General features: G+C 37.5%; 54 protein-coding genes, 2 tRNA genes and 6 pseudogenes (2 of these 62 cut by a window edge). 23 read left to right on the plus strand and 39 right to left on the minus strand.

Translation table 11 applies throughout. The annotated features are described in order from the left end of the window. The 7 genes from V4B18_RS05605 to V4B18_RS05635 form a co-directional block, all read left to right on the plus strand. Nucleotides 1-3,374, plus strand: the 3' portion of a protein-coding gene (locus V4B18_RS05605; RefSeq protein ID WP_455475477.1) for a hypothetical protein. 1,189 nt of this gene lie to the left of the window's left edge; only the last 3,374 of its 4,563 coding nucleotides appear in the window; its start codon lies off the left edge, out of view; its stop codon occupies nt 3,372-3,374. Between the two features lie 798 nt (nt 3,375-4,172). Further along, a complete protein-coding gene (locus V4B18_RS05610) occupies nt 4,173-6,485 on the plus strand; it encodes an NADP-dependent malic enzyme (protein WP_455475478.1) in 2,313 nt (770 codons plus the stop codon). A gap of 145 nt (nt 6,486-6,630) precedes the next feature. Next, nucleotides 6,631-6,915 (plus strand): acyl carrier protein, encoded by a 285-nt coding sequence (locus tag V4B18_RS05615; protein WP_455475479.1) that lies wholly within the window; start codon nt 6,631-6,633, stop codon nt 6,913-6,915. Between the two features lie 10 nt (nt 6,916-6,925). Beyond that, nucleotides 6,926-8,101 (plus strand): beta-ketoacyl-ACP synthase, encoded by a 1,176-nt coding sequence (locus tag V4B18_RS05620; protein ID WP_455475480.1) that lies wholly within the window; start codon nt 6,926-6,928, stop codon nt 8,099-8,101. 14 nt (nt 8,102-8,115) lie between these two features. Continuing rightward, nucleotides 8,116-9,390 (plus strand): beta-ketoacyl-ACP synthase, encoded by a 1,275-nt coding sequence (locus V4B18_RS05625; RefSeq protein WP_455475481.1) that lies wholly within the window; start codon nt 8,116-8,118, stop codon nt 9,388-9,390. 64 nt (nt 9,391-9,454) lie between these two features. Beyond that, nucleotides 9,455-10,483, plus strand: a complete 1,029-nt coding sequence (locus V4B18_RS05630; RefSeq protein WP_455475482.1) for a zinc-binding dehydrogenase — start codon at nt 9,455-9,457, stop codon at nt 10,481-10,483. Nucleotides 10,484-10,489: 6 nt separating this feature from the next. Further along, nucleotides 10,490-11,419, plus strand: coding sequence for a lipid A biosynthesis lauroyl acyltransferase (locus V4B18_RS05635; protein WP_455476543.1), 930 nt, complete (start codon nt 10,490-10,492; stop codon nt 11,417-11,419). A gap of 769 nt (nt 11,420-12,188) precedes the next feature. Here V4B18_RS05635 and V4B18_RS05640 read toward each other — a convergent pair. Beyond that, entirely contained in the window at nt 12,189-12,542 is a 354-nt protein-coding gene (locus V4B18_RS05640) for an iron-sulfur cluster assembly accessory protein (protein WP_455475483.1), read from the minus strand. Nucleotides 12,543-13,078: 536 nt separating this feature from the next. Here V4B18_RS05640 and V4B18_RS05645 point away from each other — a divergent pair. Further along, nucleotides 13,079-13,155 (plus strand) — tRNA-Pro (locus tag V4B18_RS05645). Nucleotides 13,156-13,332: 177 nt separating this feature from the next. Here V4B18_RS05645 and V4B18_RS05650 read toward each other — a convergent pair. Continuing rightward, nucleotides 13,333-13,830, minus strand: a complete 498-nt coding sequence (locus V4B18_RS05650; protein WP_455475484.1) for an Hsp20 family protein — start codon at nt 13,828-13,830, stop codon at nt 13,333-13,335. A gap of 255 nt (nt 13,831-14,085) precedes the next feature. Here V4B18_RS05650 and V4B18_RS05655 point away from each other — a divergent pair, with 255 nt between their 5' ends. The 3 genes from V4B18_RS05655 (at nt 14,086) to V4B18_RS05665 (ending at nt 16,194) form a co-directional block, all read left to right on the plus strand. Further along, nucleotides 14,086-15,003, plus strand: coding sequence for a serine aminopeptidase domain-containing protein (locus V4B18_RS05655; RefSeq protein ID WP_455475485.1), 918 nt, complete (start codon nt 14,086-14,088; stop codon nt 15,001-15,003). Between the two features lie 656 nt (nt 15,004-15,659). Beyond that, nucleotides 15,660-16,022, plus strand: a complete 363-nt coding sequence (cpdR, locus tag V4B18_RS05660) for a cell cycle two-component system response regulator CpdR (RefSeq protein ID WP_455475486.1) — start codon at nt 15,660-15,662, stop codon at nt 16,020-16,022. Nucleotides 16,023-16,119: 97 nt separating this feature from the next. Continuing rightward, nucleotides 16,120-16,194 (plus strand) — tRNA-Val (locus tag V4B18_RS05665). Nucleotides 16,195-16,976: 782 nt separating this feature from the next. Here V4B18_RS05665 and V4B18_RS05670 read toward each other — a convergent pair. Further along, a complete protein-coding gene (locus tag V4B18_RS05670) occupies nt 16,977-17,342 on the minus strand; it encodes a hypothetical protein (RefSeq protein ID WP_455475487.1) in 366 nt (121 codons plus the stop codon). Nucleotides 17,343-17,943: 601 nt separating this feature from the next. Between V4B18_RS05670 and V4B18_RS05675 the strand changes: the two are divergent. Beyond that, nucleotides 17,944-18,979 (plus strand): annotated as a pseudogene (locus V4B18_RS05675) (tyrosine-type recombinase/integrase). A gap of 341 nt (nt 18,980-19,320) precedes the next feature. Here V4B18_RS05675 and V4B18_RS05680 read toward each other — a convergent pair. The 11 genes from V4B18_RS05680 to V4B18_RS05730 all read right to left on the minus strand — a co-directional run bounded on the left by V4B18_RS05680 (nt 19,321) and on the right by V4B18_RS05730 (nt 27,438). After that, nucleotides 19,321-19,542 carry a hypothetical protein gene (locus V4B18_RS05680; protein ID WP_455475488.1) on the minus strand — a complete coding sequence of 74 codons (222 nt, stop codon included), beginning with the start codon at nt 19,540-19,542 and terminating at the stop codon, nt 19,321-19,323. Nucleotides 19,543-19,978: 436 nt separating this feature from the next. After that, complete coding sequence (locus V4B18_RS05685; protein WP_455475489.1) at nt 19,979-20,116, minus strand: hypothetical protein; 138 nt, start codon at nt 20,114-20,116, stop codon at nt 19,979-19,981. A gap of 60 nt (nt 20,117-20,176) precedes the next feature. Further along, the gene (locus tag V4B18_RS05690; protein WP_455475490.1) at nt 20,177-20,479 is read right to left on the minus strand and encodes a hypothetical protein; all 303 of its coding nucleotides are present in this window, start codon (nt 20,477-20,479) and stop codon (nt 20,177-20,179) included. A 128-nt stretch (nt 20,480-20,607) separates the two neighbouring features. Next, on the minus strand, nt 20,608-23,277 hold the full coding sequence (locus V4B18_RS05695) for a DUF6990 domain-containing protein (protein ID WP_455475491.1): 2,670 nt from the start codon (nt 23,275-23,277) through the stop codon (nt 20,608-20,610). Nucleotides 23,278-23,416: 139 nt separating this feature from the next. Next, a complete protein-coding gene (locus V4B18_RS05700; protein WP_455476544.1) occupies nt 23,417-23,890 on the minus strand; it encodes an SMI1/KNR4 family protein in 474 nt (157 codons plus the stop codon). A 128-nt stretch (nt 23,891-24,018) separates the two neighbouring features. Further along, nucleotides 24,019-24,483, minus strand: a complete 465-nt coding sequence (locus V4B18_RS05705; RefSeq protein ID WP_455475492.1) for an SMI1/KNR4 family protein — start codon at nt 24,481-24,483, stop codon at nt 24,019-24,021. Nucleotides 24,484-24,611: 128 nt separating this feature from the next. Continuing rightward, nucleotides 24,612-25,079: an SMI1/KNR4 family protein gene (locus V4B18_RS05710; protein ID WP_455475493.1), complete on the minus strand. Its 468-nt coding sequence runs from the start codon at nt 25,077-25,079 to the stop codon at nt 24,612-24,614. Between the two features lie 129 nt (nt 25,080-25,208). After that, nucleotides 25,209-25,673 (minus strand): SMI1/KNR4 family protein, encoded by a 465-nt coding sequence (locus tag V4B18_RS05715; protein WP_455475494.1) that lies wholly within the window; start codon nt 25,671-25,673, stop codon nt 25,209-25,211. A gap of 163 nt (nt 25,674-25,836) precedes the next feature. After that, a complete protein-coding gene (locus V4B18_RS05720) occupies nt 25,837-25,953 on the minus strand; it encodes a hypothetical protein (RefSeq protein ID WP_455476545.1) in 117 nt (38 codons plus the stop codon). 19 nt (nt 25,954-25,972) lie between these two features. Beyond that, the gene (locus tag V4B18_RS05725; RefSeq protein WP_455475495.1) at nt 25,973-27,139 is read right to left on the minus strand and encodes an HNH/ENDO VII family nuclease; all 1,167 of its coding nucleotides are present in this window, start codon (nt 27,137-27,139) and stop codon (nt 25,973-25,975) included. A gap of 98 nt (nt 27,140-27,237) precedes the next feature. After that, nucleotides 27,238-27,438: a hypothetical protein gene (locus V4B18_RS05730; protein ID WP_455475496.1), complete on the minus strand. Its 201-nt coding sequence runs from the start codon at nt 27,436-27,438 to the stop codon at nt 27,238-27,240. Nucleotides 27,439-27,819: 381 nt separating this feature from the next. On the opposite strand from V4B18_RS05730, the pseudogene V4B18_RS05735 reads away from it, so the two are divergent. Next, a pseudogene (locus V4B18_RS05735) lies at nt 27,820-28,751 on the plus strand (YopJ/AvrA family T3SS effector serine/threonine acetyltransferase). Between the two features lie 138 nt (nt 28,752-28,889). Here the strand turns inward: V4B18_RS05735 and V4B18_RS05740 are convergent. The 3 genes from V4B18_RS05740 to V4B18_RS05750 all read right to left on the minus strand — a co-directional run bounded on the left by V4B18_RS05740 (nt 28,890) and on the right by V4B18_RS05750 (nt 30,123). Next, nucleotides 28,890-29,108 carry a hypothetical protein gene (locus tag V4B18_RS05740; protein ID WP_455475497.1) on the minus strand — a complete coding sequence of 73 codons (219 nt, stop codon included), beginning with the start codon at nt 29,106-29,108 and terminating at the stop codon, nt 28,890-28,892. A 128-nt stretch (nt 29,109-29,236) separates the two neighbouring features. Continuing rightward, nucleotides 29,237-29,464: a hypothetical protein gene (locus V4B18_RS05745; protein WP_455475498.1), complete on the minus strand. Its 228-nt coding sequence runs from the start codon at nt 29,462-29,464 to the stop codon at nt 29,237-29,239. Further along, nucleotides 29,461-30,123 (minus strand): lysozyme, encoded by a 663-nt coding sequence (locus V4B18_RS05750; RefSeq protein ID WP_455475499.1) that lies wholly within the window; start codon nt 30,121-30,123, stop codon nt 29,461-29,463. Before V4B18_RS05750 ends, V4B18_RS05745 begins: the two co-directional genes overlap by 4 nt. 208 nt (nt 30,124-30,331) lie before the next feature. Between V4B18_RS05750 and V4B18_RS05755 the strand changes: the two genes are divergently transcribed. From V4B18_RS05755 to V4B18_RS05775, 5 genes are all read left to right on the plus strand, one after another. Further along, entirely contained in the window at nt 30,332-30,517 is a 186-nt protein-coding gene (locus V4B18_RS05755; protein WP_455475500.1) for a type II toxin-antitoxin system RelB/DinJ family antitoxin, read from the plus strand. Nucleotides 30,518-31,052: 535 nt separating this feature from the next. Then, nucleotides 31,053-31,769, plus strand: coding sequence for an AAA family ATPase (locus tag V4B18_RS05760; protein WP_455475501.1), 717 nt, complete (start codon nt 31,053-31,055; stop codon nt 31,767-31,769). After that, nucleotides 31,753-32,607 carry a HesA/MoeB/ThiF family protein gene (locus V4B18_RS05765; RefSeq protein WP_455475502.1) on the plus strand — a complete coding sequence of 285 codons (855 nt, stop codon included), beginning with the start codon at nt 31,753-31,755 and terminating at the stop codon, nt 32,605-32,607. Before V4B18_RS05760 ends, V4B18_RS05765 begins: the two co-directional genes overlap by 17 nt. A gap of 5 nt (nt 32,608-32,612) precedes the next feature. Continuing rightward, nucleotides 32,613-32,861 carry a hypothetical protein gene (locus V4B18_RS05770; RefSeq protein ID WP_455476546.1) on the plus strand — a complete coding sequence of 83 codons (249 nt, stop codon included), beginning with the start codon at nt 32,613-32,615 and terminating at the stop codon, nt 32,859-32,861. A gap of 60 nt (nt 32,862-32,921) precedes the next feature. After that, nucleotides 32,922-34,082 (plus strand): MFS transporter, encoded by a 1,161-nt coding sequence (locus V4B18_RS05775; protein ID WP_455475503.1) that lies wholly within the window; start codon nt 32,922-32,924, stop codon nt 34,080-34,082. A gap of 347 nt (nt 34,083-34,429) precedes the next feature. Here V4B18_RS05775 and V4B18_RS05780 read toward each other — a convergent pair whose 3' ends face one another. From V4B18_RS05780 to V4B18_RS05815, 8 genes are read right to left on the minus strand one after another with little or no spacing between them, the layout of a single operon-like run. Next, nucleotides 34,430-35,740 (minus strand): phage late control D family protein, encoded by a 1,311-nt coding sequence (locus V4B18_RS05780; protein ID WP_455475504.1) that lies wholly within the window; start codon nt 35,738-35,740, stop codon nt 34,430-34,432. After that, a complete protein-coding gene (locus tag V4B18_RS05785) occupies nt 35,737-35,961 on the minus strand; it encodes a tail protein X (protein WP_455475505.1) in 225 nt (74 codons plus the stop codon). The genes V4B18_RS05780 and V4B18_RS05785 overlap by 4 nt, the downstream gene beginning before the upstream one ends. Next, nucleotides 35,958-36,347 (minus strand): phage tail protein, encoded by a 390-nt coding sequence (locus tag V4B18_RS05790; protein ID WP_455475506.1) that lies wholly within the window; start codon nt 36,345-36,347, stop codon nt 35,958-35,960. The genes V4B18_RS05785 and V4B18_RS05790 overlap by 4 nt, the downstream gene beginning before the upstream one ends. A 5-nt stretch (nt 36,348-36,352) precedes the next feature. After that, entirely contained in the window at nt 36,353-38,563 is a 2,211-nt protein-coding gene (locus V4B18_RS05795; RefSeq protein WP_455475507.1) for a phage tail tape measure protein, read from the minus strand. Further along, on the minus strand, nt 38,544-38,723 hold the full coding sequence (locus V4B18_RS05800; protein ID WP_455476547.1) for a GpE family phage tail protein: 180 nt from the start codon (nt 38,721-38,723) through the stop codon (nt 38,544-38,546). The genes V4B18_RS05795 and V4B18_RS05800 overlap by 20 nt, the downstream gene beginning before the upstream one ends. Further along, nucleotides 38,672-38,956 (minus strand): phage tail assembly protein, encoded by a 285-nt coding sequence (locus tag V4B18_RS05805; RefSeq protein ID WP_455475508.1) that lies wholly within the window; start codon nt 38,954-38,956, stop codon nt 38,672-38,674. Before V4B18_RS05805 ends, V4B18_RS05800 begins: the two co-directional genes overlap by 52 nt. Nucleotides 38,957-38,958: 2 nt before the next feature. Beyond that, nucleotides 38,959-39,465, minus strand: coding sequence for a phage major tail tube protein (locus V4B18_RS05810; RefSeq protein ID WP_455475509.1), 507 nt, complete (start codon nt 39,463-39,465; stop codon nt 38,959-38,961). After that, complete coding sequence (locus tag V4B18_RS05815) at nt 39,465-40,856, minus strand: phage tail sheath subtilisin-like domain-containing protein (protein ID WP_455475510.1); 1,392 nt, start codon at nt 40,854-40,856, stop codon at nt 39,465-39,467. Before V4B18_RS05815 ends, V4B18_RS05810 begins: the two co-directional genes overlap by 1 nt. Before the next feature lie 163 nt (nt 40,857-41,019). Here V4B18_RS05815 and V4B18_RS05820 point away from each other — a divergent pair, with 163 nt between their 5' ends. Continuing rightward, entirely contained in the window at nt 41,020-41,328 is a 309-nt protein-coding gene (locus tag V4B18_RS05820; protein WP_455475511.1) for a type II toxin-antitoxin system HigB family toxin, read from the plus strand. A 2-nt stretch (nt 41,329-41,330) separates the two neighbouring features. After that, a complete protein-coding gene (locus V4B18_RS05825) occupies nt 41,331-41,702 on the plus strand; it encodes a helix-turn-helix domain-containing protein (protein ID WP_455475512.1) in 372 nt (123 codons plus the stop codon). Here the strand turns inward: V4B18_RS05825 and V4B18_RS05830 are convergent. Genes V4B18_RS05830 through V4B18_RS05860 form a run of 7 tightly spaced genes read right to left on the minus strand, consistent with a single transcriptional unit; the run spans nt 41,697 to nt 49,234 of the window. Beyond that, on the minus strand, nt 41,697-42,647 hold the full coding sequence (locus tag V4B18_RS05830; protein ID WP_455475513.1) for a Bgr_08870 family protein: 951 nt from the start codon (nt 42,645-42,647) through the stop codon (nt 41,697-41,699). The genes V4B18_RS05825 and V4B18_RS05830 overlap by 6 nt on opposite strands. A 12-nt stretch (nt 42,648-42,659) precedes the next feature. Further along, on the minus strand, nt 42,660-45,803 hold the full coding sequence (locus V4B18_RS05835) for a DUF4815 domain-containing protein (RefSeq protein WP_455475514.1): 3,144 nt from the start codon (nt 45,801-45,803) through the stop codon (nt 42,660-42,662). 1 nt (nt 45,804) lies between these two features. Continuing rightward, nucleotides 45,805-46,911 (minus strand): phage tail protein, encoded by a 1,107-nt coding sequence (locus V4B18_RS05840; RefSeq protein WP_455475515.1) that lies wholly within the window; start codon nt 46,909-46,911, stop codon nt 45,805-45,807. Further along, entirely contained in the window at nt 46,911-47,735 is an 825-nt protein-coding gene (locus tag V4B18_RS05845; protein WP_455475516.1) for a baseplate J/gp47 family protein, read from the minus strand. Before V4B18_RS05845 ends, V4B18_RS05840 begins: the two co-directional genes overlap by 1 nt. Beyond that, nucleotides 47,732-48,073, minus strand: a complete 342-nt coding sequence (locus V4B18_RS05850; RefSeq protein WP_455475517.1) for a GPW/gp25 family protein — start codon at nt 48,071-48,073, stop codon at nt 47,732-47,734. Before V4B18_RS05850 ends, V4B18_RS05845 begins: the two co-directional genes overlap by 4 nt. Beyond that, nucleotides 48,070-48,711: a phage baseplate assembly protein V gene (locus V4B18_RS05855; protein WP_455475518.1), complete on the minus strand. Its 642-nt coding sequence runs from the start codon at nt 48,709-48,711 to the stop codon at nt 48,070-48,072. Before V4B18_RS05855 ends, V4B18_RS05850 begins: the two co-directional genes overlap by 4 nt. Then, nucleotides 48,704-49,234 (minus strand): hypothetical protein, encoded by a 531-nt coding sequence (locus V4B18_RS05860; protein ID WP_455475519.1) that lies wholly within the window; start codon nt 49,232-49,234, stop codon nt 48,704-48,706. The genes V4B18_RS05855 and V4B18_RS05860 overlap by 8 nt, the downstream gene beginning before the upstream one ends. Before the next feature lie 103 nt (nt 49,235-49,337). Between V4B18_RS05860 and V4B18_RS05865 the strand changes: the two genes are divergently transcribed. The 3 genes from V4B18_RS05865 to V4B18_RS05875 are packed head-to-tail and all read left to right on the plus strand — an operon-like array spanning nt 49,338 to nt 50,213. Continuing rightward, nucleotides 49,338-49,610 (plus strand): BrnT family toxin, encoded by a 273-nt coding sequence (locus V4B18_RS05865; RefSeq protein ID WP_455476548.1) that lies wholly within the window; start codon nt 49,338-49,340, stop codon nt 49,608-49,610. Next, nucleotides 49,597-49,869 carry a CopG family antitoxin gene (locus tag V4B18_RS05870; protein WP_455475520.1) on the plus strand — a complete coding sequence of 91 codons (273 nt, stop codon included), beginning with the start codon at nt 49,597-49,599 and terminating at the stop codon, nt 49,867-49,869. Before V4B18_RS05865 ends, V4B18_RS05870 begins: the two co-directional genes overlap by 14 nt. 26 nt (nt 49,870-49,895) lie before the next feature. After that, a complete protein-coding gene (locus V4B18_RS05875) occupies nt 49,896-50,213 on the plus strand; it encodes a type II toxin-antitoxin system HicB family antitoxin (protein WP_455475521.1) in 318 nt (105 codons plus the stop codon). A 64-nt stretch (nt 50,214-50,277) separates the two neighbouring features. Here V4B18_RS05875 and V4B18_RS05880 read toward each other — a convergent pair whose 3' ends face one another. The 7 genes and pseudogenes from V4B18_RS05880 to V4B18_RS05910 all read right to left on the minus strand — a co-directional run. Next, complete coding sequence (locus V4B18_RS05880) at nt 50,278-50,553, minus strand: hypothetical protein (protein WP_455475522.1); 276 nt, start codon at nt 50,551-50,553, stop codon at nt 50,278-50,280. Beyond that, nucleotides 50,550-51,303: pseudogene (locus V4B18_RS05885) on the minus strand (phage antirepressor KilAC domain-containing protein). Before V4B18_RS05885 ends, V4B18_RS05880 begins: the two are co-directional and overlap by 4 nt. 570 nt (nt 51,304-51,873) lie before the next feature. Further along, a pseudogene (locus V4B18_RS05890) lies at nt 51,874-52,386 on the minus strand (hypothetical protein); the annotation flags it as partial. Between the two features lie 134 nt (nt 52,387-52,520). Then, nucleotides 52,521-52,748 (minus strand): type II toxin-antitoxin system RelB family antitoxin, encoded by a 228-nt coding sequence (gene relB / locus V4B18_RS05895; RefSeq protein ID WP_455475523.1) that lies wholly within the window; start codon nt 52,746-52,748, stop codon nt 52,521-52,523. Between the two features lie 78 nt (nt 52,749-52,826). Further along, nucleotides 52,827-53,382 (minus strand): annotated as a pseudogene (locus tag V4B18_RS05900) (hypothetical protein). Between the two features lie 519 nt (nt 53,383-53,901). Beyond that, nucleotides 53,902-55,050 (minus strand): annotated as a pseudogene (locus V4B18_RS05905) (filamentous hemagglutinin N-terminal domain-containing protein); the annotation flags it as partial. A 357-nt stretch (nt 55,051-55,407) separates the two neighbouring features. After that, a protein-coding gene (locus tag V4B18_RS05910; protein ID WP_455475524.1) for a DUF6990 domain-containing protein crosses the window boundary here: on the minus strand, nt 55,408-57,671 show its 3' portion. 406 nt of this gene lie beyond the right edge of the window; only the last 2,264 of its 2,670 coding nucleotides appear in the window; its start codon lies beyond the right edge, outside the window; it ends in the stop codon at nt 55,408-55,410.

Raw genomic sequence — 57,671 nt, forward strand, 5'->3', positions numbered from 1 at the left:
TAGAAAAAACCTTTAATGAAACAGCTGCTAAAGCTGAAATGCATATTGCTAAAATTGCAACGCACATACACACTGCCACAGATCAAGCTTTGTATAGTGTCGATGAAAAATTTAAAGCGTTGGATGAAGCTATCATTGATCGCAATAATCAATCTTTGCAAAACTTTGATGAAAAAATTACACAATTTGACGAACGAGCGTCTAAACTTTCTTTAAAATTTAACGACATAACTTCAGAAGCTATTGAAGCTTTTGAAACTCGTTTAGCAAATGTTGATCTTTCTCTTAAAGAACATGGTAATTCTATAATTGATTCCTTCATGGCTCGCAGTCAAATTCTAGAAGATAATGCTGGGAAGCTTAGTGATTTCTTAGAAACTCACGCTTTAAAAATTAATGTTAATCTTGAGGAAAAAACAGCTAACATTGCTGATGTATTTACAAACGGGCAGAATAGTATCCTTTCTGCAATAAATAAAAGCAAAGAAGTTTTAAGAGACGAAATTAAAACTATAGATAACGCAATTGTTGATATTATACGGGAGCGCTCGCAAGATCTCAAATTACAGCTTTCTGATCAGCGAGACACGATAGCAAATATGCTTGATGGAGAAAAAGATAAAATCTCTGATATATTTAAAAATCAGATTGATTCTTTAGCTCAAAATACTTCAAATATTGAGAGGATTTTAACCGACAATGTTCAAATTATTGATCAACATACTGACAAACATATTGCAAATATAGTTCAACATACAGAAAAACTACAAGAAGTCATTGCGCAAAGCTGCAACGTAACTACAGAAGCTTTAGAAGCACAAGCTAGAAATATTGATATACGTGCTGATGCTTTACGTGACTCTTTAGCTATTAATAGTTTCTCTCTTAACGAAGTTCTTGCAGATCAAACACGCACACTCGAACAACGAATGGAAACAATTCATAATCTCATCGCCAAAAGCGATATACATGTTGATCTTTCATTAAAAAAACAGATAGACTTTGTTGAAAAGGCAATTTCTGCCAATAACAAAAGTATTACTGAAGCTGTTCAAAACCATATCAAAAATCTTGAAGGGCATACAGAAACCCTAAAAGATACTCTTTCTCAATCCAATGGCACATTCTTTGAAACTCTTGAAACACAAATGGGATCATTTGATGCAAATTTAGAAATTCGGGCACGCAAGATTTTTGAATGTGCGGCTACATTAGAGGAAACTTTATCTGAAAAACTTAATCAAGTATGTGAAACAATCGGAACGCAAACATCTGCTCTTGAAAAACATTCTGGTACCCTACAAAAATCAATCACTTTAAATAGTGAACAAAACCAAGCAGTTCAGCAAGCGTTAGAAACAAGTGTAGATAACATACGCATCACATTAGAAAATTCTGTTAATACAGTTACAGGTAACCTGCATAATGAAATTATAAAAGCCTCTGATGTTCTTTTTTCTGCGGGTGATTATATAGCTTCATCTGTTGCTAATGTTGCTGCAAAAGCAGAAGGTATTATCTCAGAATCTGGTAATCGTATTGTATCAAGTGTTAAACAAACAGTTTATGATACAAGTGACAAGGTTCTCTCTACTTTGTCTGAGCAAACAGCTCAAACTGTAGAGGCATTCGCAACAGCAAGTCATAATGCACAAATATTGCTGAATGAAACAATTCATACTTCAACAATGGAAATTGAGCAGATACTCAACGAACGCTGCAATGTTCTTCATGTTTCTATGCAGAATTTAAAAACCAATTTGGGCTATGAGCTTTCTGATGTAAGTAGTCGTTTAGAGGAAGCGAAGAATCATACAGCTATTCAAATTTCAGAACATGTTGAAAAACTTACAAAATTGACGAGTCATTTAAATCAAGTTGCGCACAACACAACTGAATCTATTGGTCATTTAACCCAGCATGTCAGTGAACAACTTTCTCTCTCAACACAAGATGCTGAACAAAGAATTTATGCACAAAATGAATCTTTAGTAAATACTTTGACACAAACCAATTCGGCAACACTTCAAACTGTAACAGCTATAAAGGAAGATCTGATCAATAATGTCTCTTCCGTCCTTGAGCAATTGAATCAATCAATTTATAGCATCCACGAAAATAGTAATGTTTTGATATCAGCAGTTCAAAATATTGATGGTCAATTTAATGAAACTGCAAATAATTTCTTCCACAAAACCAATCAAGTGGCAAAGCATTTATCAGCGTCAGGTCAAGCACTTCATGATAATGTGAATATTTTGCAAGGGCTCTCACAAGATACATTTAAACAAATCTCTGGTATAACAAACAGCTTCGGAAAACATGTTACAACGCTTTCTGAAACAATCCACGTTCTTGAACAATCTGAAAATACACTTAATGTAACACTTGAGGAAAAACACAATACTCTTTCTGCATTAATTAACGCTCTTGTCTCAAAATCTAGCGAAATAAGTCAGCTGATTGCACATTATGAAAGTGTTATAAACTCAGCATTTAATCGTACCGAGGAAAGTACGCGTAACTCTACATCTTCACTTCAGCAGTCACTTACTCAACTTATTAATGAGGCCTCAGCTCGTTTTTCAGGAGCAGCGGAGGATATACGTCGCTCAGCGGATGAAATGCGTTTAGAAATTTCAAAAATTAATAATAATATTGGTGATAATGTTCAAAAATTGCCAGAAAAGACAAAGGAAACGACGCACGCAATCCGTTATGCCCTGAATGAACAAATCACTGCGTTAAATGATTTGGCAAGTGTTACACAAGAAAGTAATCAAAGTAGCACAAAGCATCAATTGACACAGGTGGATACTATGTCGTCAACATCTCATAGAAATGGTAATGTCTCTTCCGAAGTCATAAAAAAGATAGTGCCACCAAAACCTATTTTGCAACAACAGCAAGGTAAAAGAAAACAAAATAAGTGGGTATCTAATCTTCTGAAGAGGGTTTCGTATGAAGAAGAAGGATATGGAACAACAGCTGAAGATCCTATTTTTTCACCAGTACAAACAAAATCTCATCCTGAAAACGAGTCTCTTAATTCGTTAGCAAAAAGTATATTACGAGCTATAAACCACAATGCTATTGTTGAATTATGGGATCATTATCGGCATGGACAGATCAATATTGTACCAGAACACCTTTATACCTTAAATGGAAAAACAACATTTGAAATGATTAAGAAAAAATATATGGGAGACATTACTTTTAAGCGTTCAGTTAATCAGTACATTACAGATTTTGAAAAAGTATTACGCGATGTAGCTCGTAATTCTGGGAATTCCCGCTCAGTTCAAAAATATCTGGTATCAGATACTGGGAAGGTTTACACTATGCTTGCTCATGTAAGTGGACGTATTCGATAAATAATAGAAAAGTGGAAAATAATATTTTTTCCACTTTTTTCTTTATTTGTTTTCATTACTCGTAATTATTTAATATGTTGATTATAATTATAAAACAGTATACAGAAACTTAAATAAACGTTTAACATTGAGTTTTTTAACATCTTGACAATAACCATATTTTAAATAGTTACTTAATTATTGAACAGATTACTGTTTTATACAAATAGTGCATACTCACCTGCCCTTGCTATTTTTTTTATCCTTTTTTTAAAGTATAAACTTCATTTATAAAATTCTTAATTAAATTTTCTTATATGTCTGTGCTACCGCTTTTATCATTATCAAAATTTATTTTATTAATATATTTAAGGAATTTTATAATTATAAAGACATATTGTTATTTAATATAATAACAATAATGAATTTCATGATACAAATAATTATAAAAATTTTAAAATTTATTTATGAAACAATATATTAATTTTTATAATAAAAAATAATATATATACTTATAAAAATTATTTTTATTATAATATATTTCATATAAATATAAAAAAATAATTGCACAATAAGACAGTTATCAATAACACTTTAATAATTTTAAAATTTATACTAAAGAAAAAATAATAGTTTTGATGTCAAAAAAATTATCTACTAGCACAAATCAAAAAAAATATGAAACAATTAAAATACAGAAAAATTTGCTCAGGAACGTACATTTTTGTATTCAGCTAAAGCAGAACTTATAAATCAACAAAATACATCATAAATGAGAACACTATATAACAAACGTATATTAACTTGGATATCGTAAAAATGTCTAAAGAACAAAAAAATAACTTCAGTTTACCAAAAACTGAACTTGACAGTGCAGCGCTCTTTTATCATCAACATCCAAAGCCCGGAAAATTAGAAATCCAAGCAACAACACCTCTTGACAATCAACGTGATTTAGCCCTTGCTTATTCTCCTGGTGTTGCTGCTCCATGTCTTGCAATTCATAAAGATCCAAATCTTGCTGCTCAATATACTTCCCGTTCTAATTTAGTAGCTGTTATAACAAATGGCAGTGCCGTTCTTGGATTGGGAAATATTGGCCCACTTGCATCAAAACCAGTTATGGAAGGAAAAGCTGTTTTATTCAAAAAATTTGCAAATATTGATGTTTTTGATATTGAAATTGATGCACTCAACATTGAAAAAATGGTGGAAACCGTATCTGCTTTAGAACCCACATTTGGTGGTATTAATCTTGAAGATATTAAGGCGCCTGAATGTTTTGAAATAGAGGAAAAACTTCGTGCCAAAATGAATATTCCGGTTTTTCATGATGATCAACATGGAACTGCCATTATTGTTTCTGCCGCTGTGCTAAATGCATTAAATCTTGCTGGCAAAAAAATTGAAAACGCAAAAATAGTTTCTTCAGGTGCAGGTGCTGCAGCTTTAGCTTGTATCAATCTTTTGGTTCGTCTTGGAGCAAAAGTTGAAAATATTTGGCTTAGCGATTTAGATGGAGTCGTTTATGAAGGACGCAAGACACTTATGGATCGCTGGAAAGTTATTTATGCACAAAAAACTGATGCACGGACTTTATCCGAAATTATTGATAACGCAGATATTTTTTTAGGTGTTTCAGCAGGTGGTGTTTTAAAACCTGAATATTTAAAAAAAATGGCTCCAAATCCATTAATTTTAGCACTTGCTAATCCAACACCAGAAATTATGCCAGAAGAAGCTCGCGCTGTGCGGCCAGATGCGATGATCTGCACAGGACGCTCTGATTATCCTAATCAAGTCAATAATGTTCTTTGTTTTCCTTACATCTTCCGCGGCGCATTAGATGTCGGCGCCACCGCTATCAATGAAGAAATGAAAATGGCAGCAGTTTATGCTATTTCTGCTCTTGCCCGTGAAGAATCTTCAGATGTTGCGGCACGTGCATACTCAAAAAAACCACCAAGTTTTGGACCTGACTATCTTATTCCTTCCCCCTTTGACCCTCGCTTAATACTACGAATAGCTCCAGCTGTTGCTAAGACAGCAATGGAAACTGGTGTAGCACTCCGACCAATTGCAGATATGGAAGCATATCATGATGTCCTTAATAGATTTGTGTTTCGTTCTGGTTTAACGATGAAACCTGTTTTTGCTGCCGCAAAAACAGCAAAACGTAAACGTGTGGTTTATGCTAATGGTGAAGATGAACGCGTACTTCGTGCGGCACAAATTGTTCTTGAAGAACAAACTGCAATTCCTCTCCTCATTGGTCGTCCACATGTTATAGAGGCAAGATTAAAACGCTTTGGTTTAAAAATTCGTCCTAATGTAGATTTTGAACTTATAAATCCAGAAAATGATCCACGTTTTCATGATTATGTTAACTTATTTTTTCGTTACACAGGAAGACGTGGTGTCTCACCTGAAGTTGCAAAAACAATCGTGAGAACTTCAACAACAGCTATTGCTGCTCTTGCAATAATGCGTGAAGAAGCTGATGCGATGATTTGCGGTTTAGAAGGACGTTTTGAGCGTAATTTTGAATTGATTGAACAGATTATTGGACTTGATCCCGATGTTAGCCTCTTTTCTTCTGTTAGTTTGCTTATCTCTTCACATCGCACTCTTTTCTTTACAGATACTTACGTTAATGAAAATCCTTCTGCAGAAGAAATAGCAGAAATGACCGTATTAGCAGCCAAAGAAATTGAAGCATTTGGTATAACCCCAAAAGCTGCATTATTATCACATTCAAATTTTGGCTCAAAAAATACAAAAAGTGCATGTAAAATGCGTCATGCAACCGAAATTCTTGCTAAATTATATCCAAATTTAGAAGCTGATGGGGAAATGCACGGTGATACTGCACTTTCTGAAATCTTTCGTAACCGTGTTTTTCCTGATTCACGTCTCAAAGGTGAAGCTAATTTACTTGTCTTTCCAACGCTTGATGCAGCCAATATTGCGCTCAATCTTGTTAAAGATTTAACGAACGCACTTCATGTTGGCCCTATTTTGATTGGAGCTAAACGTCCTGCGCATATATTAACGCCTTCAGTAACATCGCGGGGAGTTGTTAATATGACAGCTCTTGCGGTACTTGCTGCAAATAGAAAAAAAATTGCATAATAAGATAAATGAAAATAAGCTTATTTGACATACCGAAAAGGTAACCATGCTATAGATTTAATCTTTTTTTATAAAGAAAAAAAGATTAAGAAAATAGTGTTAAAGTATTTTTTTAATTTACAACCCTATGATAAGGAATCACACATTGTCCTCTACGTTTGATAAAGTTGCTGATATTATCGCAGAAATAAGCGAAATTGATCGCAGCATGATCACATCTGAAAGCCATACAATCGACGATTTGGGAATCGACAGTCTTGATTTTCTTGATATTGTCTTTGCCATTGACAAAGTTTTTGGAATTAAAATTCCACTAGAACAATGGACGCAAGAGGTTAATGAAGGTACTGTTGCAACAGAAGAGTATTTTGTACTTAAGAATCTTTGTGCAAAAATTGATGAACTCGTTGCTTTAAAGCAAGCTAATTAATTTCTTTGCCATGCATGACCAAGCTGTATTTATAACCGGTATAGGAATTGTAAGCTCTCTTGGCGAAGGGATTGATCGTCATTGGGATATTTTAAATGATTCTACAATCACACCAAACCTCGATTATACAACTTTTTCTCCCTACCCTGTTCATCAATTAGTTGAAGTCGACTGGAATTTACAGATTCCTAAAAAAAATGATCAACGACAAATGGGAACATGGCAACGCCTTGGTGTTTATGCGGCCGGACTTGCCCTTGACGATGCAGGTATGAAAAATAATGAACAATTAACATCGACAATGGATATGATTGTTGCAGCAAGTGGAGGAGAACGTGATATTGTTGTCGATACACAAATTCTCTCTCAAGCACGCACAGCTGCTGATCATGCTTCCATGTTAAATTTAGCTCTTTCTACTGAACTTCGTCCAACTTTGTTTTTAGCACAACTTTCAAATCTTTTAGCTGGAAATATTTCAATTGTTCATAAAGTTACTGGATCTTCTCGCACCTTCATGGGAGAAGAAGGCAGTGGGCTTTCTGCTATTCAAATTGCTGCTGCTCGTATTCGATCAGGACAAAGTACTCATGTATTGGTGGGAAGCTCTTATAATGCACAAAGTTATGATATGCTATTAGCGCATGAACTTGGAGGTCTCTTGACTCGTGAGAGATGGGCACCAGTATGGGAGCGAAAAAGTTGCATTGGTGGTGGCATTATAACTGGCTCTGGCGGTGTCTTTTTGGTTCTTGAAAGTGGAGAACACGCAAAAAAACGTAATGCGCGTGCTTATGCTGAAATTAACCAAATTATCACAGATCAAACAGATCGAACAAAAATTTTGCTTAAAGAATCAATTGCAACAATGTTACAAACAATGAAAGCTGAAGCCGCTTTGACTATTTCAGCTGCTTCAGGATTTCATGAAGTGACACAAGCAGAACAAAGTGCTCTTGATGATGCTAACATGTTTTATCGCGGCATAACAACATTATTTGGTTATATGCGGGAAGCACAATTTCCTTTAGCACTTGCAATTTCTGCTATTGCTATTGAAAAAAAATGCAGTTTTCCAGCATTAAGTATCGATGAAAAACCTTATTTTGAAGAAGTACATGAAGCATTTGTTACTACCGTTGGAGTTAAAAGAGCTGAAGGTATAGTACGCTTAACTGCTGCTTAAGGGGAAATTTGATAGTGAAATATAATGATCATCTTGGACGTCCACTTGTCGCAATAACTGGAGCAGGAGTTGTAACATCACTGGGGCAAGGTAAATATAAAAATTGGCAAAAATTGACAAATGGTGTTAGCGGCATCCATAAAATAACACGCTTTCCTGTTGAAGGATTAAATACACGTATTGCTGGAACCGTTGATTTTCTGACAGAAAGCACACTTGGTGCTTCTGCGCTCTCTGAAAAACTTGCTGATCTAGCTGCAAAAGAAGCTTTAGAACAAGCAGCTCTTGATAAAACAAATTTTGATGGATCGTTATTTTTAGCAGCTCCTCCTGTTGAACTAGAGTGGGAAGCACGCTTTTCTCTCAGTCAAGAAGGAGCATTCAATAACAAGCCTTCCTATGAACATCTTCTTGAAGTTTGCAGTCATAACCCCCACGAAAAATTGTTTGAAACCACACAATTTGGTGCCATCGCAGAAAAGCTTCAAAAAAAATTTGGAACAAAAGGACTTCCTGTTACACTTTCAACTGCTTGCGCATCTGGTGCAACAGCAATCCAATTAGGCGTTGAATCTATTCGACGAGGAGAGACAAATCGTGCACTTACAATCGCTACCGATGGTTCAGTTTCAGCAGAATCTCTCATCCGTTTTTCACTATTATCTGCTCTTTCAACCCAAAATGATCCTGCAGAAAAAGCTGCAAAACCATTTAGCCGTGACCGAGATGGTTTTGTTATGGCAGAAGGGTCAGGTGCTCTTGTTCTTGAATCTCTCAAAAGCGCATTAGATCGTAACGCAACAATTTTAGGAATTTTGGCAGGTTGCGGAGAAACAGCAGATGATTTTCACCGTACGCGTTCAAAACCTGATGCATCACCAGCTATTGAAGCAGTTTGCAAAGCTTTAAAAGACGCCCAAATAACCATCAACGAAATTGATTATATTAATGCACATGGAACTTCAACACCTGAAAATGAAAAAATGGAGTATCTTGCGTTATCAACAGTCTTCGGCGATATCTTAGAATATATTCCAATCTCTTCTAATAAATCAATGATTGGTCACACATTAACTGCAGCCGGCGCTATAGAAGCTGTCTTTTCACTTTTAACCATTCAATCGGGAATTCTTCCTCCGACAATCAATTACGATAATCCTGATCCTACTATTCCTTTAGATGTTGTTCCTAATTACAGTCGAAAAGCTTGCGTCAATGCGGTTTTATCAAACTCTTTTGGATTTGGCGGTCAAAATACGAGTCTTATTATTACAGCATATAAAGGTTAATTCTTGTAATAATTAAACGTCATAATACTTAAGTTGATAGCATATATATTAAAGAGGGACGATAATGCGTGCACTGCAACTACTTGATGAGCGCCAACTTAAAATTACTGATATTGCGCCACCTCCACCACCAAGCCCTAATGAAGTAACAGTGCGTATAAAAGCTGTTGCCCTTAATCATATTGATGTATGGGGATGGCGTGGTATGGCTTTTGCTAAAAGAAAAATGCCACTCATAATTGGTGCAGAAGCTTCTGGTGAGATTGTTCAATTTGGGAGTAATGTTAAAAATTTACAACTTGGACAACTTGTTTCAATTTATGGGGCACAAACCTGCGGGCTATGCCAAGCTTGTCGTGAAGGACGCGATAATCTTTGCAATGATGTAAAAGGCATTTACGGTTTTCATTTTGATGGCTTTGCATGTGAGCTTGTAAATTTGCCTGCGCGTTTATTGGTTCCAGCTCCTTCTAAATGTAATGAACTACAAGCAGCTGTTGCTCCAATTACATTTGGCACTGTAGAGCACATGCTTTTCGATAACGCAAAACTACAAGCAGGAGAAACAATTTTGATACACGCTGGTGGTTCTGGTATTGGCTCAGCAGCCATTCAACTTGCAAAACATATAGGATGTAAGGTTATCACTACCGTAGGATCAGATGACAAAATTACAAAGGCACAATCTCTTGGAGCCGATCATGTTATTAATTACCGTAAAGACCGTTTTGAAGGTGTTGTACGCAAATTAACTCAAAAAAAAGGAGTTGATGTTGTTTTTGAACATGTTGGAGCCGATACATGGAGCGGTTCTTTGTTATGTATGAAACGAGGAGCACGTTTGGTAACTTGTGGATCTACTTCAGGTGTTTCAGCACCTATTAATTTAATGCAACTATTTCAGCAACAACTGAAAATATTCGGTTCATTTGGTTGCCGTATAGAAAATATGCAAAACTCTATGAAAAAAATGGCACAAAAAGCTGTACATCCTGTCATTGATACAATTGTTGGATTTGAAGAAATTGATACAGCTTTAAAACGAATGGAAGGTCGTGATATTTTTGGTAAAATTATTCTTGAAATTAATTAAATCATGATGAAGTCTTATATTCAAAAATTTGTGTATCGTATTAAAGTTATAACTAAAAATTTATCTTATTGGTTATGGGGATATGTTTTAATTGGCTCTTTATCTGCTCTAAAATATGTTCCTACCAATATGGGATTTTCCTTTTTTCCTTGGTTAGCAAAAACATTCGGTCCTCTTACACATCGTCATAAAATTGCGCTAGAAAATCTTAAAGCGGCATATCCAGAAAAAACAGAACAAGAACTTTATACGATTGCCATAGAAATGTGGGAAAATATAGGACTCTTTCTCGCAGAGTATGTTTTTCTTGATAAAATTTTTGACTTTGATCCCAATGCCGATCAGCCTGGTCTCATTGAGGTTAAGGGAGAAGAAATATTCCAGCGATTAAAAAATGAAAAAAAACCTCATATTTTTTTTACAGCCCATACTGGAAATTTTGAGCTTCTTCCGATATGCGCACAAAGTTTTGATCTCGATGTTACAGTACTATTTAGACCTCCCAATAATCCCTATATTGCAAAACGCGTCCTCAAAGCTCGACAAACTTCCATGGGACATCTTGTCCCATCTAAAGCCGGTGCAGCTTGGGCATTAGCAGCAAAATTAGCAGAAGGTAAAAATGTTGGCGCACTTGTTGATCAAAAATTCCGCCGCGGCATTTTGGGAACATTTTTTAACAGACCACTAAATACCAACCCTTTAATTATAAAGCTTGCTCGTCAATATGATTGTGATATTTATCCAGCACGCTGTATTCGTTTAGCCAGAAGGCGACATCGTTTAGAATTATACGAACGTGTGGAGCTTCCCCGTGATGAAAAAAATGAAATCGATCTAGTTGCCTCTACGCAAAAATTAAATGATATTGTTGAATCTTGGGTACGTGAATATCCTGGTCAATGGATGTGGTTGCACAGACGTTGGGATAGCTAGTATACTATATTTATAAAAAGTATGAAGTATTTTAGCATCTATAAATATTAATACTATAACTGCAACTGTTGTAATGTCGCAAAATCACGATAACGGTTGTATCTGAAATATAAAGTAAACGTTTGCATCACTTATACTCTACTTCCTCGAAGAAGTTTATGAAGTCATCAATGCTATTGAATAGAAAAACCAAATAGATATTTGCGATGAGTTTAACGCTCTTCTTTTATAAATTGTCTACCATACTAATATTGCAGAAAAGAAAGAAGTTTTACTTTTGAAGATGCTATATACAATTACTGCAAAAATGATTTAAATAATGAGTTTACAAATTGATTCCGCAATAAGTACTCTTTAAAAAGTAGAGTAGCTTCAACTAAAAGATAAAAAACGCTCGCTTTATAAAAAGAAGCTGCTAAAGTAGATTTTGATTAGCATAAGAACATAAAATTTTTGCAAAAATCGAAGAAAAATTCCATGAACTCAAAAAAGCAATAAAAAATAGTAAAATTTCAAATATAGAAAAAAAATTAGACAGCCTCTATTTTAACCTACTTAATTTTGCACGCTACTTGCATATTGATTCATAAAAAGCATTAAAAAAGTAAATATAAAATTTTAAAACTTTTTTAACTATATTGAAGAAAATTTACTTATTCAATCTAAAAAATGATTAATGCATCTTTAAAAGAAATAGAAGGCCTTTAAAATAAAGTCAAAAACAAAAAATAACGCAATCTCAATAAAATCAATGAGATTTATTCGTTTCTTAATTTTGCAAAGCAGAACGAAGTTCCACCGATTCACCACACCCACATGCGGAAATTTGGTTAGGATTTTTGAATACAAAACCAGAACGAAGTGTTGTCACTTCATAATCTACCTGCGTTCCTAATAAAAACAATACTGCGTCGCGTGCTATAAAAACGCGAGCACCATTAATTTCAACAACATCCGCATCTAACATCTCTTCATTTACAAGAGTAACTGTATATTCCATCCCCGCACAGCCACCTTTCTTAATACCAATAAGAATACCACGCGCATTTTTTGCATTCATAATATCCTTAACACGATCAACTGCGGCTTCTGTCAAATTTATTACCGAAAAATAACGACCCATTATTTACTCTTTTCTTACTAAATAAGCTACTTTAAAATTTTAAACAGTTTTATCTGCTATATCTTACTTATCTGGTATATTAAGAACAAAACAACAAGATATAAAATGAAATATTTTGATCTTTTTTGTGAAAATAAAACTCTATATGAGAAAAATAAAACTCGCAATTGTGTTCTTATTCCAGTTTTTATTTCACTATTTTTTTTCATAAATGAAGCAAAGTACCTACTCCACGAAAATTAATAACAGAAAAATTTTTAATACCATGCATACATTATTACACAAGAAAAATTGTTTACCTTTCTTCAAAATATACTTTAAATAATGGAATATGCATATAATATTACAAAAAATTAATAATAATCAATAAGTTAATAATTTAATTCTTATTTTAAATTAATAAAAAATATTAATGTGCAAAATTTAATTTTTACTTCCATCAGCTCTTTTTAAAATAGCAAAAGTATTTTAAATTGTATTCTTCTTATTTTTTTCTTGCCTTTAAAGAGACACTCGTTTAGTCGTTTTGCACCATTCGGAGCGTAGCGCAGCTTGGTAGCGCACTTGACTGGGGGTCAAGGGGTCGTGGGTTCGAATCCCGCCGCTCCGACCATTTTTGAACTGTGTGTTAAAAAGTCATTCTATTTTTTAATATACGATAATGTGTACTGGTATCACTGCCCATAACTTTTAGTAAAATGCTTTTTGTTTAAATAGTATTCCTTCTAATAAAAAGACAAAAACGCGAGACAAAAGTCTCGCGCCATTTCGTTATTCAAAAAATTTATAACTATTCAGTTTTTAAACCTTCTGAACTTGCTTTACGTATATTATAACTGTTACCGTTTTTTGCAGAAGATAGAGACGCCTGCACAACTATCTTTCTTGGTTTTAGTTCAGCCGGCATTTCTCTTTTAAGCTGAATATGCAGAAGGCCATCACCGAGCTCTGCTCCAATAACCTTAACATGATCAGCCAAATGAAAACGCCGTTCAAAAGCACGAGAAGCAATACCTCTATAAAGGAACTCTCGTCCTTCATCATCGTTTTCAGGCGCTCTCTCCCCTTTTACAATTAGCTGGTTGCAATGCGTTTCGATATCGATTTCATCCTGAGCAAAACCGGCAACAGCCATAGAGATCCTATAAGAATCCTCGGTTAAACGTTCAATATTATACGGCGGATAAGAAGAAACATCATCTGGTTGCGTTCTGGAATCAAACCAGTTTAAAAGATGATCAAAGCCTACTGTTGAACGATAAAATGGTGAAAAATCTACTTGACGCATAATACTGCCCTCCTTTAGAGCGACTATAAACTGACTCACAAAGTTCCCAAATGGCAAACCTGCCTGTGAACCAACAGACCCATCGTGGCGACTGCACACTCTATTTGGTAATTGTTTTTTTTATTTCAACTCTTTTTTCTTTCATTAAGCAACATGACCGTTTCTTAACTTTTCATTATATGACATTAATGTAAGCTCTTTACTCATCTCATCTTGCATTAAATGATAAAATATACCATACATAAAGGATATTAATTGAAAACACTTTTTTATTCCATAAATTGGAGTTCTCCTCCTCTCAATATCTGTAACAATCACCTTAAAACAACCATTGATCGTGAAATTCGTTTTGTGATAACACGTCCTGAAACAGAAAAATCAAAAGGAACAATTGTTATTCTCGAAAGCTATGCAAATTCTATAGAGGAATATCTTTCGCCTATGAATGAAATATCTAAGCGCGGCTTTTATACGGCAATCTTTGATTGGTTTGGCAGAAAAGAATCACAACGCACGACAATAAAAAAAAGCCGAAAAAATTATTTTGATATTAATAATGATATTAGCGATTTAGATAAATTTCTTCAAAATATTGTGTACTCTAATTGTCCATCACCTTACTACATACTAGCTTATGGCATGGGTGGATTAATAGCGCTTAATGGACTGGATATTATTAACCATAAATTTAGTAAAATGCTTTGCGTTTCTCCTCTTTTTGCTCCATTTGGCAATAAAACAAATGGCTTTCAGCATAAATTAACGCAATTCCTTTCTGATATAGGTCTTGGATTTTTACCAGCTAAAGGCGGAAAAAAATTAAAACAAAAAAACACACCACTTTTACGCATTAATAAAGAATCTTCGCTTTCTCATTCTCTTATCCCCCCTCCAACATCCCGATGGATGGCATCAGTATTCAATGCAATTGATATTATGAAAAAAAATATACTTAATGGGCATTTAAAGATCCCAACATTGTTTATTCTTGCTAATCAAAACAATATTACAAACAATATTGAGGTGCGACAATTATGCCAACATACACGTATGACAGACAGCATTACAATTACTGGAGCTGAACTTAATACTATTATGCACGAAGAACATCACAAAAAACAATTTTGGGCTGCATTTGATGCATTTATTCCTAATGATAAATCTATAACGTAATATTTTTTAATAAATCAATTATTTAATTAACTATAAAAATTATTTAATTTTTAAAGTAAAAATATATGAGCAATATTTTATTTAATAATAATTTTATATTAAAGATTTAAAAAAACTAATCTATACTTTTTTAAAATTCTAAAATTACTTCAAATTTATAATTTATATAAAATAAAATCAAAATATTAAAACTTATTATATTTAATTATAAAATAAGAAAATCATTATATTTATTATAATGCATATTCGTAAAAACACAAGACAAACAAACAGCATAAAATTTTACACTGCAGCGTGATTTTTTAAAAATAGAAAACCAATATAATATTTTTTGATTCGCCCATATTAGCATTCTTTCAATTGAACATTCCTTACAAAATTTTGTAGCTATAATCTCTCAAAAATAAATAAAGAAAAGAACCTTGATAATTAACCAAGCTTAGAATATTTACCTACCGTTCTCTTTTTCAAGAATGCATACATTTCGAATTTAACCAACTGAAAACTAATTTTTGTATTCTTGACAAATATACAAGAATTAACCATTTTGCCATTAATTTCAGTTATAAATATTTTATCACTTTTTTTATAAATACTCTATATTGTATAGATCAATGTGGCAAAAACTCTGAAAATGGAGCAATTGGAACATAATCATGAAACGAATCTTGCTCGCAGAAGATGATAATGATATGCGTCGCTTTTTAGCGAAAGCCTTGGAACGCGCAGGCTATGAAGTCGCTGATTTCGATAATGGAGCCAGCGCATATGAATGTTTGCAAGAAGAGCCATTTTCTCTTCTTCTAACTGATATTGTAATGCCAGAAATGGATGGAATTGAATTAGCACGACGTGCCACCGAAATTGACCCCGATTTACGAGTGATGTTTATCACTGGTTTTGCAGCAGTTGCGTTAAATTCAAATAGTGATGCTCCTCCCGATGCAAAAGTGCTATCTAAACCATTTCACTTACGCGAACTAGTTAATGAGGTTGAAAAGATACTTATAGCTGCTTAAGAAGTTTTTTTCTGAACTATTCACGCTTAGTTAAATATAAAATTAAATTAGGCATTGACGTTTGTAATTCTATATGGTGTATGCAACATTATTAAGTGGGCGTGTAGCTCAGCGGGAGAGCACTACGTTGACATCGTAGGGGTCACAGGTTCAATCCCTGTCACGCCCACCATTTGCTTTTTTATAGAACTTAATAAGTTGATTTTATTCATTTTTTTTAAAGTAAGGGATACGTAAATAAAGGTAAGGGAATAGGATTTTTAAACGTACCTCTATAAAGCATATCCTTTTTGGCAAGTTTCTCTATTAATTGTTTTAGACTTTTTCGAATCTTGTTTTGAAAAGCGAGCCGTTATCCTATCAAACATACCATAGTTTAACAGTTAAGTGGATCAGAAGGATTCATCATAAAAACTTTCCAACAAGAACCAGCTTTTTTCCTTAACAAAGACGGCTATCTCTTTATCTAAAGCATATAATTCAATGACTTTTTCTTCCATGCCAACGAGTATAGACCTTTTGCCAAGTTCCTATAAAGGATAAAAAAGTTGACTAAACACCTAGTTATTTAGACATATCGAAAAGGCGCTCACAGTGATCAATACGAATTTGTATAAATATTTTATCAAATAATGTAAGCACCTAAAACCCCCCTTAAATGAAAACAAACATTCGTTCTAATGCTAGCAGAAATCTTTAGTTTTTGATTAATCATTGCTTAAAATGCATCAAGAAATTTTCCTTAAATTAAGCCTGTAATGTAGAAATAAATGCTTGATTTCTTAATTTGGCGTCTGCCAATAAGTCATACCAGTCTATTATTTCAATCGTTCCTCGCAATTTACTGTTTAGATTCATAATCCTTCCCCGACCATTAGCTGTTTCCTGCTAGCCAGCCGTCTGCTAATCAAACTCACCTTCAATATTAGCAATAATATAACAATAAAAAACGCACTAATCCGAAATTTTTATACTCTTATTATCGAATGTCTTTATGCGCTTTCCTCGAAGCTCAGCAAGGTATTTCCTGATTTGATAATCAGGAGAATAACCAGAGCTATATTGTATCTTTCCTGGTCTTTTAAATTCCACCAACATTAATTTGTCTAAATCTGTATCAGAAGAATACATGCTACCTAGAGCATGCACTTTATCGTAACAAAATAAATCAGGACGATTTTTTGCCGTACATTCCTCTATGATTTTATCAAATGGAACATCAGAAGAAAAATATCTGGTAAATGCTAACCTTTCATCAATAATCCACAAATCATGAGCCAAACTATCAAAAACTTGAGGATCATCACCCCGAACACGCATAGGGCAAATAAATGTATGTAATGTCTCTTCTAAATGCCCTACTTTTTGACCAGAATCAGTTTTTTTAACCTCTGTTATTAATTTTTCTAAAATATCAAGTACAACCTTACGACGTATAACATACTCTGCTAATTGTCTTTTTTCTTCATCTTTAACATCATTTGCAAGTTTAGAAAATTCATCTGAGAAACTCTTTGTGTTAGCTTCTCCTTTAGTAATTTTACTGTATATGTTTTCAATTCTCGTATTTCTATTTTTATCTTTTCTAAGCTTATAAATAGCTAATTCTTTAACAAAATTCTCTGGATCATTTGCAGATTTAGGAAGTTTTTTTAATAAGTTTTCATAACTATCAAAGTGATAAGAAGGATTCTCCTTACAAAACTTTTTTAAATTATCTAAACGTTCTTTTTTATATTCTTCATTTTCTTGGGAAAGAGTACCATCTAAAATATTATCAACAATGATGTGTGTAATATCTTTTAATACATTGCTCTTGAAAGAAAAATTAGTTCTTTCTTGATTAACTCTACCATCTTAATATTGACCACTTATACAACCATGATACACTAATCCTTGCTCTCTAAGATGTGAAGCTGCTATGCCAAAGCCAAGCCCTCCTCATCTTGTGAAAGAAATTACACGCCATGGCAAAACTCTATGCTATGTGCGTATTGGTCATGGGCAACGAATTAGAATCCACGGGATATATGGAACGCAAGAATTTGTTGACAACCATAAAAGCGCCCTAGCCCAATCACAAGGGCTCATACTTCCTAAATCCAAACCAGGGAAACTTGTTGAAGGTTCCTTTGCATGGCTCCTCAAACAGTATTTTAATAGCGCTAATTGGCATAACCTAGCTAAAACTACACAAAGACAAAAAGAACTCATTCTTATGAAAGTATGCGATACCATAGGAAATATTCCATACAGAGAAATTAAAAAAATGCATATCATAGCTGGTGTTGAACGGCGAAAAGAAACTCCAGCAACTGCTAGAAACTTTCTAAAAGCACTGAATGGTCTTTTTAAATGGACAATTGATCAAAATCTTCTGAAGATAATCCAGCCTCGAGCATAAAAAGACCACCTCTCAAAAACAAAGATGGATTTCCTGTGTGGACAGAAGAAGATATTGAGAAATATTATCAACGATGATCTATCAGTACGCATGAACGCGTCTGGATTGATGTTCTTCTTTATACCGGCTTGCGTCGTAGTGATGTAATACGAATTGGTTGGAAAGACGTAAATAATAATATTATCCATCTCAAAACAAAGAAGAGTAAATTCCAAACAGATGTTTTTCTTCCAATCTTGCCTGAATTAGCAGCAACACTTGAAATTAGTTCTATAGGAGATGAAACATTCATTTGTGGTAAAGGAGGAAAAAATTAACTAAAGAAAGCTTTGGTAATTTGTTTAGAGATGCTTGTAATGCAGCAGGAATAAAAAAATCAGCACAGGAATTGAGAAAACTAGCAGCAACACGCGCTACAAATTCAGGTGCAACAGTACCACAACTCAAAGCGATTTTTGGCTGGACAGAGGATAGGATGGCATCTCTTTACACGAAGAGCACTGACCGGAAAAAACTTGCTCTTGAATCAATCAAAAAGCTTCAAAAAAGTTAGGGATAGAGACAAAAAAACATAATAGAATCAATGATAAGAAAATCCCTTACTATTAATATAACTCATTGATTTTAATATAATTATACACGCCTGTCACGCCCAACATATTTTTTTAGCATTTAATACTTTGATTTTATTTACTTTTAAGAAATAAGGAATAAGATTTTCGAACGCATTTCTGTAAAGCGCGTCCTTTTTTATCGAGTTTTCTCATTGTTCGCTTAAATTTTTCCAAAAGTTTGTGTGTGGATTTAACTTTTACCAAATTTGGTACCAATTCATTAAAAACCTCAAAGGATCTTTTATATATCCTCGAAAAATGTTTTCTCTTTTGCTAAAAATCACAATTTGTGATAATCAACTCTTTGGCAATAAAATTTTTGAACTCCAAGTACATGAGATGTAGTGACCTCTTTTATATGGAATTGACTGAAGGTTTTTCGAATCTTTTGCATATCATTTAAAGAAAGAAGAAACTTGCCTTTTAATTGCGTAATTGCAAAAGAATCATAGCCATCAATAATTTTCTTGCTTGAATAAAGCTTTTCCGTAATAACCTTCAATATTCCAAATAAAGTGAATCAAGGTAAAATAAGATATTTGGATTATCATAACAAAGCATAAAATCTTATTAGTTTAAGTGTTCAATAGTACCTCTTACCAAGTATCGGCAAATAAGCTCCAATAAATACTTCAACTTTAAACTAATTAAATCGTATGCTTCGGCTAATTTCAGTGCAAAATATGTGATTAATAACTTTACCGTTAAAGCTTAATTTCTATAGATATAAAAACTGAAGAGCATGTTCCAAATCAGTTAAATCGTTTGTCTCTTATCAAAAGAGACGTTAAAATTTCCTGACGGCTGCTAATTTGGAACTTTAACAGATCCATAAATGACTAATAATAGCGTTGCAACATTTGAAAAAATTCATCACATCACCTGAGCAATTATTGATGATTTCAGCAGATGAAATTAATTTCTTTCTAAAAAAAATCTCACCCATTCCAAAGAGTTTTACGTAAATATTTTAAAGCCTCTACATCGCCAAGCAAAGCTTTCGCAACAAGAAAATGATCAACCAATTCGACAGCATCAAGTGCCTTAAGCTCAACAGACGACTCTAAAAATAACAAATTTTCTACATGAACGCTGCGTGATGTGATTGCGCCTTCACCGAACCTTTGGCACGCGCTTTAGCAATCACCAACTTGCCATCGCTCGACAGTTGCATGGCGCCCGCATTGTGGAAACCATAGAACCATGCATTTTGACCCCAGCGCCTTTATCATTGGCAATAATGCGAATCTGACCTGCATACATCCCGCAAAGATCACTAACTCCAAGCTTCCCTCACCCCCTCCATAATTTTTGACCTTATAGCCCATGCTCACAATACGATCAGGAAAATGATACCGCGCATAGGTATCATTCGCGTCATCACGATAAGTCTCCCAACCATGCTTTTTTAAAATTGCTGTGACATCTTTTGTTTTCATAAATCCCCCCCAAAAATCATTCATTCGTGTTGCAAGCCGTTCCTGCCAACAGCAATGCTTTCACTTTTAAAAACAAGGCAAGAACGGCAAAGAAATTCAACAGAAGCTCCTAAACAGAAGCTTCTTTCTTATTTTTTCTTCCAAAAACGAAAAAAGCCCCTCTGAGAAGCTTCAGAATGGGTCGGTAAGCTCTTTTCTACCTGTTCAAGCAAAGCGTAACTAAGTTGCTTAGATTCTGCCACTGCTTTGGCTAAAACCATTGCGCGTTCAAGATTAACCGGTTGGATGCTCTCATCAAAACCCAAACGATCCTTTGCGGAAAAGCTCTTGTGATAAGACTGCAAAGTCTCAACATCCCCTAACAAAGCCAAAGCACTAATATGCTGCAAAGCATAATGCGCATCATTTGCCTTACCAGTTGCGCTTTTTTTCCTTTGCCAAGGAGGCGTACCATAATAAGAACGAAGAATTTCAGCAAGATCAATGGCTGTTACTGCCCATTTTAAAATGTTATTAAGAACCTCCTTTAAGTAATCCGCACTCACCTCTGGATCAAAGATTTCAAGCCCTTTCGCTTCAAAATTAAGCTCTAAATCCGGTAGGTCTTGAGAAAAGCTAGGGTCAATCATCTTGCACGCAGAAGTCAAAATACCAGTAACTATCAAAAGACCGCTATCAAATTGCGGACAATCTTCAATGATTTCGTCGTTATACAGCACTTGCACTTCACGATCCGCCAATTGATAAATTGCTAAATGATCCCCTTCTTCATTGAGTTTTTCAACCGACCAGCCTAGACTTTGCAAAAGCGCTTTTGCACTCTCCATGGTCAAGGTCTCTTCTGCATAATCCGCTTCAGTGAACTCTTCCTCTTCTTCTTCATCCATAGACGGGGCATCTGTAGACGCTATATCAACAGGCGCTATAGCTGGAGGCGTTACATCAACAGACGGTGCATCTGGAAGCGCTGTTGTCTGATCCAAACTCAAAAGTGGTGCACTTTTAGGAAAACCAGAGCGATAATTCCGAGCAATATAAAAAAATCGCTTAGTCAACTGTTGTGTAATGCCTTCTACAAAACCTAAAGAATCTCCTGCACTAAAACTCTCCATATAAAATTTAAGCTTTTCAACATCCCCAATCAAAACAAGAGCAACAAGGTGACGCAACGCAAGCTCATATTCACTGTTGGTCGGTAAAGCAGCATAATCATAGAGGATTTGAGTGACATTTTGTTGATGAGCCCAACTAAGAACATCCGTACAGATCTGTTTCAGTTTGCCTGCCTCTATTTCGGCATAAGATACTCTATAAACATCGTCTGCCTCTTTGAGTGGTGTATATTGGGGCATGTCAAGAAAGATATGCCGATGCGCAGTGGAAAAACCAACTGTGGAAAGCGAAGCCTTGAATGCAATAAGAGGGCTTTCGCCTTCTGTGTCAAGACTATACACGATATTGATGAGACGACCTTTAGCTAGAAAATAAGCATTACGATCATGGTTTTTATCCTGATAAACCGTCCAACCCATCGCTTTTAACTGCTCGTCAATCTTCTTAAAAACAGCCAAAGCCTGCGCACCAAGAGACGCCTCTTTTGCTTTTCTCTCATTGAAGATTTTCAGGTAATCTTCCGCAAATTCAACTGCGCGGTTAACATAAGTTTCTGCGTCACTATCCTCCAAATGTTCAGAAATCGTCCCCGCGGCAATGAAGTTTTGATAGGATTTTAAGACATCGATTTTGCCCATCAACGCTAAACATGCTAAATGCCAAACTATGTCTTGGTAGAAGTCATATTTCTGGACAAGCGCTTTACTTTCTATTGTTGCAGCTAAATCTTTGTTATGTGCCCATTGTATCACTCGGTCAGAGATGTTGCCAACTTCTTGCTCATTCAATATCTTGACACAAATATTAATTCCTCTATCAATCCCCCTAAAATAACCACCTCCAATGGTGCTAAAAGAATCATACATATCCGTAGATGATATAGGGCTATATTTCCTATCAAAATAAATATAATTACAAGCTTCGGAAACTTCTTCAGTGGAGATCTCTGCTTCAATACGGACATTGTATTTATCAAGGAGATGCACAAAGCCAAATTCAAACAGAACAAAACGATCGGGCAAAGACAGCCACATGTCTCCAAACTCATTAACAACAAACCAGCCTTGGGTTTTAAGAACACGCTTGACGACTGTGGGGCTCATCAAACGATTTTTTGGCTTTTTGCCTGCCAAAACATCCTCTAATTCCCCATTTTTATAGGCTTGGGCAAAAATAAGAAGGCGCTCCTTATCAGTCATCGTTTCATAATCAGCAAATTCTGGCACAAGAGTTTTGGGTTTGGATGCATTCCTTTTTAAAGCTTCTACATCGCCAAGCACAGCGGTTGCAGCAAGAAAATGATCGGCAGCTTTTTCGCGTAATATTTGTTCGATATCCTGTGCTTGTGCCCACGCTAGAACCCTGTTTAATGCCGCTTCAACATGGTTTTCAGAAAGATCTGGAGCTGTAATCCCGAACTCCTCCTTGGTAGAAATGAGCCTATCTTCATATGGATCCCGCTTTTTACCCATATAATATTCCCAAGCAAGACAATAAGGAGCAGTGGTGAGGCGAACCATCCATAACTTCAAGCTTCCCTCACCCCCTCCATAATTTTTAACCTTATAGCCCATGCTCACAATACGATCAGGAAAATGATACCGCGCATAGGTATCATTCGCGTCATCACGATAAGTCTTCCAACCATGCTTTTTTAAAATTGCTGTGACATCTTTTATTTTCATGAATTCCCCCCCCCAAAAAAAATTGCTATTCGCTATAAACTGCAACGTTCCACCAATAGCGATATCTCACTCTTGAAATGAAGAAAAAAATAGCAACTTAAGATGGCAATTCGAAAATAAAGCAGACATAAAAAGAAAGCTATTCTGCATGTGCCTTAATTCTTTTACACAAAAATTCATAAAAATTACTTGCGTAATAATAGCACTCTCCAAATCCCGATTCAAAATAAAGTGGGCATTCACCATTCTTAAATTGAGAGTAATCAAAATAAAGTGTTTCACCCAAATCAGTTCTACTAACAACGAGCCGTTGTGGTTTTGCCAAACCAAGTCTTATATCATTAAAGTATTGGTAAACAATATCACCAACAGGAATAACAGAAAGGTACTTCAAATCGATATCATAAAGGCTAAATATTTCCTCATTACCAATGTCTCCTCCTTTATAATTTTTTAAAAAATCCTTATAAGAAGATGTGAACTGCAAACCAAGAATTTCTTCAGCCACCTTAACCCGTGCACCGTCAACCGCTTTATTTTCAGTCCCAAAATTGATAATGTTACTATATTTATCAACTAATTGTATGACATCGGATAAAGTATAAGTTGTCATAATGTCTCCCCAAATTGTTACCCTCATTGCAAGCTGTTCTGCCAATAGCGATGCTTTCATTCTTGAAAGGAGAGGCAAATAGCAACTTAAGATTGCACTTCAAAAATAAAGCAGACATAAAAAGAAAGCTATTCTGCGTGTGCCTTAATTCTTTTACACAAAAATTCACAAAAATTACTTGCATAATACTCTGAATCACCAGATAGATTCCTGACATAAAGTGGGCATTCACCATCCTTAAATTGAGAATAATCAAAGTAAAATGTTTCACCTAAATCAGTTTTACTAACAACAAACTGTTGTGGTTTTGCTACACCATTTTCTATATCTTTAAAGTTTCGGTAAACAATATCACCAACAGGATAATACGTAAAATCTCTATCATAAAGGCTTAATATTTCCTCACCATCAATGTCTCCTCCTTTATAATTTTTTAAAAAATCCTTGTAGGAGGATGTGAACTGCAAACCAAGAGCTTTTTCAGCTGTTTCAATTACTACATCATCAACCGCATCATCCGCAGTACCGAAATTAATAATATCACTATATTTATAGCCTAATCGCACAACATCATATAGAGTGTGAATTTTCATAAATTTTCCTCAAAAGCCCGTTATTCGTATTGTAAATCGTTCTTGCCTATAACAATGCTTACATTCCTGAAAACAAAAAAATAGCAACTTAAGATTGCACTGCTAAAATAAAACAAACATAAAAAAAGCTATTCTAAGTTTTCTTTAATTCTTTTACACAAAAATTCATAAAAATTACTTGCATAATAACAGGGATCTCCAGAGTACCCTATTCTAAGATAAAGTGGACATTCACTATCCTGAAATTGAGCATAATCAAAGTAAAATACCTCCGCAAAATCAGTTGTACTAACAACGAGCTGCTGTGGTTTTGCTAAACCACTTTTTACATCATTAAAATGCCGGTAAACAATATCGCCTCCAGGCTTATACTTAAAATCCACATTATAAAGGCTTAATATTTCCTCACCATCAATGTCTCCTCCTACATAATTTTTTAAAAAATCCTTGTAAGAAGATGTGAACTGAAAACCAAGAGCTTTTTCAGCTTTTTCAATTACTATATCATCAACCGCTTTATCTGCAGTCCCGAAATTGATAACATCACTATATTCATCAACTAATTGTGCAACATCAGACAAAGTGTAGGTTTTCATAAAGCTCCTCAAAAATCATTATTCGCATTGCGAGCCTTTCTTGCCGATAGCGACGCTTTCATTTAAAAAACGAGAAAAGAATGGCAAATAAAAATTACACTTCTAAAATAAAACTGACATACAAAAAATTTATCTTAATTCACCTTTAATTCTTTTACATAAAAACTCATAAAAGTTACTTGCGTAATAATGGCAATTGCCGAGTCCTATCTCAATATAAAGCGGACATTCACCATCTTTAAATTGAGAATAATCAAAGTAAAATGTTTCATCAAAATCATTTCTACTAACAACGAGCTGTTGTGGTTGAGCTAAACCACTTTCTATATCTGTTAAATGATAACAAACAATATCACCCCCATGTTTATACTTAAAATCTGTATCATAAAGACTCAATATTTCCTCACCACGAATCTCTCCTCTTGCGTAATTTTTTAAAAAATCTTTGTAAGAAGATGTGAACTGCAAGCCAAGAGTTTTTTCAGCTTTTTCAATCACTATATCATCAACCGCATTATCTGCGGTACCAAAATTAATAACGTCACTATATTCATCAACTAGTTGTGCAACATCAGATAAAGTGTAAATTTTCATAGCTCATTCTCTCCATAAATTATTCTATAAATTACTTTTTTTCTCTTTTTTAACCACAAACCATTTTTTCTCATATTTTACCCTAACGTAGCAGAACCTGCGCCGTTAACTGATAACATTCATGCCAATGATAGTATCTCACACATAGATTAGTTCCCATATATCAATTAATTTTTTTATCTGTAAACCCTTTCGCTCGACCCTTCCAATACTCTCCTCTCCACTTATCAAACTGTTTCCTATCAATAAGCGATTTCTCTGTGTTGGGATAAATGTGAATAACGTTGTCTGATCCAAACTCAAAAGTGGTGCATTTTTAGGAAAACCAGAGCGGTAATCCAGAGCAAAATAAAAAAATTGGTCAAAGAGCTATTCTTATTATGGAACTCTTTCGTAACCTCTGCTATGGAGCCATCTGGTGTTTGTAACATGTGATGCAACTCAATTGGTCTACCACTGAAATCCCAAGGTGCTCTTCCTGTTGCCATCCTTTCAATATTTGTGCCTTTTACTATTTCTCCTTTTTCTGTCCATTCAACAATCGCATACGGATCAAACAGATCATTTCTTTGGTAAACTTTACTTATCTGACCCATTTTTTTATCTGTATATTCAATGGGTTTCCAGAATGTGTTTTGCGTAACAGCGGCTTTAGAGCTGTTTTTTTCGAGGGATTGGGCAACTTCACTGCCTGTTTTTACCCCTGCTGTTTCAGCTTCAACGGCGGCTTCGATAAGAGGCTTTTTCGTAAGCTTGTCCGCAAGCTTTGTACCTGCTTTGCCTACAAGCTTTACACCTTCTTTGGCTACTCCAACCCCGCTAGCTCCTAATGACACTATCTCGGTTAATAATTTTCCGGCTTCCACACCAGCATTAAAGGCTCCAGCAGCGCCCGCTTTTTCAAATTCCTCCACGAGGCGATCAATACGCTCTGCATAAGACTGTTTAATCCTATCTATTCCATCACCACTGGTGATCAAATCTTTGACTGCTGTCAAAGTCTCGATAGGATGGAGCCCCATGTGCACGAGATCATTAATGGTATCGTATAATTCAGCAGGCACACCAGCAACGACACCGAGAAAAAGATAGATGTCTTGCTCATTGTCAATCTCGTGCCATTTCTCGTTAATGTCTCTTCGACACTGATCGTCAAGACACTCAGCCAATTCTCTCTGCATCTGAGCTTGTTGTGCGCTGCTGAGGTAATTATTCTCTGCGGCATTGCCAGCCGCATCGGCACCGGTATTCACATCCCCACCAGCAAGTGCTGCTGCAAAGCCCCCCGCAACCCGCGCCACATCAATGGTCTGCACCTTAAAGTCAGCAAACTGAGCATCAATCTTTGCGTTTAGACCAGCTTGCTCTTCCGCTGTTAATGTCCGCCCATCTAGATCGCCCACTTCCTCTTGGAGAAGACCTTTAATCCACGACCCATATTGCAGCATTGCCGCTGCCTCACCCACAGCACCGCCGATCGCACCACAGATACAAGAATTTTTCTTTATTTTTCAAATAGTTATTTAAAGTCATTAAAAAGATAAACCACTTTTTAAACCACCTTTCATGATGTTGTTACAGTACTATCAGGTGGAACCGTGACTATGGCAAACCATTCCGGTAAAAGGTTAGCAGAAACGTTGTGCGAAATCTCTTCAATGATTTTTACAAGAGTTTTGGCTAGCCTTCTTTTGCCACCAACATAAGCAACTGCTGGTGTAACAGGATCAATAGATTTTAATATTTCAGAAGAGATTGTATCCATTATTTCTTCATACTTTTCATATTTTAAAGCACAGATTTACTGCTTAGAGATTTTAAGGATGAATAAACACAAAGTATTAAATTAATATTTTTAATATTAAATAAGATTAAATTTTTACATTTATCTATTTTTACAAAGAATATGAAATAATGATATATGTATTTTTTTATTTTATAAAAATAATTATAATATTATATAAATATAATTTCAGTTTATATTAAATAAACACTTTATATTATAATTATTTTTACTTTTAATGATATAGTCCACGAGATATCATTTTTACACTTTGATAGGTAGTGAATCATTTCTTTAGACATTATTTGACCAAAATGTAAATCAATTATATCCAGCATTGATTACTAGCTGGAGGTTAATACTATGAAACCGCATGATTTTAAGGTTGTCGCCTCTTCTTCACAAACGCAAGAAAGCGATGTTGCAAACGAGCCACCGGAAAGTGCCCGCGCAAATTTAGAAAAAGACACTTCTTCAGAAGAAGATAGAGAATTCAGTCCTGAAGAATTAAAAAGTGTTATTGCAGGTTTAGAGAAAGATATTGCCGATGGTAGTTGGATACATACTAATTATGCGCATGTAGATATCAGAATAATGCCTGCCTTGGTAGAGCAAGCAAACAAGAAATATCCAGACATGAATCTTCAATTAGCAAATGACCCTGACGATCTTGCTCGTCTCATGAAAAAAGCAATCGATGATGGAGTTCAATCTTCTAGATTTATAATTAGATTGAAGGATAGAGGAGTTCATTTTGCTACCATTGATCATAAAACCTTTGACGGCAAAAACTCCTTCATATTTTTTGAACCTACAACATTCAATGGCATACAACAAGCAAGACTAGCGATAAGAACACAACTCGCTGTTGATTCTCAAGAATTACCTAATTGCCATTTTTCCATGGTGGAGATGGATATTCAACGAAGCGCTTCTGAGTGTGGGATATTTAGTTAGCTCTAGCTAAAAAACTTCATATTGAATCTGACCGATTAAGAAAAATGCACGAGGATAATGTTGAAGATATATTATGTGAACCAGATATGCCTTTACCCTCTCATAAATTAGATCAGTATCTTCCTGTTACTTTTTACAAGCATACACAAGGAAGGAAACGTCTCCAAAAATATATAGAATCAAACCCAAGCGCTGTAGGTGAAAAAGTTAACAAAAAAGATGAAACTATCTTTGAAAGATACGATAAAAACTCAGTTACAACCGAAGAAGGTAAGACTGTCTCTGTTTCGTCACATCAGAAGAGAATTCGTGAATATAGATCTGCCCTCACTTTATGAGGCAATTTTAGTTATTTAAATAAATACTTTATCATTACTATCATGTTTGCTTTTAGTAATATGAAATGCAAAATTATTGCAGAGTATGAATGTTATATATTTTATAATAAAAATAAAAAGATTTTTTGATCTTTATTTTTAATTTTTTAAAAACCACTGCTTTAAGTGCGTAAAGATATTGTCTATCGCTTCTATGAGACGCGAAAATTCAAGAATAAATAGAAAGATGATGAATACAATCCATTTCATAAAACGAGACATCATTTTCACACTTTGGTAGATAACAATCATTTCTTGAAGCATTTCTTTTTCTGCATTGGTTAGCTCTGTCACTTTTTCAGTTTTTCTTCTGGCCATGTTTCCACCCACACAAACGTTCACCTTGCTGGTTATGCTTTAAAATGTCTCTTGCTAAAGTTGAGCTAATTGCCGTAACATCTTGCTTACTCAAGTAAATGGGCATCCAACAAACACAAGCAGAACGTTCATTTATCACGCACCCACTTGGTAAGATCAGCACGCACATCAGCATCACTTTTCTTGTTAATCTCATTTTCCACCTCAAGCCTTGTTACTGCTGCCTCTAAAGCTTTCTTTATTTGCTTCTGTTGCTCAACCTTCTTTCCAAAGTAAAAAGCTTTTGCTATGGACATAAAAAAAGCAGCCAAAGCTGCCATAATGAACATGAAGTTTTTCCTCATCCACCACATCATAAGCATTGCTCACCAAAGCGTTTGGCTACAAACATAACACCGATACAGGCTGCTACTATCATAATAGTTGCCAATGCCCATTGAACTGGACCATTGCCCGCTAACAAGCCTCCAAGTCCTGAAAAAGAACTAATGATTGGTGCAAGAATTTCTGCTTTGAAAGAACCTGTTGGCTCTTTTATTTCTACCGCCTGATAATTTGAACAAACATAAGAGCCTTTTGCCCATAACCCTGCTTCTGCTGCACGGCGGTTTACAAGCCCTTGCAAACGCTTTCCTCCTGCTTGCGTCCATCTCTGTAATTCAAATGGCACTGCTTCATAATCCCCTTTATTCAGCTTTCTGAGCAATGTTGAATTGCAAAATGCTATCGTTCCTACATTATAACAAAAGGAGACTAACGCTACGAATTGCTCATTGGTTAAAGGAACAACGACTGCCTGCTCAATAGCCTTCTCAAATTGTTTTAAATCTTGAAATAAAATATCCTCTGCCACTTTTTCAGTGATGTTCATATTTTTATGAACAAAAGGCTTTCCAGAGTTACTCGTATGACCATAACCTATTGTCCATAAACCGGTAGCATCTTGATAAGATTGCAAGCGCAATCCTTCCCATTGCTTAATGAGAGCAAGTCCTTCTTTGGATATTTTTCGCATTGTTTCCCTCCATAAAAAAAGCCCCGCAAAACGCGGAGCTGATTGACATATTAAAATTTAAATTCTTTTCTGTCTTAAAAGATTCAAATAATATAAAAATAAACACCTTTAACTAAAAATATTATAAACTCTTGCCTTTAAAGCAGAGAACGATTGCTTAAAAACATTAAAATAATAAAATTAAACTCCAATTTTATTACATTGAAATATGATTAATAAAATAACAATGATCATGGATGCCAATCAAGTTATTCAAGCCCCTGGTTTATCAATGAGCGATATCGTGAGAGTTTTGATGACCTGTATTGCAAAAGGTAAAGCTATTCTACTTGCCTTATTTCAGCCAAGTAAAGAAACAAGAGCAGTTTTTGCTGAAATTGATAAAAACAGATGAAAAAGTCTCGTTTTGTAGATGAATTATTCCACAATTTATATGCGGAAGATTGAACATACCAACCATCTATCTTCACACGCAATTTCAAACGCGAAATGAAAAAGCGTTACAGCCACTCTTGGAACACTAACTTGCGTAAAATCACTCCCCCCCTTTGAAAAATTAACTATCAGAGAGCTAGTAACGTAATCACGCATTAACTAAAAAGTATAAAATTATACCATATTTTCAAAGTTTGGTAAAATTAAATTGACGTTATAAAATATGTTACTTGCAAAAATATTATCATTCTGAAAAGATATTTTTCAAGAATATACGTTTTAAAGGAGGTTCAAATGAACGTAAAATCAGGCAGTAAGGTAGTAGGAACGAAGATCAAGACTTATTCCTCTACATCTGTTAAAGTGAAATCTTTGATTTGTGATAGTATGACATCGTAATTAAAAATAACGTAGTGAAGTATTGAAAGGGGTTGCATGCCCCTTTTATTATAATTTGAGGTAATATGCATTTACAGAGTGGGGATGCGTTGCTATTGGTTAGCAATGTAAAAAAATGTGGAATCAATTTAAGTATCCTAGGCTTAGAAAAGAGGGCTCCGTATATTGGTCGCGAAGATGTAATAAGAAAGGCGATGGTTTCTTTGTTTTGCGCTTATAAGAAAAGCATCGCTATTTCTGGTTCTGCTGGATGTGGAAAGACTTCTTTTGTACGTGAACTTGCCTGTAGACTTAATCAATCTAATGCCATATCGAATGGATACTTCATATTAGAAGTTAGCTTAGGAAGTGTGATATCCGATACGGGATTGCGGGGGGAGTTTGAGCGAAAAATAGAAACTTTAATAGAAACCGTTTCTCCGTATGAGAATGTAGCTTTGTTTATTGATGAAGGGCATTCAATTGCTAATACCAAAAGTGATGGAGGTATTGGCGCTATGGATTTATTTAAACCTTTTATGCTGGAACAGAATTTAAAGCTGATTATAGCAACAACTTCTGCTGAATTAGCGCATATTCAAAGAGATACTGCGTTTTTTCGTAGATTCCATCATATAAACTTGAGTGAATTATCAACAGATGAAAAAATGTGTGCCATGAGACTACATATAAAATATCTTGAAGAATATCATGGGTGTAGATTTTGTTATGATAATTTGAATTTTGATAATACAAAAGATCTTCACGATTTATTGAGTTATGTAGATCTTCAGCTTGCCAGTGAGAGATTTAAAAATGAATTCGTTATATGAGAACAAGTATGTTTATTCGTATACTATATCGGCAAAGCAAGAAGGAAGCGAAGTTTTGATCGGTGCGGATATACATAACGTTATAGCCCTTGACATGAGCGATACATCACCGAATGTTATAAAGGCTTTGGCATGTTTTGACGCAGAAAATACTGTAGGTGATATAATATTAAAACATGATCTAAATACCGCAGAAAGCGAAGATTTTTTGTATTTAACAAAATACATGCTCGACAATAAAATAATAGAACCTCCATTTTTAAAGGAAGATTCTATTAAAAAAATTGGGCTAAGTGAGAGTGAATACGCAAGATTCGATAGACAAATTAACTTATTCAAACATACATTGGGTAATTTTGACGATGCGCTTTTAGTTAATGCAAAATTAAAAGACGCCAAGATAGCTATAATTGGTTTGGGTGGATGCGGAAGCTATGTTTTTTATACATTATCTGCAATGGGTATAGGACACATTAAAAGCTATGAATTTGACATTGTTGAAGAATCAAATTTGTCTAGGCAAATACTTTATAATTATAATGATTTAGGTAAAAAAAAGATTGATGTTGTTAGGGATAAAGCATCGTATATTAGTCCTTCCACTACATATGAATTTTATGATAAAAAAATAGACAATATAGAAGATGCGTGCCGCTTATTCAAAAACGTTGACCTTGTTATATGTGCAGCAGATAATCCAAGGCCAGATTTTTTTCATTTGATGAATCAAGCTGTTTTTAATATGATGGGCGCACTATTATATGTAGGTTCAGCCACAACAAATGCTATTATTGGCCACTTATTATTCCAGGTAAAACCAGATGTTATTCATGTGTGAACCATATGAAGGATGTCAATGAATGTGAGTTTAAGTTTGTTAAGAATATCAAGAAAAACTATATGAATAGTTTGATAGATCCGTATAATGCGGTCGCTGGTTCTTTGGCTGCTCTTGAGGCAGTGAAATATTTAACGAATTTTGACAAATGTCAAATTATGGAACGTACATTATTCATTGATTTTTCTGGATATCAAATTGACAAAACTGAAGATCCATATAGTGGCTATTGCCATATTTGTAATAAGATATGAATTTATGCGCTTCATATAAAGTAATGCACCAGTTATTTTATTAGCACTGTTGGTGAGTGAATGGTTAGTATATTAACATTTGGTTTCTTATTTAACGGTATAAGAATTCTGACAGGTGCCTTTGTTGTGTTTTATATGCTTGAAAAAGGATTAACTATTGTCGATATAGGTATAATTAAATCATTTCAAGCTTTTATTATAATGGTTACAGATATTCCTCTTGGATATTTTGCAGATAGAAAAAGTTATAAAATATCTATAATTTTGGCGTCGGCTTTTTCAGCCGCATGGCTGTTTCTTATGGGAGTTTCTAAAGGCTTTTGCGGTATTCTTTTGGCAGAATTTTTTAATGCGCTGTCACTTACATTGATTGCTGGTGCCTACAATGCTCTACTTGTTCAATATGCAAAAACAAAGCTTACGTCTACTAAAAAGGTGCTTGGTTCTAGCTCTCAATATAATTATACTGGAATGTTTGTATTTAGTTTGGTAGGCGCATATTTTGCTGATTATTCTAGTCAATATATATGGTACGTATCTGCATTTTTAATGATGATTACAACAATATTTGGTTTATTTTTTTTAGATGATCTAAAAGGAGAAAAAAAAATAAAACAGACGAATTCTCTAATTTCTGACGCAAGAGAGATGTTATCTATTTTTGTTAAGGTTCCTTATATATCTCTATGTTTTTATTTTTTACTTATTTTTTTCAATATATTCTCGCAATATTGGCAGTGGATATTTAAAGACTATAATATCGACGTAACTTATTTCTATCTTGGTGTGATATTTTCTCTTATATTGCTTTCTCAACTACTAGCTAGTTTTTTATTTACAAAACTGAATGAGAAGATGAATTTCATTTTACTGCTATCTCTTTCAACTTTTATGATTTTGACGGCTGCTTTCTTTTATCCAAGAAAGGAAATTGCCGTTGCTTTAGTATGCACGATTTTTTATTTAATTAAACAAGCATCCCTTCGTACAGAAGTTATCCTGCACGACAGCATCAGCGATAATCTCAGAGCAACGTATGAATCCTTTCTCTCAACTGCTGGAAGATTTAGCTTATTGGTGATTTTTTACATCAGTGCGTATATGGTAAATATATTTGGTTTTCTGTCTCTAGTTTACATTTTCGGTATATTTATGTCCATATTTATTTTTTGCTGTGTTTTTTTAGAAAGAATCCTTAAAAAATCTCGACGAGAATATTAATTTATCCGGTATCATTAAATTTCCCCCAGTAGCTTAATATATCAAAGCGCATACCACAGGTCTTTATCAATTAATTGGCTTTTAATTTTTTTACATTCAATAAAATGATAACAAACCTACCTCCCCTTCTCATTTTGAGTCCAATCATAGGAAGTTCTCTTGCTATGCTTAGCGTAAGATGATACTCTTTTAATACTACATTTCAACATCTTTAATATCCACCAATTATTGCGAATATGAAAATAAAGCCTTTCTTTTTGAAGGAAGAAAATTTGATCTATATCTTGCAAAAGCATTATTTGTTTTTACTCTTAAATAAATTCCTTTATTGTTTTTAAGGCGTTTTCTCACACATCTCCCTCATCCATATGGATGACATCCTCTCCTTCACCATATGACGCATCAGATGGAGCGTTGGGATCGATGATGTCATCTTTGTCTGGTGTTGTATTTGCGACGTTTCCCGCAGCATCTTCTTGTGCTTTATTAAAGAGCTCGCATTCTATGTTTGTGGTGTAACCACCTATCTTATCAAGTTTGTGCTTAATGCTTTTGATGCGCCATTCTGCTGGAATATAAGGTCGGAAAGGCGGTTCTTGAATAAGCTTTGCTTCTGCTTGGATCAGGGGATTGCCACCCATGCTACACGAAAAGGATGATTTCCCACGTGATGATTTGTTACGATAGGAAGCAATGGCTGCAACAGCTTCTGATTGATTATGGTAGGTATATTTTAATTCATGAAAGGGTGCATTCCCAACTGTGACCTCTTTTTTCTCACCACTGCGTAAATCATAATAAGCAGCAAGAACACCACCCTTTTTCTCTTCCTCTTGTTCAGGTGTTTGTTCTGTTTCTTTTAGATTTGGTGATGTAGAGTTTTCTTTTGTCTCTCCTTCATCCATATGGATAAAGTTTTCATCTTCCCCAATTTCTTCTGGTGCTCGTGCATTGGCAGCCGCTTTTTGATCGTTCCCCACATCTATTTCTAAGCCATTGGCTGCACCTGCTTCCTCACGTGCGCTGTACTTAAAATCCCAAGAGCTACACATTTGTTCACTGATGAAAACAATAGGAAGTAGCTCACCTGTTATAGCTTTACCAAACCCACGCTTGGCAAGCACAAGTTTGCCATCAACAGGCTTTGCAACAGCATCATATTCTGCCGCAAGGCGTGCAGCAAAAGCCATATCACTTTCCGCTGTTTGGTCAATGTGACGCACAACAATCTTTGCTAACGTGGGATCAACCTTTGCTGTATAGCCATTGCGTTTTGCTATCTCTTGGATAATGTTGCCCAATGTTGTTTGATGATAAGACTGGCTTTTGGGTGTTCTGTAGGAAGTGTTCATTGAAGCCGCACGCCCTGTAACACTTAAGCTTTGTGGAGGGCTGCTTACCGATATTTCATCAATCAAGTAAGTGCCCATATCTCGCACGACTCCCCCTTCATAACCAAGAGTGAGAGAAATCACTGTTCCAATCAAAGGAATATCAAGAAAGCCATTGTCATTTTCCCGTGCACGATCATCAAGCTCTATGGTAACACGATCGCTTTTCTCTTCTGCTTCATCGGTGATTTCAATCGACAAAACATAATCCATTAAAGAGTTGGTAATGTCTTCACCATTTGCCGTAATCTTACAAAAAGGCTTCATGATTTGCTCCCCCAGATTCTAATCACTGGTGTGGCTTTAGGATAAGGGAGTGAAGGCAAAATGATTGTTATGCCTGCTTTTAACAGAGCGCCATAATTTGCAAGACCGTGGTTCGCAGCATAAACACGTTCAACAGCAAGGGCTTGCTGACCCTTGGGATAATATTTCCAGCAAATGGCATCAACCATATCGCCTTCTTCTGTGATGTAAAGATCACTCACCAACCCCCTCCATCTTCTCCGTATTCTTTTAATTTCACGGTAAATTCTTGTTTCTTGGGAGTGCCGTTTTTATGGAAAAAGCTTTGCTTTTCCTCAACAGAAAGAATGACAAACTTCCCTAAAATCCTCCCCTGTCCCGTCACAAGGATATGCGCACCGTTATGTGCCATTTTTCGCAGTTGTTCTATCTGTCCAGACCCACCTTTAAAGTCTGGATACACCACACCTGTTAAAGAAAATTCTGCATTGGCAACAGCTGGCAATTGCAGTGCAGCTTTTCTCCCCAATCGCCCCTGCTCAACCCATGGAATATCGTACAACAGATCAAGTTTTTGATAAGCTGCCGTTTCCACCGAAAAAATAAAATTTCCCAAAGCTAACATCATGGCAATTAATCCGAAAAGCTCGAAGCTATCGCCAAGCGTTGTTGTCTAGCATGACGTTCAAGAGCTTGATTAACAGCAGCATGAATGTCATTAGGAGAGCCACTTCCTCCCGAAATATTCAAATTGCTAATCGTGATAGAAGCATCTATTTCAGAAGGCTTATGAACCATGATTGGTTCAGAAATGTTAACAGCTTCAGCTTTTATTTTTGTCGTTTCAATTGAGTGATTACTGTTTTGTTGTTTAGGTGGAGTATTGGTAACAACTGTTGCATCGGCTATTCTCTTTACGCGTGCACCAGTTTCTTCAGTAAGATTTTTAATAGTCTCAGTTGAATTTTCGTTGATTGTAGCGCTAAAACCTAGCTTTTGTTGCATCCAATTTGGCATCCAGCTCGTCAATTTTTTAACCGCACCGTCAAGCCAATCGGACATCGTCTGCCATGCGCTTTTTATGCCATCCAAAAGTCCGCTAATCAGGTTAGCGCCTGCATCCATTAAGTTGACTCCAAACAACCAGTCAATCAATGAATTGATCTTTTTTGCTATCCAATAGAGCGGTGAAAATTCTTTAAAGAGAGTAACAAGGGTACCAAAAACATCACTGCATAAAGCAGCAAAGGAATCCCATAACTTGCTTAGATAGCTTGTTACCGTATCCCAGTTTTTGTAGAGTAGATATCCTGCCCCAACAAGTAATGCAATACCGCCGATTATCCAGCCTACAGGCGTGGTCATGATTGTGATGCCAAGCGATACAAATGCTGAACCTACTGCGGCTAACGATGAAAGCAGTGATCTTCCAAGAGTTGCAACAAACCTCATAAAAGCTGAATCAACCGCAACTAACGCTGAAAGCAGTAACCTTCCAAGAGTTACAGAAAGCCCGATAAATGCTGAGCCTACTGCGGTTAATACCGGAAGCAGTGATCCTATAAGAGCGATAGTAAGCCTGATAAAAACTGCACTAATCACAGCTATAGATGTGACCAACCAACCATTAATTTTATCCCAGTTTTTGTAGAGTAGATATCCAGCTCCAACAAGCAATGCAATACCGCCGATTATCCAGCCTATAGGTGTCGTTGCTATAGCAAAACCAAGCGTAACAAACGCTGCTCCAAGTGCAGCTAGTGATGCAATGAGTGGCCCAAAAATAAAAGAACCAAGTGCAACAAGACCAATCTTCAAGAGGGTTATTTCACCAATCAGCGGCTCCATCCACTTAAACCAGCCTTTAATCCTTTCTGTAATATTAGCAATATTCTTTCTTAAATCGGAAGCAGGATCCCATAGATCTTTAAGCACTTGTTTTAAGGATTTTGCCCATTGCGTAACCGTTGTTTGAATGAGTTCTCGGTTTTCATCAATCAATACGGAAAAGGCATCAATCAGATCGTTCATAACAGGCATGAAACGCGCCCCGATAAAACTAGCAACCCCACCTATTTTTTTCTTAAAAGCACCAAGCTTATCACTTAAATCTGCTGCATACTGTGCAACATCTGCCCCTATAAGCCATTTCCCCTTTCTTGCCTTTGCAAAAAGCTCTTTGATGGGCTCCATGCCTTGCGACAGCATGGTAGCCATTTCCTTGCCATCCCCACCAAAAAGCAGAGCCGCAATCTGTTGTCTTTGTGCTTGATTGTGCATCTTGCTCATCTTGTCGGTAATTTCTTCCAACAAAACTAAATTTGATTTAAGCTTCCCTGAAGCATCTTTGACAGAAATGCCAAGTGCCTCAAATCCCATAATACCTCTTCTTTGCCCTGCATATGCTTGTGCAGAACGCCTATTTAGCACCGCTAAAGATTGTTGAAAGAGTTCAGCAGAAGTCCCCGAATTATCCGCTGCATCACCCCATAATTGAAGTGCTGCAACACTCATGCCTAAATGCCGCGACGCATGGTAAAGACTATCCCCCATATGCATGGTTTTCATAGTGACAGCACTCAAACTTGCCACCAAACCACCACCAGCAATTCCTAAAGCACCAGAAAAGACCGCTGTGCGACTTGCCGCTGTGCCAAGGGCACTTTGAACACCCTTAAGACTTGCCGTCATCTTTGTTACCGCAGCAGAAAAGCGAGGCACACCCAACTTATGCGATAATTTCTCTGACAACTCTTTAAACTGCTTCTGCACACGCTTAAGAGGTGCGGTGATTTTATCCTCAAGCGTTAATCTTACCTTTGCGTCAGCAACTTTTTTGCTCATTTTGTTTATACCTTTCTGCGGCTTTTTTTCGCCAAAAGATTAACTCTTGCGGTTCCATTTCCAGCATGTCTGACAGTGGCCAATGAAAAACGATCGCTATATCTGCTATCAGTTTAGCGGCGGTCTCCCAGTCGAGGTATCCCGCCGCTTGATAAAAGATTCTAAAATCTCTCCAATGCTCGACAAATCTTCAATATCCAGTTCTCCAACCGCTTCATATGGCCATTCAGAAAGACGCGCGATCATTGCTATCGTTTGCTCGATCCCTTCCTTTTTATCAATCGCTTGCAAATCCTTTGTTTTCGCACGCCGTAAAGTGATTTCTGTATGTTCTTTTCCTTCAAATTTAACGGGAACAAGTAATTGATGGGTCATGCTTGGTTGTGTTGCCATTTTTATAATCCTAAAAGTTCTCTGTGTTTTGCTAATTGATCGACACCATTGAATTTTCTGACCATGTTGATCGCATCGATCTCGACAACCTCAACGTCCTTCTGAACATATTTGAAGTAATGCAATGTGAATGTCGCTGTAGACGTTGCTTTACTGCTTGGCTGCCATTCTGCCATTTCAAAACCTTTGCAAAGCCCTCGCATGGTGATGACCACCCCTTCTGCTGGTGTACCTTGCGCTTGCATCGAACTTCGCAAGGAGATGTCAACATCAGACCGTCCCAATTGCGTCATAAGCTCTGGAGAACAATCAGAAATGGTCATGGTCAGTGTTAAAACCTCAAGTCCCAGATCAAGCTCAATGGGCACATCCATGCCGCCGCCACGGTAACTTTCAACAACGAGGTTCAAATTCGGCAAAGTCACGCTTTCACACTTTGCCTGATAAGGAATGCCATCGACATAAATGTTAAAATATTTCAAAATCCGCGGTAAAATTGGTACAGCCATCAAGCAATCTCCTCTAAATAATCATTGGTAATGCGTGAACGGAAAGTGATGTGTTCTGCTGGTGTTGTCGGTGTAAATTCAACATTGAAATAAACTTTGCCGTCTTCGATAGCACTTGCTGTATTAAGCTCTGTATCAGGGGCGCAGCGCCCTCCAAGAATTGCCCCTTGTGCTTTTAAATCGCGCAAATAGGCATTGACGCTTTCGCTGACATCGCTCAGGTAGGTTGTTTTGATATTCCTATCGACAGCCCACAGATGCCCACGCAAAATGGCATCGTTAATCATATCCGCAGTTCTCACCACCGATAAAAAAGCAAATTTTGTATCACTTGAAAGCGTGCGGTTTCCCCATAAGCGATAACCGTTTTCGCGGATAATGGTTGTGATGTTTTGTTCATTGAGAAGATTGGCACGGCTAGATCTGTCCCCAATGGAAAAATCAATCGGGCGCGCGACACCAACAATTCCATTGATGACTTTATTTGAAGGAGAATGCCAGAAACCATGCGTGAAATCTGTTTTGGCTATAACACCTGCAAATGCTGCACTTGCAGGCTCTTCTGAGATGTTTCCATTACGATTCACATGCACAAAAGGATCAATGATGATAGCGCGCTTTGAATCAAAATCCTTTGCCACAGACAAAGCTGCTTCATCCATTGTGTTTGGTGCATCAATCACCACAATAGCACGCAGACGTTCAGCGATACCAAGAAGCTCTGCTGCTACAGGATTAGAGGTTGCTTTGGTTTCAGCTATAGCTGTAGCACCAGTTCCGTCACCTTCAATTGTTACACTTGGTGCAGTTTGGTAATCAAGACCATGCTCTTTGATGACAACAGAGGTGATTTTCCCGTCTGAAATAATCGCCTCTGCCTTCGCTCCACCTGCAATTTTAACCGTCGCTTGGCTATAACCGCTACCTTGGTTCGTAACGTTAATTTTGCTAAGGGTTACAGGACGCTTATGTGTAAAGCCTGGAGCGACCAAAATACGTGGCGTTTGCCCAAGAAGTGATTGCGCTCCAATCAAAGCATGGACACCTTCATAAGCACCATTGGCATTGACACCACCAAGAACATTAGCCAATGTTGTGTGTTCGTTATCGCCTTCCTCCACCCGTACGACAACAACAATGGCACCCACTTGCTTGAAAATCAGATCAAGAGCATTTGGCAAAGTCCCGCGTCGCTTGCCTATTTTATCAAGTTTGGCTGCTTGTAAGAGTGATCCTGACACCAAAACTGGTGTATTGAGCGGAAATGCTTGTGCATCCGCATCGGGTGCAGTCCCCACAATCCCGATAACGGCTGATTGAGCCGTACGAAGTGAGCGCGTACCGTCATCGGACTCGATAACTTCAACGCCGTGCAAAAAACCTGCTGCCATTTCTATGCTCCTTTTAATAATTGGCTAATGTTAGTTGGATGGGAAAAATAGTAATTGGATAGCTGCCTTTAAAAGCTACATATCCTTGGTTTTTATGCTGTTGATAAAAATCTTGACTTAGTACCATTTTGGTACTATTTTAAATAAAAGTCAGGATATGTTTATGAAAATTATCAAAATCTCTACACTTCAAACTTTTTGGAAAAAATATCCTGATACTGAACAAGCGTTAAAAGCATGGGTCGATGAAGCGAAAAATGCACAATGGCGTTCTCCTCATCACATTAAAGAGAAATATAAAAGTGCAAGCATATTAAAGAATAATCGCGTTGTTTTTAATATTAAAGGCAATGACTATCGCCTAATTGTCTCGATCTTTTACTCAGCAGGTTGGCTTTATATAAAATTCATAGGAACACACAAACAATATGATGCAATTGACGCCAATACTGTAGAATTAAAGGAGTTTTAAAAATGGATATAAAACCCATTCGTACTGAAAAAGATTATCAAGAAGCATTGGAAATCATCTCTGCAATGTTTGACAATCAGCCCCAAATTAATACCCCAGAATTTGATAAAATGGAGGTTCTTGCTTTATTAATTGAAGCTTATGAAGCTGAACATTATCCTATTTACCCTCCTCATCCGATTGAAGCCATCAAATTTAGAATGGAACAAATGAATTTAACCGCTAAAGACCTCGTTCCTGCAATCGGTCACTTAAATCGTGTTTACGAAATTTTGAATGGAAAAAGAAAATTATCACTTCGCATGATTAGAAACTTGCACCAACAGTTTCATATCCCGCTGGAAAGCCTGATCCATTATCCGAAAACCTCATGATTTGATGGCATAAACAACCGTTGCATTCACAGGTCGTGTTTCTACTTCACCCGTTGAAGAAAGGGTGATTTTATGCGTGTGGGCACCACTAAGTTCTGTTATTCCTGAGTTTTTAAAATTACCAAAAGCAGGATTCCTACCACCTATTGAACCAGCTCCTCTAGAAGTGTCCCAATAATAAAACTTGTGTGTATGCTCGCCTGCCTCTTCAATGGTGCAAGCATGCGTATGCGATTTTATGCTGTCTTTTTGTTCGGTTGCAAAATCTCTTTCTAGGTCTAAACCACGACCATCATCAAAGCCACGTAAAAACATTCCTCTAAAATCAGGAACTTTAAAGGTTGTCTCACTGTCGGCTCCCCATTGATCCCCTATTGCCTCAAATAATTGCGGATAATCTTTGCGCTCATAGGTCGCACCATCACATAAAAGCCAACCACTTGGCACTTTCTGCATGGCAAATGTAGCAATGAATCCAGCGGGAAAAATTGCCTTCATTTTTTGCTGAATGTCATCATAGATTTCCTGAAGTGCCGCAGCAGCTTCATCCTTTGTGGAATAAGTCTCCTCAAGTCCAACAATATCTTCCATTTTATGTTGGTGCGCCCCCAACAGCGATTTAGCACTACCAAAAGTAAAACGATTATTGCTTGACTTGTAGAGAACATAATTATTAGCCGCATCTTGTGCACCTTCGACATCTGCTAACTCAGAGAGTGCAAAACTTTTCTCCGCAGGCATCTTGTCTTTGAGAGCTGTCTCAAGACCTGTAACATCGCTTATCATATGTATATGTTGTGAAGGTGCTTTTTCGTTTGCTTGTTCTTCAATATCCGCAATGGCTTGGTCAATTTTTGTGAGGTTTTCACGCAAAATTGGAAATTCAGAACTGATAAAACGACCTTCTTGAGGCAATTCCATCTCTAACTTTTTTGTTTTTGCCATCTTTTTCTCCAATTACAGTATGCCTGCACCAAAATCACGCACCATCGAGCGCGCTGCAGGGCTACCCGTAAGTGTTAATTTCAACCGTGCTTGTTTGGCTGTTTTGTTATCACTGATAAATTTTCGCTCCACCCAAAGCGGTTCAGCAAGTTGCTCTGTCTCCTCCAACTTCAACGGAACAAAAGCACCATCATCGAATTGAATATCCATGCTGAAGGATGAACCACCCGGCAAAAAGCTTTTGATATAACTGGTGAGCTTTGATCTTTCACCAAAAGCAAAAGCGCGAGTAACATAGGTGGCTTGCTTGTTAATTTTTCCGGCAATCAATTGAACTGGAGCAAATAACACAGGCGAGAGCTTTTCAGTCCCCTTGAGAACAGCACGGAGTTGAACTTTTTCGCTGATATATTCTGTTAAACTGAGTAATTGAAACGGGAGAAGCTGGTAGACTGTGCCATTGTTTCTTTCAATCTCAAACACAACAGAACAATCACTGGAAGGCAATTCTATTGCTGCCCGCACTTGTAAATCTGAGCAATCAACAAGATCGAACTCTCCTAAATCGACAACTTTTTCTGTTTGTGTATAACGTGCTGCTAACACACGAAAGGTTAAGGCCTCATCTTGATGGGCTGTCCAGCTTCGCGCATTAACAGAAGAAAAACGCGGACCCGTTACATAAGGGTGGCTTGAGACAACTCTTTGCTTTTCTTCGTCAAAATCTCCAAGTTTGGCTAAAGCAATAGAGTGATTACCGTCATCGGTCTTAATGACAAACGCTGTTAAGCGATCATTAGACACTGTCAATGGTATATCATAGCGTGCCCCCACCCAACCTGTCTTTGCCTCGTTCATGGAATAAAATGTTTGCGCTTGAATATCAGCTGTAGGAGTGCCATTTTCTGTCGTCACTAAATCAATCACCAAATCATGCGCGGGATCACCAATTTTACAAAGGTAAAAATCAACACCGGTTATTTGCCGTGTTTCATCGGGGATGAACACTTGCGCTTGCGGATCAAATTGTGTCCATATCCGCACCGTTGTTGTCCGCCGCATGACTTGGACATCAATCACGCCTTGCCCTGTAAAAAGACCCGTTGCAGTTGTTCCCCCTTTGCCCCGCGCCACAACATTTTTTGTTCCTGCAGTAATGTTTTCAGGAATCTTCAATGTCCCTTCAAGGGTTCCCTTGGCATCAGCAACGAGACGACTCTTTGGCAAAACATTGACGCCATCAAAGGTCAAGCTTTCCAAGATTTCTCCTTTGCCAAAACCTTCAATTTTAAAGCCAAGGTCAATTGGTCTTAAGAATTCTATTTGCTCTTGGTGGGCATTGACCAATTCATCTTTTGTTTCTGTTGTTCGGATAGTGCTGCCACGATGCCAACCCACATTCAATTGATTGGTCACACTTGAAAGCCAATCGGTGCGCTGTACATGCCAAAAATCTGTAGCGGGGTTCAGGGTGAGCCTACCGGGAAGTGGTGCAAAATTTTGATAAGGATTGATTTTTTCGCAAGCCGTCCTCAATTCTTGTGCAATGATGACTTCATTGTCCCAATCAAGGGTGACAGGAGAGTGTAAAGGAGCAGTGTAAAATGTTGGCTCAATGGCAAGCTGTAAAATGCCATACCCAATGGCACCTGTTTGCGAAAATCCCTCATCTCTGTAAGAGTCATCAAGGAAAGGATCGACAAACATTCCTTTTTTTGCAACAGGCTCTTTTGCATCAACATTGCTTTTAATCCGCTCTAACTGCATGAGACGGTCAAGGGAGAGAACACGCTGAAAATAGCGCCACATCTCATCATAAGGAGCAACCCGGGTGCCGTCATTTTTGACAACGGGCACATCCATCCAATTATTGGTGATCGTCGCTAAAGACAACACATCATCAGGAACACTAGGTGCCATAGGATCATCAGCTGAAACCCCTTTGATATAAACCACTGTGCCTTGCGTATTTAGACCAATCCGATCAATGCGGGGTAATTTATACGTATAACTGACAATGATATCACCCCCTTGTGCACCATCTGAGACAGTGATTTCTTGCGCGGTGACTTTATCAGCGGTAATTGGTGAACGATAGTGGTAGGTTACGGTGTAAACACTTCCCGGAAGAGGCTCATCACCAGCCAGCCCCCAATCGATCGTGTCACCGGTTTTTTTAAAATCAGTGCCTTCTTTAAACTCCTTATTCTCTTGGATGACTTTAAGAAACGACGTGATACTTTTATCAGGCACGCCATCACGTCCTGAAGCCACTGCACCCCGTGTTACATTCACAGTTTTTTCTTTGGTCAGCAAAAGAGAATGAATGGTGGCAACAGGAAAGTAATAGGGTTTAAAGGTAAAACTTGTTTCCCCTTGCTTTGGCGAAAAAATATGCGTTTCACTTGGAACAACCCCTTCAGAAAAATCTTCCAGTTCCTCGTATCTCAAAGCCGCAAGACGCTTGCGTTTAAAACCACTAATATTGGCTTCCCCTTCTTGAATACTGAAAACTTGGCTTTGTTCCTTTTTGCCCAAAGCTGTTACGCGGCAACCCCTGACAATATAGTGTCCATGGGCGCGATCGTAGGTTGCAATGGCTTGCATCGCCGGCTCAAGCAGTGATGGCGATTTTTGATCAATCAAAATGCCATCTTGCAGCACATAAACAGGGAAAAAAGCCCCTTCTTGAGGATCCTCTTTAAGTGCCCAGACCAGCTTGACGGTCTCGCGTGCTGCCCCTGGTTCACCTTCTGCCAATGTTCCCGCAACTTGACCCAACAACTGGGGATCATCCTCATGTGTGATCCACTGCTTTTGCAGTTTCACACCGATTTCAATGCGACCAACCATGGAAACATTCTCTAAAACAGCTCCTGAGACTGGAAAAATATCCCCTGCAATAAAAATCTTACCATCCGTTAAAGTAACAGTTTGGCTGTCTTTGTTTACAAAAGCATCAGCACGCTCAATGCGATCACCTTCTTTTGCCACCAATCGTCCTAAGCGATCATGACGCCCTCTGATGATTGTTTGCATCTCGTTCAACTCGCCGCTTTGAAGAAAAGAACGCTCTCCATAAAACACAACACTTTGTTGTTCATTTCTGCCCACAGACCTATCGATTGCGGATGGCAAACCACTTTCATGTTGCATGTTAAAACTCCAGTAAAATATTAAATTGTTCCCGAACATCGGCACGTAAAAGAATATTGAGGGAAGTTTTGAGTATCTCAACACCTCCAATGCTCTCGCTCGGCTTGAGCCACAGCTTTCCCAAAGGCACATCTTTTGCAGGTGTGGCATGCACCAGAACAGAAACAGAAGCCGCTTGCCTACCATCAACATCATGAAAATCTGTCCGAGCAGCCATTAAGACCATTGTGCCGGTTGTTGAGGGCTTCAATCTCCTACCTGAATGGCTATAAACCCCATCTAATGCCTGTTCCACAGGCTGGACAATGTTGCATCGGCGAATGCCAATGACAGCATCATTCATATCCCTCAAGACAAAATAAAGAGTTCGATTTCTAAACCACTGTGCCATCAGGATTCCACGTTTGGTGTTATCCACAGAATGCCAAGGAAAATTCGCCATTTCCCACGGATAATCAATCTCATTCCAGCTTAATTCTTCTTCAGTCTTATCAGTCCAATTACCAATAAGTGTGCCTTCTTCTTTTGTTAAAAGGTGTTTCTTAAATGTACTCTGACCAAAGGAAAATAAGGTGTCATCAGCGGTCATCCGCACACCGCTTTCACGTTCAAGCAGCGCATTGTCTAGTCTTGACATGTTCTCTTCGACAGCTCCAACGCTATACCCATGAGTGACGCGTCGAAAATCAGAACGCAAACTTTTAGACAGGTTTGTAATCGCCACAATTGCTTCGAGACTGCTTTGTTCAGGTAAACGATCAAAATTAAGCTGGAAGGAATTCCACCAGACACGCCCTGTCCATGCTGCTATAAAATGGGCTGAAAGCTCTAACCACTTTAGCCCCATAGCGATAGCTGCTAACGATCCACGTACCTGCTGCCATTTGGAACCTGTATCAAGCAAGTCATAAAGATTTGGAACATAAGGGGTTAACTCACCAAGCCCGTATTCTTCAATCAGCCACGGCAAAAAGCTTGGTGGACGGATTAGAAGCTTTGAACGTGAAATCCCCGAAATAATATCATCAACATCTTTATGAAAGTCACAAGCATTCGCAAGGCTTTTTTCAAATTCTGTTGCATTGGTTGGAAGTAAATATCCAACCATTAACGTGCCCTACCCTTAAAATTTAATGTAATTTTGCCAAGCGATAACACTTCCTCAGCTGAAACAGCAATATCCTTTATTGGCTCCAAAGCAAGGATTTTCTGCACACCAGGAATCATCAATTTTGACACCCACCATGATAAACTTAACTCGCGACCAAGAGTTTGTTCTTGCCTCCATGCCGCTCTTAAATTTGCTTCCATTTGTGCTAAAATTGTCAGGGCTGTTTCTTGCAACAGCCAAACATCGGCTTCCAAAGCTATAACCTTAGCTACAGCCGCATGAACAACAATCGTATCATTGGTCATAATCACATTCTTTTTGTGAAGCGCTTCCGAAACCTTCTTGATAAGCTCTTGACTGGCTGTTTCTTCATTGTTGCTGAAAATAGCAACATGAATGGTTGGGTCTTTCCCTGTACGATAAACAATGGCATCTTTAACGCGACTGTCTGCTGACAGAGCCACAAATTTGTAATAAGGCTCTGTCCCACTCCCTTTGCCACCACGGACATGAAGCCTGATACGTTCACGGTATTTATCATCACTTTCCTCTTCCATTCGGTAAACACCGTGCCAATCTCCCAAAGCATCAAGAGAAGTGCCCGTTGCAAAATCAAGAATGTTGTTGCGTACTGCTTCATTAATGCGTTGTCTTAAAAGCAGTTCTCTATAGCTAAAAGCCTCAATGACTTTTAAAGCTGGATCACTTTCAAGAAACGTGTAATTTGGTAACTGTTCTTTTAAATGCGCAAGACTTGCTGCACGGATTTCCTCAAAAGAAAGTTCCGAGAGAATTTCAGGTTTAACAAAGGTTTGACTCATTTTATCAGCAACCCTTCCATGGCAATGGGTTTGCCTGAAGGCAAATAAATTCCTGTAAACGACAAGGAAACTTTTCCAGCCTCAACCAATTTCAAGTCAATCTCTTTAAGTTTAAAACGCGGTTCCCACTGATCTAAAGCCTCCGCAATCGCCGCATAAAGCAAAACCGCAAAAGCGTCATTAACGGGGGCATCAATCAGTTCAGGAACCCGTGAACCATAATCCCGCCGCATCACACGCGTGCCAATCCGTGTGGACAAAATATCAAGGATCGATTGACGTAAGTGATCGATACCAGAAAGCAACTTTCCTGTTGTGCGATCCATTCCTCTGTTCACTTTGGAACTCCTGTTATGGAACTACCAGAGGCAACACCACTATGAACGTGAGAGGCGCCTATATTTTTACCGCTATGGGTCAAGGAGCTGCTCTTTATTGAAACATCCCCACCAGCTTTCAGAGAAAGATTGCCCTCTGCGCTTAAACGCATGTCCCCTTCTGAAGCAATTTTAAGACCATCAGGGGCTGTAAGCTCTAACATGCCACCCTCTCCTTTAACGCAAACGCCATCAGAAATCGTGAGGATAAACTTTCCTCCTGATTTAATGGAGAGGGCATAAGTATTTTGTTCATCATCATATTCAATGGTTGTCCCGTCAGGATAGATGGTTTTGTGAAGACTCCCTTTATCAACTGCTTGGGTCTCATCGGTATGAATGGAACCAACAATCACCCCTTGCGATAAATCTCCCGATGACGACACAACAACAACTTGCTCGCCAACATCACGTCCTTCATAAGAACGGGTTTTTCCAGCACGCGCTTGTGTATCTGGAATCCAGTCACTGACCAAAGTGCCACTTCTTACTCGATAACGGGCGTTTTTATAATCCGCATGGCTAATCTTGCCCACAACAACCATATTAGCCACACGCCTTTTTAAATCTGTGATTTCCTTGTCGCGTCTCTCAAGCATGAAACCCCTCAATCTTTTGATATTTATCTTCGTTTTTTCTCCCCGTTTCGGGATCAAAACCTACTAAAGACTCAACAAGTCTTGCTTCTATACTTCCTTCATCTGCATCAGGAATATTCGTTACGTAAGTGACTTCGAAAGTTAAAATGGCTCCATGAAGTGCTAAAGCACCATTATCGCCAAAGGCAAAAGCAATATTCTGTAACCGACAGCTCTCAACTGTATTGTTTAAATTGGGGTTGGCATAGAAGATGTTTTCCACTTCCCACGCCAACTGATCTACACAGCGTGCACCATCTTCTTGCGTTGCATAACATTCAACATCAACGGTTAAAACACGCCGCCGTAATCCATAATCATGCCCCTGTTCCAATGTTTCGTTTTGTGTGGACACATTAATGGCAGGCATCTTCTCCGATGAAAAATTAAAATCCCGCATATTGAAAACATTTTCACAAGCAACTGTCTTTGCTGCCTTTATCAAGGCAACAAAGCTCTCTCTTATCTTCTCTCGCGGGTGCATAAAGACTCCTATTTAATAATTTGATTTTTATTTATTTTTATTGTATTTGTGGATACATTTTAATATACATACGTTATGACATTAAATATTAAAAATTCATGGCATAAACTGGGATAACGGAAACTGGCCTAAATGCGCTAAACACGGTGTCTCCAAAAAAGAAATCGAGTATTTATTTACCAATTTTGGTACTCTTTTCATGGAGCACGACCCTAACATCAAAGAAGAACGCTTCAGAGCTATTGGAAAAAACTATAATGAACGATACATTTTTTTAGTTTTTACCTTAAGAACGATAAATAACAAATTATTCGTGCGCCCTATTAGTGCCCGTTATATGCATCAAAAGGAGATCGATTTTTATGAAAACCTCTAAACTAAAAAAAATACCTGTTTTCAAGACAGATGAAGAAGCAGAAAACTTTGTTGATACTGCTGACCTTACTGATTATGATTTAACTAATTTTAAGCCTGTTCATTTCGAATTTTTACCGAAAGAAGCGTCTGTTAATATTCGATTGCCTCAAGCACTTATAAAAGCCTTAAAGGAAAGAGCTAAAAGTCAAGCCGTTCCTTACACACGCTATATTCGATATCTAATCGAACAAGATTTACAAAAAAGTCATCGGAACTAATTTTGTCTCTATAAAATGGATAAAACATGAATAATAATCATTATACGTATCGTGTTTTGTGGTCGTGCGAGGATAAAGAATATGTTGGATTGTGTGCGGAATTCTCATCCCTTTCATGGTTAGACGCTCAAGAAGAAAATGCTTTAAAAGGCATTATGAACCTCGTTTCAGAAATTGTTAAAGACATGCAACACAACGGAGAAGAAGTTCCCGTGCCTTTGTCACACGGTAAATATAGTGGTAAGTTTCAACTAAGAATACCACCAGAACTCCATAGACAATTAGCAATTCAAGTTGCCGAAAATGGTATGAGTTTAAATAGATACATTTTTTCTAAACTATGACTTCTTCTCTACGTTAATAAGCTCCCTACTAAAAGTAGGGAGGATAGTTTGCGTTTTTTTCAAGTTAAGCCACTTTTTTAAGTGGGCTTTCTAAATTTGGATCATATGCCTTCAACAAAAGATCAATACCACGAGGAAACTCTGAATCTCCAAAGTCTGTAAGAACCGCTAAAAGCTTAAGGATATGCGCATCTTTCTTGATCTTTGAAACCAAAGCCTTTTCTACTACGCTCATGGTGTTAGCTATAGCAGTACTTTCCTCATCGTCAACACCATCACGATTGCAAAGCTTAAACAACGCTATCCACAAATCACATAAAGAGTCGATATCAGTCTTCATTGTACACCCCCGTGGATTTGTTCTCTCAAGCATGCCAAGCCTTTGGTGGTGATCTTGGTTGAAGGCAAGACCTTTTCTGTGCCATCGGGTCGTTGAATCGTGATAGTCGGACAATCCATAAGCCCCTTCTTTATTTTATCCTGATAAGGCAACAATGCAGAACCCGGAGAACGTCGATAAATCCAGTCATTTCCACATAAGTAATCAATGAGATCCTTTGGTCGTACCTCTAATACCTTTGCTGCTTCTGTGAGACAAAACAAACCATCAGAGCGAGTTAAGCCTTCAAGGGTCTTTGCCTTTGGTTTGAGTTCAGCAATGGTTGCGTCTTTATTTTGCAACTCCTCTTGCATATGGGTGATAACGCCAAGTATCGTGCGTGGATCTGAATAATCAATTTGTGGTGCTGATACTTGCTTTGCACGTCGTTCGCATTCAATGAAATACTGCCGCGCTTGTTTGCCTTTATCATTGCGCTCTACCATAGCAAGCCCTTTCGCCATGTCTAAGGTAAGGTATAGTTAATGGCGATGACAGTTCTAGATTTTACGCTTCCCGATTTTGGGAACTACAAATCTTGTGTTTTTATGAAATCATTTCCCTCTTCAAATTCATATTGATTAATACGATCTGTGATCCAAGTAGCAAAATGTTTTCTACTTCCAAAAACGCATGCAACTCACGCGCGTTTACCGTTTGGACAATTTTTTGCCCGGTCGCTTGTTCTGATATTGGTATGAGAGTGTTCATGATGAACTCCTATGTGCTTAGAGGTTTTCTATTGACACTCGAGAAGAGTGTCGGGCGCTAGAAAACACGGCACATAGCCCGTCGTTATGCCTTCCCCGCTAGGGTATTGTATAGCATAACCACACCCGACAGGATTATTATATGCACGCAGCATATAACGAGTCAAAGCTTTTAGTCTGCGGAGAAGAAATTGTTTCGGCAATTTATCCGCTATGTGTTGAAGGTGTTTTCTACGCACCTGAATTAACAATAGATATATTCCTGCCATATTGTCAATAGGTACAAAAACTTTTGTTAAGATAATCCTACATTGCACAGCCTGTGCATTAAACATTGTACAGTCTGCACATTAAAATTAATTGTTTTCAATAATTTATGTGTACAATGCACAGTCATTTTTAAAATTCTGTCGCTAGCGATAGTTCACGCTAGCCTGCCCCGCAACACTCTCAACCCGCTGGGAAGTACCTTTTGCATTGATTTTATTAATTTTTTTATGAAAAAAGCGAATTATCATCGATAGTCTTGTCTTAAAAATTACGATCACAGCATACAACATATAGACGTCACTTAAGAACGTGCTTTAGCCCTGTTCTTTGCAGCATATTCCTGACGAGCAAGTTGTATCTGGATATTTTTGGTTAATCTTTCATTGGCATGTTGTACAATGGAATTGGCAATCTCTGGCTTAGACATGACCTCTGCAATCGAGATCCCTTCTTGTTTTACAATGGGGAATTGATCTCCTCCAGCTCTTTGGAACACATTTCCCCCTCCTCTCCTTAAATTAACACGCTGAGGAAATTTTCCACCTTTTATAAAGCCATGAGGCAAAATCTTTCTTGCTCCAAACATCATGTAGACCACACCGCGCTTTGTTTCTTTTGCTTTAAAAAATTTAAGCGGCAATGATGTTCCTGAACCAATAATATCCGCTTCAGGAAATTGTGTCGTTGCTTTTGATTTTATGTAAACACCTTTCTTAACACGCTTTACTTGAGCTGATGAAACTTCAGAAACTTTTCGTTCTGTAAAACGCTCAACCTGCTTTGCAGCAGTATTTACGGCATTACGAAGTGCCCAATATTGCCCTCTTAAAGGCTTACCTACGGTACGTACATCCTAAAGAGGGGCAATATGCTTATCTAAAAAACAACAATCCGGCGCGCTTCTTTTTTATCACATTTTTTAAAAAATTGAGGGCTTTCTTTTCATATCTAATCGTCCAAGCCAAGTTCTTTCCTTACTTCTTCAGAACTGTAAAAAGTTGCATCTCCATTTTGAACACGCTCCCTTACTTTAGAAGCCAAATAATAATCCTCTGCTTCTTCTATTCCACGTTCAATAATCTCGCGCAAATAAAAAGACTTTGTACGCCCTGTCTTAATCGCTAAATTGTTTAAACGCGTTTCAAGATCACTTGGCAACCGAATAGATATAGTCATGATGCAATCCTCACCTTATGTATTCACTGTAATACAAATATAACGTATTGTACAGGAAAACGTTTCACGGCGCACTTTTTACTTTTTTGCAGCAAAATGCTGGTGCAATACATTAAGAACGATACACAATGAATGTACAAGATATGGCAATGATTGATCTTCCACAACAAGATACTGTAGTGCAGCATAAAGATTATACCGTCCATAGAGACCCTGTGTCTCTTTTACAATTTCTTGCATATCTTCATAGCGATCAGTTGCTTTTTGAACCCACCGTTCTTGCGCTTCCTCATCTGACAATGGAATAAAATCGTCATAATAGCCGCTCGGCAAACCTTTTGCACACAAGTAATCATTTCTGACTTCAAGATATTTTTGTGCAGCATCATACTGATCTTGGCTAATGCCTGATGGGTCTTATCTATATCCGAGCAAACAAAGTCGCCCGATATAAGTGCTAGAAAGTGGATTCTTTGCCTCTTCAACAGTCAAACCAAAGTGCTTAGCACGCATTCCAATTATTAATTTATCAATAGATTCATTCACGCGATGTTTTCGCACGTGAAATACGACCATTTGGTTCTCTCATACGTCCCTTAATCCGTAGTCGTCCACGTTTTTTGCGTTTTTTCATTGATAGCCTTAGATTTAGAATTAAAATATTTTTTTTGATATGTCGCCAACAATATCTGATCTTTTTTATTAAACAGCAAATGTAAACACACGCAGTACGACAGATATTCCTAGATTCAAAATTGATAGATAAATCACCGGATTCTCTTTTAATCCTTTACCAAATTTTATCCGAGTTTGATTGTGTTGCTCTTTTCAAATAGTATAGCCACATAACAGCAATTATTATAACTGTTTCTCTCTTTTCCCATTTTATCCCTTGATCCAAAATTTTTTCTAAAAATATCCCCACTAAAGCGCTTATTAAAATATTGAAGTGGTTAATATACATAGCACAATTTTTCAAAAACTCTGCCTCTTGCTCAGTGACAGCATAATGAATAGTTCTTCTAGATAAATAATCTGCAGTAACTACATCCTTGGACGATGATACAGATGAACCATCCTCCTCTCCAACGATGTCAGTAGTCCGCTGAAGTTTCTCAATATCAAGCTGAAGAGTTTTACGTAAATATTTTAAAGCCTCTACATCGCCAAGCAAAGCTTTCGCAACAAGAAAATGGTCAACCAATTCGACAGCATCAAGTGCCTTAAGCTCAACAGACGACTCTGAAAATAACAAATTTTCTACATGAACGCTGGCGTGATGTGATTGCGCCTTCACCGAACCTTTGGCACGCGCTTTAGCAATCACCAACTTGCCATCGCTCGACAGTTGCATGGCGCCCGCATTGGAAACCATAGAACCATGCATTTTGACCCCAGCGCCTTTATCGTTGGCAATAATGCGAATCTGACCTGCATACATCCCGCCAAGATCACTGGAATCAATCGCCAATTCTGGCTCTTTGCCATCAGTGCCAAGCGATGTTGCTTCACGCTTGTGATAGTCAAAGTGATTGCGACCTGCTATAATAGCCAAATCCCCTTTGACTTGAATCGGACCCGCTACGCTAATCTTGCGCGAAACAAGATCAAAAATATCCAACACGCGCCCATCCGCACCTTGGGTACCAATGGTGAGTGCACCGCCTTCAACCCGAAAACCGCTTAAAGTCCCATCAACGCCAATGAGCGGCTGCCCTGTTGATAAGGTCACCCGTGGTGTATTGATAAAGCCGCAACCGTTACAGGTAATCCCATTGGGATTGGCAATAATAACATCAGCTGATTGCCCATGTACCTCACTTACTCCCTCAAGACGCGAGTGATTGGTACTCACCACTTCGTTCAGAATAACCTTTGCCGCACCAGTATCACGCAAATTACCGTTGCCAAAAACCAAGCCACCAAGCTGTGAACGCGAAATGTTCTCGGTGGAATTATTCAAAATCACACCATGAACACCAACATTGAAACTGTCATATTTATTATGAGAAAGACCCTGATTATTGGGACGAGCTATATCAATCAGCACAACACCGTTGCCTGCTTGCCCAATCGTGGGACGAGTAGAAAAATTCTCCCCTTCAGCCGCTTTAATTCCTTGAATTGCTGGGGATGGGGAACTTGCAGACCCCACCATTTGAGCTTGTGCTAACAGTGGATGAAATGCCAAGCAAAAGCTTAAAACAAGCGAAAGCCCCTTATGCAATCCTCGCTTAAAAACACAAAAAACATACCGCAAAAAAACGCTTACGCACGCAAATCTATCTTTTTTACCCCGCATCTTTTTTCCCCATAAAATCTGATAAATCTTTCTTCGCACAAAAAACTGATAAATCTAAAGAGCTACGAAAACTTCCTCAAAACAAACCCTTTATCCTAAAACCTTAACAATGCTCGCATTTGAAAAACCCCTGTCGCATTCTTATCCCTTAAAGGCGTCAATGCATTCAAAATATTGGAATATGTTTATCGGCTAATTGGCAACATCGGATAAAGTATAGGCTTTCATAAATCCCCCCCCAAAAATCATTCATTCGTGTTGCAAGCCGTTCCTGCCAACAGCAATGCTTTCACTTTTAAAAACAAGGCAAGAACGGCAAAGAAATTCAACAGAAGCTCCTAAACAGAAGCTTCTTTCTTATTTTTTCTTCCAAAAACGAAAAAAGCCCCTCTGAGAAGCTTCAGAATGGGTCGGTAAGCTCTTTTCTACCTGTTCAAGCAAAGCGTAACTAAGTTGCTTAGATTCTGCCACTGCTTTGGCTAAAACCATTGCGCGTTCAAGATTAACCGGTTGGATGCTCTCATCAAAACCCAAACGATCCTTTGCGGAAAAGCTCTTGTGATAAGACTGCAAAGTCTCAACATCCCCTAACAAAGCCAAAGCACTAATATGCTGCAAAGCATAATGCGCATCATTTGCCTTACCAGTTGCGCTTTTTTTCCTTTGCCAAGGAGGCGTACCATAATAAGAACGAAGAATTTCAGCAAGATCAATGGCTGTTACTGCCCATTTTAAAATGTTATTAAGAACCTCCTTTAAGTAATCCGCACTCACCTCTGGATCAAAGATTTCAAGCCCTTTCGCTTCAAAATTAAGCTCTAAATCCGGTAGGTCTTGAGAAAAGCTAGGGTCAATCATCTTGCACGCAGAAGTCAAAATACCAGTAACTATCAAAAGACCGCTATCAAATTGCGGACAATCTTCAATGATTTCGTCGTTATACAGCACTTGCACTTCACGATCCGCCAATTGATAAATTGCTAAATGATCCCCTTCTTCATTGAGTTTTTCAACCGACCAGCCTAGACTTTGCAAAAGCGCTTTTGCACTCTCCATGGTCAAGGTCTCTTCTGCATAATCCGCTTCAGTGAACTCTTCCTCTTCTTCTTCATCCATAGACGGGGCATCTGTAGACGCTATATCAACAGGCGCTATAGCTGGAGGCGTTACATCAACAGACGGTGCATCTGGAAGCGCTGTTGTCTGATCCAAACTCAAAAGTGGTGCACTTTTAGGAAAACCAGAGCGATAATTCCGAGCAATATAAAAAAATCGCTTAGTCAACTGTTGTGTAATGCCTTCTACAAAACCTAAAGAATCTCCTGCACTAAAACTCTCCATATAAAATTTAAGCTTTTCAACATCCCCAATCAAAACAAGAGCAACAAGGTGACGCAACGCAAGCTCATATTCACTGTTGGTCGGTAAAGCAGCATAATCATAGAGGATTTGAGTGACATTTTGTTGATGAGCCCAACTAAGAACATCCGTACAGATCTGTTTCAGTTTGCCTGCCTCTATTTCGGCATAAGATACTCTATAAACATCGTCTGCCTCTTTGAGTGGTGTATATTGGGGCATGTCAAGAAAGATATGCCGATACGCAGTGGAAAAAATAAGCGTAGAAAGTGAAGCCTTGAATGCAATAAGAGGGCTTTCGCCTTCTGTGTCAAGACTATACACGATATTGATGAGACGACCTTTACCTAGAAAATAAGCATTACGATCATGGTTTTTATCCTGATAAACCGTCCAACCCATCGCTTTTAACTGCTCGTCAATCTTCTTAAAAACAGCCAAAGCCTGCGCACCAAGAGACGCTTCTTTTGCTTTTCTCTCATTGAAGATTTTCAGGTAATCTTCCGCAAATTCAACTGCGCGGTTAACATAAGTTTCTGCGTCACTATCCTCCAAATGTTCAGAAATCGTCCCCGCGGCAATGAAGCTTTGATAGGATTTTAAGACATCGATTTTGCCCATCAACGCTAAACATGCTAAATGCCAAACTATGTCTTGGTAGTAGCCATATTTCTGGACAAGCGCTTTACTTTCTATTGTTGCAACTAAATCTTTGTTATGTGCCCATTGTATCACTCGGTCAGAAATGTTGATAACTTCTTGCTCATTCAATATTTTAACACAAAGCTCAATTCCTTTATCAATCCCCCCGAAATAACCACCTCCAATGGTGCTAAAAGAATCATACATAGCCGTAGGGGGTATAGAGCTATATTTCCTATCAAAATAAATATAATGATAAGCTTTGGAAAGCTCTTCAGTGGAGATCTCTGCATCAATACGCACACTGTACTTATCAAGGAGATGCACAAAGCCAAATTTAAACAGAACAAAACGATCGGGCAAAGACAGCCACATTCTGCCAAACTCATTAACAACAAACCAGCCTTGGGTTTTAAGAACACGCTTGACGGCTGCGGGGTTCATCAAGCGATTTTTTGGCTTTTTCCCTGCCAAAACATCCTCTAGTTCCCCATTTTTATAAGCCTTTGCAAAAATAAGAAGGCGCTCCTTATCAGTTATCGTTTGATAATCAGCAAATTCTGGCACAAGAGTTTTGGGTTTGGACGCATTCCTTTTTAAAGCCTCTACATCGCCAAGCA

This window comes from Bartonella sp. B17 (assembly GCF_053795755.1).

Coding starts and splice junctions, on each gene's coding strand:
- V4B18_RS05855 (WP_455475518.1), bottom strand. CDS start 48,711: ATGCTTGAGAGACGCGACAAGGAAATCACAGATTTAAAAAGGCGTGTG.
- V4B18_RS05780 (WP_455475504.1), bottom strand. CDS start 35,740: ATGAAGCCTTTTTGTAAGATTACGGCAAATGGTGAAGACATTACCAAC.
- V4B18_RS05810 (WP_455475509.1), bottom strand. CDS start 39,465: ATGGCTGTACCAATTTTACCGCGGATTTTGAAATATTTTAACATTTAT.
- V4B18_RS05820 (WP_455475511.1), top strand. CDS start 41,020: ATGAAAATTATCAAAATCTCTACACTTCAAACTTTTTGGAAAAAATAT.
- V4B18_RS05775 (WP_455475503.1), top strand. CDS start 32,922: ATGGTTAGTATATTAACATTTGGTTTCTTATTTAACGGTATAAGAATT.
- V4B18_RS05825 (WP_455475512.1), top strand. CDS start 41,331: ATGGATATAAAACCCATTCGTACTGAAAAAGATTATCAAGAAGCATTG.
- relB (WP_455475523.1), bottom strand. CDS start 52,748: ATGACTATATCTATTCGGTTGCCAAGTGATCTTGAAACGCGTTTAAAC.
- V4B18_RS05740 (WP_455475497.1), bottom strand. CDS start 29,108: ATGGCCAGAAGAAAAACTGAAAAAGTGACAGAGCTAACCAATGCAGAA.
- V4B18_RS05860 (WP_455475519.1), bottom strand. CDS start 49,234: ATGCACCCGCGAGAGAAGATAAGAGAGAGCTTTGTTGCCTTGATAAAG.
- V4B18_RS05695 (WP_455475491.1), bottom strand. CDS start 23,277: ATGAAAATAAAAGATGTCACAGCAATTTTAAAAAAGCATGGTTGGAAG.
- V4B18_RS05610 (WP_455475478.1), top strand. CDS start 4,173: ATGTCTAAAGAACAAAAAAATAACTTCAGTTTACCAAAAACTGAACTT.
- V4B18_RS05635 (WP_455476543.1), top strand. CDS start 10,490: ATGAAGTCTTATATTCAAAAATTTGTGTATCGTATTAAAGTTATAACT.
- V4B18_RS05705 (WP_455475492.1), bottom strand. CDS start 24,483: ATGAAAATTCACACTCTATATGATGTTGTGCGATTAGGCTATAAATAT.
- V4B18_RS05650 (WP_455475484.1), bottom strand. CDS start 13,830: ATGCGTCAAGTAGATTTTTCACCATTTTATCGTTCAACAGTAGGCTTT.
- V4B18_RS05690 (WP_455475490.1), bottom strand. CDS start 20,479: ATGAAAACAAAAGATGTCACAGCAATTTTAAAAAAGCATGGTTGGGAG.
- V4B18_RS05840 (WP_455475515.1), bottom strand. CDS start 46,911: ATGGTTGGATATTTACTTCCAACCAATGCAACAGAATTTGAAAAAAGC.
- V4B18_RS05790 (WP_455475506.1), bottom strand. CDS start 36,347: ATGATGTTAGCTTTGGGAAATTTTATTTTTTCGGTGGAAACGGCAGCT.
- V4B18_RS05620 (WP_455475480.1), top strand. CDS start 6,926: ATGCATGACCAAGCTGTATTTATAACCGGTATAGGAATTGTAAGCTCT.
- V4B18_RS05630 (WP_455475482.1), top strand. CDS start 9,455: ATGCGTGCACTGCAACTACTTGATGAGCGCCAACTTAAAATTACTGAT.
- V4B18_RS05880 (WP_455475522.1), bottom strand. CDS start 50,553: ATGAAGACTGATATCGACTCTTTATGTGATTTGTGGATAGCGTTGTTT.
- V4B18_RS05815 (WP_455475510.1), bottom strand. CDS start 40,856: ATGGCAGCAGGTTTTTTGCACGGCGTTGAAGTTATCGAGTCCGATGAC.
- V4B18_RS05710 (WP_455475493.1), bottom strand. CDS start 25,079: ATGAAAACCTACACTTTGTCTGATGTTGCACAATTAGTTGATGAATAT.
- V4B18_RS05795 (WP_455475507.1), bottom strand. CDS start 38,563: ATGAGCAAAAAAGTTGCTGACGCAAAGGTAAGATTAACGCTTGAGGAT.
- V4B18_RS05730 (WP_455475496.1), bottom strand. CDS start 27,438: ATGGATACAATCTCTTCTGAAATATTAAAATCTATTGATCCTGTTACA.
- V4B18_RS05770 (WP_455476546.1), top strand. CDS start 32,613: ATGAAGGATGTCAATGAATGTGAGTTTAAGTTTGTTAAGAATATCAAG.
- V4B18_RS05640 (WP_455475483.1), bottom strand. CDS start 12,542: ATGGGTCGTTATTTTTCGGTAATAAATTTGACAGAAGCCGCAGTTGAT.
- V4B18_RS05805 (WP_455475508.1), bottom strand. CDS start 38,956: ATGGCAACACAACCAAGCATGACCCATCAATTACTTGTTCCCGTTAAA.
- V4B18_RS05830 (WP_455475513.1), bottom strand. CDS start 42,647: ATGGCAAAAACAAAAAAGTTAGAGATGGAATTGCCTCAAGAAGGTCGT.
- V4B18_RS05870 (WP_455475520.1), top strand. CDS start 49,597: ATGAAAACCTCTAAACTAAAAAAAATACCTGTTTTCAAGACAGATGAA.
- V4B18_RS05700 (WP_455476544.1), bottom strand. CDS start 23,890: ATGACAACTTATACTTTATCCGATGTCATACAATTAGTTGATAAATAT.
- V4B18_RS05845 (WP_455475516.1), bottom strand. CDS start 47,735: ATGAGTCAAACCTTTGTTAAACCTGAAATTCTCTCGGAACTTTCTTTT.
- V4B18_RS05670 (WP_455475487.1), bottom strand. CDS start 17,342: ATGCGTGTTCGGGGTGATGATCCTCAAGTTTTTGATAGTTTGGCTCAT.
- cpdR (WP_455475486.1), top strand. CDS start 15,660: ATGAAACGAATCTTGCTCGCAGAAGATGATAATGATATGCGTCGCTTT.
- V4B18_RS05715 (WP_455475494.1), bottom strand. CDS start 25,673: ATGAAAATTTACACTTTATCTGATGTTGCACAACTAGTTGATGAATAT.
- V4B18_RS05875 (WP_455475521.1), top strand. CDS start 49,896: ATGAATAATAATCATTATACGTATCGTGTTTTGTGGTCGTGCGAGGAT.
- V4B18_RS05765 (WP_455475502.1), top strand. CDS start 31,753: ATGAATTCGTTATATGAGAACAAGTATGTTTATTCGTATACTATATCG.
- V4B18_RS05750 (WP_455475499.1), bottom strand. CDS start 30,123: ATGCGAAAAATATCCAAAGAAGGACTTGCTCTCATTAAGCAATGGGAA.
- V4B18_RS05835 (WP_455475514.1), bottom strand. CDS start 45,803: ATGCAACATGAAAGTGGTTTGCCATCCGCAATCGATAGGTCTGTGGGC.
- V4B18_RS05745 (WP_455475498.1), bottom strand. CDS start 29,464: ATGATGTGGTGGATGAGGAAAAACTTCATGTTCATTATGGCAGCTTTG.
- V4B18_RS05755 (WP_455475500.1), top strand. CDS start 30,332: ATGATTAATAAAATAACAATGATCATGGATGCCAATCAAGTTATTCAA.